The sequence below is a fragment of the Legionella sp. ST3F1 genome (assembly GCF_048553315.1).
GTDB classification, from domain to species: domain Bacteria; phylum Pseudomonadota; class Gammaproteobacteria; order Legionellales; family Legionellaceae; genus Tatlockia; species Tatlockia donaldsonii.
Map to the genome: position 1 here is coordinate 8,915 of NZ_JBLZIO010000016.1, position 57,671 is coordinate 66,585.

Sequence of the window (57,671 nt, forward strand, 5' to 3'; positions counted from 1 at the left end):
GTCACGCCAGCTGCCGTTGCCGAGGTTGAACCGATAACCTCGCCGTTGATGTTGTAAAGGTGAATCACCTGCCCATCCGATTTTAGCCCGGAATCAACGCCGGCGGATGCCAGTAAATTAAGGTGGTAAGTCCATGCCACAGAACCAGCCCCATCCGCACCAAAATTCGAAGCAGCGGTAAAGGCGGCAGCAAAGGAAGCCGTGGCCACATCAGACGCCGCACCGATGGTTTGTGCATCCTGGGTATTTAATAGAATGAGGTTCTCATCGGTTGCTGCCACGGAAATAGTGGGACCGTCGTCAAGTATATCAATATTAAAATTTTTACTCAGACTATCGCCATCACTATCAATAACGGTTGCTGTAACAACGACTCTAAACAGGTCGTTATTATCAAGAGAATCAGCGTGTGGGATCGCCTTTAGTTGCGTAAATTGATATTCATTCTCCGCATTGTAAACTAACTTCCAAAATCCATCGTTATTGGTTAATGTACGAGTTTCTGGGTCCCATACAGCATTTTCTGCTGTAAATTTAACCTCACCACCGTCTGCATCAGCACCAAAATCTTTTTCTAGAACCCCAACAATAGACGTTAATCCATCTGTTTCATCTACTAATAAATCATCTGTACCAGTAATCTTAGGTCCGTCATCGTAAATAGTTATCAAAAATGGGCTACTGGCGCTGGCACCATCAGTCCTTGTTAGGGTAGCAGTCACCTCAATAGCAGTATTGTCATTGTTATCATTTGAGTCTGGATGTTTAATTGCTTCTAATTGAGAAAAATCGAATTGCTTAGTATTAGCGTTATAGCGTAGCTCCCAACTACCATCATCCGCCACTAACATTTTTTCGCCATCGTTCCATGTTGCATTGCTCGCAGAAAATGTTAAGGATTTAATTGCTAAATCCTCCACATTCGAACGCACTGTTACAGCAGCTGTTTGTAAACCATTTGACTCATCGAATGACAACCCCTGTGTTGCCAGTTGAACAGGTATTTGCGGTGTTATGGCTGGTACACCCGAATCACCTATATTTGAAATTTGAACATCTTGTACAGGTGCTCTCTCTTCAAAAAGAATAGGAACAAACCTTATTGAGTCAGTAAAGGAGAGGGAAGGTCCTAAAGTATCATACCCGGCATTAACATGCCCAACACCATAAAGTGGATCCAGAACAAATATACTACCACCGCTTCCTAAAACCGTGTCCTCACCTGCTGCGGTTTCTTCCAATGATTGCAGCAAGGCCACTGGATCAATGCCATTAGCCATTGCCTTTTCAACAAGCGCGTCAACATCAACACCCTGCTTTATACTTTTTAGCAAGGGGGAAATACCGTCGAGATTGAATGTTTGCCCAGCCCCCAAATAGATATTTTCCAACCCCTGTATATGGAGTTGAGCGTCTCCATCCATTAGCAGGAGTCGTTCTCCAGGTAATACCGTCGTACCCGTTTTTGCAATAGTTGCGTGGTTATTTGAATGAATTTTAATAAGAAAACCATTTAAGGCATCGACAACCATCGGTATATCTTTATTCATTTTAATACATCCCTAAATAAAGAAATGGAAGCTATGTCTGAATGCACAGCAAAACCGACAGATCGCCTTTTGAATTTGTATATCCTTCACAAATACTGTTTAACGATTGGATTTGCTTAAATAGAATGGTTTCCTATCCCTGAATCCTTCTCATAATGCTTTCCAGTCATAAGGATACCATTTCAACAGTATCTTGTTTAAATATAGCACAGCATGAGATTTATTTTTCCTTTTTGATTTTTTGGAACCATTTTCCTGTTATTTATTAGCTGAAACCTTGAAAAAACCCGGTTAAATAGGAAAAGATGAAAACTATCTAATTGATTTAATTAATAAAAAAAAGCTTTGTCGAAATTATTAGCCTACCCCAATGCTAAAAAATTTATCAAAAAAAACGGTATATTTTTAGCTTGTTCTCATCAAAATGACCATTAGCATAGTTATTGGCTCGTTGTATTCCATAACGAGAAAAGAGGCAGTATCTGCAATTTTGGCTTTAAGCGAGCAATATCACTCGTTATTGATGTCTTTGTGCTCTCCTCTAGCCGATAGGAGGAGAGCCAAACCACTATCCTGCTATATATCTTAGCTACATTTTGGTTCTTGTCTGTAGGTAACCAGTATTCCTTGTACATGCGCTACTTCCTTCAGCCTCTCCATACCATTCCCTGCATGGCCACGGTACTCATAAGGACCAACCACCACATTAAAGCAATCTGTACATTTGCTCAGTGACTCAATGCATGCTGCAAATCCAAGGTTGCGTAAACGGTTTCTCAATGCAATAGCATCTGCTTTTAACTTTAGACGTCCTGCAGAAACATACCAAATTCTTGGCGTCACACCAGGCGGTGGAGTCGTATTTTTTGCGATTATTGCTTTTGTTAAGGGAGTCGTATCCATATTCTTTACTGGTTGCGCCAGATATAAAGACCTGTCCGTTGTATCCGGATAGGGTAATTCATCCATCGCTTTGTTCAACAGTATATGCGTCTGGGCTGAACTGAAAACATCATTATTCACGACGTTTTGCGGTAAGCGCATCTGCAGATAACACAGCAACCGACCCATGCCATTGAGCAACCGATAACGACTATAAACCTCGTCATTGATTCCACGGGCCAACTCTATTTGTGACTGATAGTACTCATTCTGAGAATCCAGCAAATCCAGCAGTGTTCTTTTGCCAACCTTAAACTGTTCTTGATAAGCACTGCGAGTCTCTCTTGAAGCAACAACATGCCGCCGTAGCGGATTTAAACGCAACCCGGAGGCTGTCCACGCATTCCAGGACAACCGCACGGACTCCTTCATATCGATCAAAGCCTTATTCTTCAATTCATAGGCTTCTTGAACCTCATAGGCCGTCTGCCGTACATTGGCATCATCTGAACCGCCACGAAATAAATTATAATTCATCCGAATCATCGCCATTCGGTCATTATTCGGCCCTACCAATCCATCCAGGTTACGGTTTTGGGACGCACTCAATACAAAATCAACGCGCGGATAATACGCTGCCCGCGCAACATCATATTGCGATTTCGCTTCTTTCACATCCGCATAGGTTGAACGGACAGTTGGATGGTTATCTAATCCTCGCTCTATTGCCTCACCTAATGAACGAGGCAAATCCTGGTGTGTCGGTACACGCGGCCACACCAATTTCCCTGGCCACTTCCCTACAACCTTCGCGTAATTAATCCGTGCTTCCTGCAAGTTCGCTTCCGCACTGATTTTATTCGATTCCGCCAAAGCCAGGCGAGCATCGGCTTGATCCACCTCTGCCTCGCGCGATACGCCTGCTTCACTCCGATCTTTTATCATGCCAAAAACTGCACGATGCGCATGATAGTTGGTGATTGCATACCCATATAATTTTTCGTGGAGAATCACCAGTAAATAGCGATTTATGATTTCTAGCGCTAAATCTTCCGCCACGCCTTGCGTTTTCAATTCCTGCGCTTGATACAAACTCTTCGTTCGTTTGACTTCATTAACTATACCACCGCCAGCAAACAGATTTTGCTTTAACTCAATGTAGGATTCCGTACGATTCAATATCCTGATACCAGGCCCATCAATCGCTTCTGTCGTCGGGTTATCACTCCTTTCTCGACCAAAGCCCGCATTCGCATCGATAGTCGGCCACCAGCCTCCTCGAGCCTTATCTATCCCTTGACGCGCGGATAACTGCTTCGCCGTGTTATATAGAACATCAGGGTTAGAAATCATCCCGTGCTGCACTGCTTCATTTAATGTGTCCGCTCTTAATGGAGAGGTTGCAACAATAGCCAATACCAGTAAGCAATACCTCATTCATCCATCCTCTTCTTCCTAAATGCCTTCATTTATCCCAATAAGCTAATGCATCCCCCCCCTAACATCAACTTATTTTTCCTATAAATTTTAGTCTGTTATCATTAGATAACTTCTCTTGCTCAATTCATAAAAACATAATGCAAAATGATTTAACTGCTCTCACTGTCACTCAACTTAACCAACAAGTCCGATCCTGGCTAGAGCTGGAAATGGGGAATGTTACGGTTACAGGTGAATTATCTAATTTAAGTAAACCTGGTTCCGGACATTTTTATTTTACTCTAAAAGATCCTACTGCCCAATTACGTTGTGTTTATTTCCGTAACCACCACAATAGCATGAGTAAAAATTTTCAGGACGGCCAGCAAGTCCTCGCTCAAGGCAAATTAAGCTTGTATGAGGCCCGAGGTGATTACCAACTGATTGTCTACTCTTTGAATGAAGCTGGTTTGGGTGCACTCTACCGTCAATTTGAGGAATTGAAAACAAAACTTCAAGCACAAGGTTTATTTGCACAAGATAAAAAAAAGAGCATTCCACGTTACCCTACTGTCATTGGAATCATTACCTCACCAACAGGAGCTGCTCTTCGCGATATCCTCATTACTTTAGCACGGCGCTTTCCTCTAGCGGCTGTTAAAATTTATGCGAGTGAAGTTCAAGGGAGGGATGCGGCTAAACAGCTTATTAAAGCGATCAAAAAAGCGAATCAAGATAAAAAATCCGATGTTCTGATTTTAGCGCGTGGAGGGGGTAGTATAGAAGATCTCTGGGCTTTTAATGACGAGCAATTAGCTTTGGCAATCAGAGGCAGTACCATACCAATTGTCTCAGGAGTTGGACACGAAACTGATTTTACTATCGCTGATTTTGTTGCCGATTTGCGAGCTGCAACACCAACAGCAGCAGCCGAGGCTGTTACACCAAACCAGTTTGATTTATTAAACACACTTATTTCTCTTGAGCAACGACTGTTAAGAGCAATAAACCGCTTTATTCAACATAAACAATTGTTACTCTCTCATTGCACTACCAAAATCTTATCACCAGAGCACTTAATTAATAAGCATTACCAAACGCTCGATTATCTCGAACGACACCTCAATCAAGGCTTACGAAATTTAGTAAATCAGAAAAAAAATCATGTCCATTTACTAATAACTAATCTTCATGCAAAAAATCCGATAATCCTTTTACAGCAATCGAAAGCAAAATTACAATATCTTGAACAACAACTCACCCACAATCTAATTGCCAAAGTAAATGGATTAAAGCAAATTTTTTCTTCCCGTTTGGCAACATTGCATGCAGTGAGCCCTCTAGCTACACTGGAAAGAGGTTATGCTATCGCAACTCATGATAAAACTATTCTTTTCGATAGCAACCAAGTCAAAAAAGGCGATAATATTGAATTAAGATTGGCAAAAGGACGTCTCATGTGTGAAGTCATTAATAATGAGGAATAAAAGGATGAAAAATTTTTCTCAGCGTTTAACGATTGGTTTGATGTTTGTTTTTTTCCTAATAAACACCACATACGCCGCTTTGCCCTATCAGCTACCAGAAAATCATTCAGTCAATGGCGGCCTAACCATTATTCCTATTGACATCAAACAAAAACCTGAAGCCTACTACGACAACAAAAAAATAGCTGTTATGCCAAGTACACAATCCAATCAATGGCTACTGATTGTCGGAATCCCCTTGGACAAAGAAGAAGCTATTCAAACTCTTATGATCACCAAACCCTACAAAGCCTCTATCCCTTTTCATGTCACTGATAAATTTTATAGTACTCAGTATTTGACGATTGCAAACAAACGCCAGGTTGATCCCTACGAAGAAGATAAACAACGAATAGACAACGAAACGAAAGAAATGGCTACTCTTTTTGCCGAATTTACTCCTGCCAATCCTTTCGCCGAAGGTTTTAAGGCTCCAGCGCATGGTCCTATTACCGGTCTATTTGGCTTAAAACGACGATACAATAATCAGCCGCGCCCACCTCACTCTGGTTTAGACATTGGAGCCCCAGAAAATACGCCTGTCCATACTATCGCCAAGGGAAAAGTAGTCGCTACCAACGATTATTTTTTTACAGGTAATACTGTTATTGTCGATCACGGTATGGGCGTCTTTTCTCTCTATGCGCATTTGAAGCGCATCGATGTCAAAAAGGGAGATACTTTGAACCAAGGACAACAAGTGGGCATCGTTGGTCAAACCGGCCGAGCAACTGGACCCCATTTACACTGGTCAATGGTAATGAATCAAACCTTAGTCGATCCCCTTCTTTTTGTGCCCGTACGTATCATAACGGCTGTACCCAAACCAGCCGAGGTAAAAACACCCATGAACCCAGCGAATTAATACTATGCTCGAACAACTTAATACCAGCCTGACTTTGATTATTAGTCAGACACAACAAAATCTGAAGATCCTGGCTATTATCCTCTTTCTGCCTTGGTCCATTTACTTTATAAATTTCTTCCTGGGCAAGCGTTTACTTTATTTGGGCATCATTCCCAGGCACATGATTGGTCTACCCGGTATAGTATTTTCACCGCTACTGCACCTTAACTTTAATCATCTTTTTTTCAATTCAATTCCACTTTTAGTATTAAGCAATTTTGTTTTGATTAATGGCTTGACTTATTTTTTATGGGTTACCCTGGTTATTGCCATTATTAGTGGTTTTTTAACCTGGTGCTTTGCAAAACCCGGAATACATGTTGGTGCCAGTGGTTTGATTACCGGTTATTGGGGATTACTGGTCACCGACATTTTGCAGCAAGGTACTCTTACTGCGATCATTCTCGGTGTAATCAGTTTGTATTATTTCGCTGGGATTTTTCTAGGTGTATTTCCCGGGAAAAAAGGCGTCTCCTGGGAAGGCCATTTATTCGGTTTATTAGCAGGTTTAATAACCAGCTATCTACCTCATTCTTTCCTTAGCGCTTGAAACTCAAAGAAGGATCAAAAACAAGCCTGAGTTCCTGCATGCAGGTATACTATTAATCCTACAAATCACAAGTTATAAGAGTCGCTGCTTTGGAGCTTTTATAGTATACTCTTGCCCCTTAAAACATACTGGCAGCTTGTACAACTTATGGCGACAACAATACTTAATTATCCCAAAATTGACACAAAACAAACCTGGGGACAGTTATACGGCTGCAGTCTACCCCTAGCGGTTGCTGAGTATTGTCATCAAAAAACGGGCGTCAAGCTGATAATTGCACCTGATAATTTAACAGCCGCCCAGCTACTTACCGAGTTACGATTTTTTCTTACTGATTTAACCACGCAGGAATTACTATTTTTTCCCGATTGGGAAACCCTGCCTTATGATCAATTTTCCCCACATCAGGATATTATTTCTGAACGTTTATCGACTCTCAGTCGTTTACATCAAACCACCAATGCAATCGTCATTAGTTCTGCCAGTACGTTGATGCATCGTCTTTGCCCACCCCAATTTTTACATCACCATGCCCTTCTCTTAAAGGAAGGGCAGACCCTGAATTTAGAGCAATTCCGACATCAGTTACAACAAGCCGGCTACCACTGCGTCAATAAAGTATTAGAACATGGTGAGTTTGCCATTCGTGGCGCTATTATTGATGTCTTTCCTATGGGAAGTAACATCCCGTTTCGAATAGAATTATTCGATAATGTCATTGATAGTCTTCGGCAATTTGATACTGAATCACAACGAACTGTAGCTAAAATTACCGATATCCATGTTTTGCCAGCACGTGAGTTTCCTTTAAACGAAAAAAGCATAACCCTATTCCGCCGTGCGTTTAGGGAGCAATTTCCTGGAAATCCAAGTCAGTGTCCAGTCTACGAAGCGGTAAGTGATGGACAATACCCTTCCGGTATTGAGTATTACTTACCTTTGTTTTTCGATAAAACAGCTACCTTTTTCGATTATCTTCCAACCGATACCAGCGTTTTTTTGATTGAAGAAATCCAGCAACAGGCAGAGCAATTCTGGCACGAACTAACAACCCGTTATGAACAACGAAGCTACGATATTTCCCGTCCCATTTTAAAACCAAGTGCGTGTTTTTTGACCACGACGGAATTACTAACTCTGGCCAATCAATATCAGCAAATACGTTGTTATCACAAAGCAGTTGAAAAAAAGGGGGCTATAAATTTCAACATTAACAAAGCGCCTTCTCTTCCTTTAGAGCGTCAAAGTACCCAACCACTCCTGAATTTGAGTAATTACCTCGCAGATAAAAATAGACGTTATTTATTGGTAGTTGAGAGTGCTGGGCGGCGCGAGGTTTTATTGGATTTACTTAGGCAAGGCGATATAACCGCCAAAATACAACCCTCTTGGCAATCATTTATCAATGACAAAGAAACTATTAACATTATTACCGGTCCTCTGATTTATGGCACAGAGTTAATTGAACAACAAATTGCTGTTATCGTTGAAGCCCAACTCTTTGGAGAACAGGCGACTCCTCAACGGCGTAGCAGCCAAAAAGCAGTTGATCCCGATTTAATCATCCGTAATTTGGCTGAATTACGCTTAGATACTCCGGTTGTACATTTACAATTCGGTGTCGGCCGCTACCAGGGACTCAAAACCATTGAAAGCAATGGCATTGCCAACGAATTTCTCATCCTGGCCTATGCCGGTGATGATAAAATATATGTCCCTGTCACCTCACTGCATCTTATAAGTCGTTATACAGGCATGGATAGTGAGCATGCTCCACTGCACAAGCTGGGTAGTGACCAATGGCAAAAAGAAAAGAAGAAAGCGGCTGAAAAAATTCATGATATAGCCATTGAATTATTAGAAATTTATGCCAAACGTGAAGCTAAACCGGGTTATGTTTATCAATTTGATGCCAATGATTATCAACGTTTTGCCAGTGGCTTCCCGTTTGCGGAAACAACGGATCAACTACGTGCTATTGAGCAAATTATCCAGGATATGCAGTCACCTCGTCCTATGGATCGGTTAATCTGCGGGGATGTCGGTTTTGGTAAAACTGAAGTAGCTATGCGGGCTGCCTTCCTAGCAGTACAGAACAGTAAACAAGTTTGTGTTCTCGTTCCAACTACTTTGCTCGCTGGTCAACATTTTGAGAATTTCCGCGATCGTTTTGCTCAATTCCCTATCAATATAGAATTGTTATCTCGTTTTCGTAGCGGCAAAGAAGCCGAAAAAGTAATCGAGTCATTAAAAAACGGTCAGGTAGATATCGTTATCGGTACTCATAAACTTTTTTCCAAAGATATCCAGTTTAAAAATTTAGGCTTACTGGTGATTGATGAAGAGCATCGCTTTGGTGTCAAGCAGAAAGAACATATACGTTCATTACGCACACATGTTGATATTCTATCAATGACTGCTACCCCTATCCCGCGAACACTCAACATGGCCATGGCCGGTATACGCGATATTTCTCTAATCGCAACACCACCTGCCAAACGGTTAGCGATTAAAACGTTTTGGCAAGAAAAAAATAACGCTATCCTGCGTGAGGCCATATTGCGCGAAATTTTACGCGGCGGCCAGGTTTATTTTCTCCATAACAATGTCCAAACGATCGAACGCGTAAGCCAGGATTTACAAGAACTTGTTCCCGAGGCCAAAATTCGCAGCGCTCACGGTCAGATGCGTGAGCGTGAACTAGAACGCATTATGTCCGATTTTTATCATCACCGATTTAATGTGCTAGTTTGTACCACCATCATTGAAACAGGTATTGATATCCCGACAGCCAACACCATCATTATCGATAGAGCCGATAAGTTTGGTTTAGCGCAATTACATCAATTACGTGGCCGTGTTGGCCGTTCTCACCATCAAGCTTATGCATATCTCCTCACGCCTAATGAAAAATCATTAACTGCTGATGCTGTTAAACGATTAGAGGCCATTGTTTCTCTCGAAGATTTGGGTGCCGGCTTCACTTTAGCGACTCATGATTTAGAAATTCGCGGGGCTGGCGAATTATTAGGAGAAGAGCAAAGTGGTAATATCCATGCTGTAGGTTTCAGTTTGTTTATGGAAATGCTGGACAGAGCCGTCAGCGATTTAAAAGCAGGAAAAACACCAGAATTGGCTGCACCAATCCAACAGGGTCCAGAAATTGATCTACGTTTAAGCGCAATTATTCCTGAAGATTATATCGCTGATGTGCATACCCGTCTCATTATGTACAAACGTATAGCGAATGCGAAAGACAAACAACAATTACGTGATTTGCAAATTGAAATGATTGATCGCTTTGGCTTACTTCCCCAACCAGCCAAGCAATTATTGCTAATTACAGAATTAAAATTATTGGCAACCCAATTAGCGATTAATAAAATTAATTCAGCCCAACAGACGGGCAAGATTGAATTTGGTGAGAAACCCGCGATTGATCCCGGCATTTTGATCAATTTGATTCAACTACAAGCAAAGCGCTACCAAATGGAAGGTCCTACCCGCTTGCGTTTTACTTTGGATAGTACCTCCCCAGAAGAACGTATTCATGAGATTCAAGCTTTACTAATGAAACTGGCTAATAAATCTGGTGAGTAATCTAAGCCCAAATAATGACGTTATGGTCGGTAATTGCCTCCCGTATTAAGTCTTTATAGGTTGATTCCACAACAGGACGCTTAACCTTCAATGTTGGCGTAAGCAGTCCATTCTCAGGTGTCCATGCCTCTTGCAAAATAATCACATGGCAAATTTTTTCATAACTGACCAGTTCACTATTAATTTTATGCAAATCTTCTTGTAGGCTCTTCTTGATTTCTTCCTTTTCCTGACTCCTCCCTGATTCGCTTAAGGTAATTAGTAAAACGTTATGAGGTAACTCCTTGCCAACCATACAAAGCTGCTCTATGAATTGATTTGATGAAAATCGTTTCTCAATAGCTGACGGGGCGATGAATTCTCCTTTTTGATTTTTAAAATTCTCTGATAAACGCCCTAGTATTTTTACATTATTGTGTTCATCAAGTTCAACTATATCACCGGTATGCAACCATCCATCGCTGGTAAAAGCTGCTTTAGTTGCAGCTTTCTCTTTAAAATATTCCTTCATCAAACAAGGCGATTTAAGAAGCAACTCGTTCTCATCACCAAGTTTAATCTCAACGTATTTTCTTGGTGTACCCACATAACCAGGACGACGCTGTTCTAAAGTAGAAAAAGTAGCATAAGCAAGATTTTCGGTTTGTCCGTAGCCCTCTTGAATATGAATATCAAGCTTGTCAAAAAAACCAAGAATTGATACTGGCAAATGCGAAGCGCCAGAAAAACTATTAGTGCAGCGGCAAAGACCAAGCTGGTGCTTAATTTTCTTTTTGATTACAGAAGAAATGCCAGGTATTTTGAGCAAAAAATTCAAAATCGCAGGAGATAGTTTCTGCTCTATTTTTTGCTGAAAAACCCCCCAAATCCGCGGAACTGCAGTAAAGAAGGTGGGTTCAGCTTCTCGCAAATTCTCAATAAATTTATCCAGGCTTTCAACGAAAGACACATCACAGGGTATCGTAATACTCCCTAATTGGATTGCTGAACGTTCATAAACGTGAGCTAGAGGTAAATAAGACATAAGATGATAATGAGCGACCTTTTTAATACGCTGAATGTCTTCAGGAAAAATTTTTAGGTAATTAGCAATTGTTTCATGCGTATAAACCGCTCCTTTAGGCAGCCCAGAAGTCCCTGAAGAATAAATAATCGTGAATAGATCATCTGGAGATGAGTCCACAATATCTGTTAAAGGCTCCTTAGCGAGAATATCTGCCCAATGGTTATTCGTATTGAGCTTAGGATGATAATCAAAATTTACTGTCGGCAAATCGGCGGGAATATAGCTACGAACTCGTACACAATCATCTAATTTTCCAATAAATACGAGCTTTACTTCTGCGTGCTTTAAAACATATTCAATGCTGTCATGGTGCTGATTTGCAAATAAAGGTACACTGGCCATACCTGCCAAACTAATACCAAAATCAGTAATAAACCATTCGGCACAATTTTTGGAAAAAATAGCAATATGGTCACCTTTTTTTAGACCAGCATCCTGCAAAAAACGGGCAATTTGCCTGGCTTGGCGAATAACCATCTGCCATGTATATTCATACCACTTTCCATTACGAGGTTGTCTTAAATAGACTTTTTCACCATGCTTTTTTTCGTTTTCTAATAAAAGTTGGTTAAGCGAATTTTGTAATATTTTTTTTGCCATAGCCTGGCCTTGAACGCTTTTTAACTATTATTTTAGTATCAGAACCCCAAGTTTGCTCTGTGAATTAACTTAAATCGATACAATAACTATTTTCTATAAAAAGGTTGTTTACATTTCACTAAATTAAAAGCATAGAATTTTAACAGGGGAACCAAGTAGGTCGGACCCCGGCCTAACAAGCTGTTTGGCGAAGTCTGACCTACTTTTACTTAAGCAATTGAAGGAGATTCTGCTAATTGGTGCTCTCTATCTTTGACGGGGAGATCGTCACTACCTTTTGTTATTTTTCGGTGCGCTTGCCTATGCTGCTTATGACCGAATATACCATAGCTATCTAACTGTCTATTTAATGAACCGTCTAATTTTGTCCCTGATTCTCTACGTATTATTCGTGGTTTCCCCAAAACTTCACGCAAATAATCTACTATCTCTATCTGCTTAGTTGTGCTGGCTTTTCGAAGCGCTAATTCTAGTACAGCTTTTCGAGGTTTATTATCGGATAATAAACTACAAAAACCTTGCACCATGGCGATTTGTTTGCCTTTTACAGCAGTTAATAAACCTTGTTCCACTATACGTTGCGAAGGAGCATTGGTGGGCAAATTACAAAGATACAATGCCGCTGCTGTATCACCTAATTTAATGGCTGCCTGCAGAGCATTTTCAGTCCCCTGGCGACTAGGTGGATTGCTTAAATGACAGAAAAACTCTATAGCTGTTGCCTGCTGTGATTTAACTGCCGACAATATCCCAAAATCAACTGCGCCCTGTAAAAAGCGATTTGTTGGTAAACTGCAAAAATAAGCTATAACGTCTTGTTTTCCTGCTTTTATAGAAGCTTGTAAAGCTTTTCCCTGAACTTGTGGACTTGGTTTATTTAATTCTAAATTTGATAAATAGTTTACTAAAGGCAAATGACCATTTGCCGCAGCCTCAATTAAGGCCGATTCAATAAGCGTTCGGCTTAAAGGATTATCCTTCAAACCGCAGAAATAGCTTATAAACTCAAGATTGCCAACCCGAGCCATTTTATTCATTATTCGGTCAATCACTAGTTGGCGAGGCGCATTATTTTCTAACCTGTAGAGACGTTTAGCCAACTCCAAACAATTAGTTTCTGCCGCCTGTTCAAACATTTTTTCAATTTGCAGTTGTGAGGGTGCATTGACTGGTAAGGAGCAAAAATATTCAGCTAAATCCCAATGCTCTAACTTCGCTGCAAGTCTAAATCCTCTTTCAATAACTTCTTTACTAAAAGAGTTACCTGTCAACTGGCAAAGATAACGCACCACATTAATATGATTATTGGTAATTGCACCCTCAAGTGCTTTTTCTAAAATTTTTTTAGGAGGTAAGGGATTATCGTCATTACAAAAGACTCCTACAGCAGTTAGTTCCCCCTGCTCAGCAGCCTGCATTAAAACGAGATAAATTGTCCTTCGTGTGAATAATTTAATTGTATCAGCACAAAGGTAATTGACCACAGGCCAATGACCAACTTCGGCTGCAAGCAACAACGCTTTATTCATCACAGGCTTACTTTGTTGTTTTATTGCTGCAATATTCGTAAGAAGTCCCAGATTGCCTTGTCTGGCAGCTTTAAGGAAAACCGTCTCACCACCATAATCTCTCGCCCACCAATTGCGGCGTTGAATAGGAGCGGCCTCAAGCTTATCGATAATTGTATCTCTAATTAATTCGTCATCAATTGCCGTCAGGATTTCAACTAACACACGCTCATATTCACTAATATCTTCCGATGGTTGTGTTGGCGATTGTAATGACAATAATTCAATAAAGGCATTAATATCAAAAGCACTGCCCTGCTTGTTAAAACAAGCTTGGGCAATCCGAATATACAACGTATATTTGTCATAAAAATCAAATTTGGGCTGAGAATTGAGGTAGGTTAAAGTCTGCAATTTCCGCGATACCTCGAACCAGGTGTCTTCAATTAACTGATAGCTTTCAATAGTCAGCGAACTCTGTTCAGTACCCCTGGCAATGCACTCCTCAAGCTGTCGCTGTAACTGGGCAGAACGACGAGCCAGGTGAATAGCCCATCCTGGGTATCTTTTTAATTGCCTCAATAACTCGATATCATCAATTAAATGAGAGTTGTCGAAAAGCTTTTCAATAATTGCATCAAATACCTGACCCGCAGAGGGATGATTATGCTTCAAGAAGACAGTAAGCATAACCAGCAATTGGGCAATTACATCAAGTCCAGACGCGTCAGAACTATTAAGTTGCTGAATATATTTCTCCACATTGACTGCTTTTATCTTTTCAAACAAGGCTGGTTTATAAGGCAATAAATGCAAGATTGCGCCGCTATTTAATGAAATCAACTGCTCAACGGTGGACTCCTCTATTAATTTAGCCAGCTCTTTCAAAAATGCAGGTTGTCCTACGGCAATAAGATTAATAAGAGCCGGTAATTCTTTGGTTAACATACTTTCATGATTCAGGCTACGCTTTAAAGCATTCAGCCAATTTTGACTCTCAGGTTCGGTAGGCGTTATTACCGCAGCAACTAAGAAGGGTTGACCGAATAACTTAGAAAGTGCAGCAAAATTCTCTTCCGTAGGTGTAAAATCCAGAGGGGCATCTGACACCTGCACCGACAGAAGTTCCTCTTCTCTATGCAGGACACCATCTAAGCTATAAGACTCAAATCCACGCTCATCACAACTCACCTTGCCAGCCTGGACAACCAATTTTTTTGCTTCAGGAAATTGGGCCAGAAGCCTATATAATTGACGGATAGCACTCTCTTCCTGATCGAGAGTAAATAGATGATATCTTAGAAAATTATGTAGTAAATTCGTTCTTAGAATTGTCCTTGAAGAAACGCCCTGCTGTAACAGCCACAATAATAAAGCTGCAAATTTTTCAACGTCATACAATTCAGTATTAAATAACGCACTAATTCCCAGCGCATTTTTCTGTTCAGCTAATTCCTCTGAAAAAAACGCCAGGTAGGTTTCGACAGATTTGACCGCCTCCCTCATTTTGATCTCAGCCAATTCTTTCGCTACCTGGCGATTGATCCCCTCACAATCTTTAAATAAAGATTTATTTTCTTCATAAAATTTTAATGTTTTGGTTTTATCTTCATGCAACAAAACCATAAATAGATGCGTACTTTTAAGAACAAGCGTAGCTTCCTTATTTTCCGCGAGAAGACTCAAACAATACTTAAGAGCCAGGGAGAATAAGCTATCACTTACAATCGCTGTTAATTCCTTTTTACCGAATTCTATAAAATTCAAGAGATGCAGATGTTTTTCTACATCTTGAGCTTCTGGAAGAGAAGTATGGCTTGTATCGATTTTTCTGCGTTTGCTAAACCATGCGACTCTGACCTTTGCGATTAATTGTTTATGAATTTGTTGCTCGACTGCCTGTTCTTTCTCAAAATAAGAGAGTGTCAGGGATTGGTTTTCAAAAGGAAAGTCTTCTTGGGTACCCTCTATCCATGCTACTAAACTGCTTAACATATTCACTCTCCTTATGAACGGGCATAAATTGATTATAAAGAAGCCGTTATAAAGAACAAGAGTTTTTTTGTACGGTAGGATAATTTTTTAGGCTTGACGCGCAGGTGGTAGGCGAAAAGATCGCCAAAAGATCATCGTGACAGAATATAAGCAGAAAGTTTTAAAGCACCCAAATTAACGGGTGCCGCCAATAGTCAGAGCATCAATTTTAAGGGTTGGTTGTCCTACGCCGACAGGGACTGATTGGCCATCTTTACCACAAACACCGATACCACCGTCCAATGAAAGATCATTTCCAACCATAGAGATTTTTTTCATGACTTCAGGGCCATTGCCAATTAAGGTAGCCCCCTTAACAGGTTTGGTCACTTTGCCATCTTCGATGAGATAAGCTTCGCTGGCAGAAAAAACAAATTGCCCAGATGTGATATCAACCTGCCCACCACCAAAATTTACGGCATATAAACCGCGTTTTACCGAACGCAGAATTTCCTCAGGACTGTAATTTCCTGACAGCATATAAGTATTTGTCATTCTTGGCATTGGTAAATGAGCATAAGACTCCCGCCGGCAATTACCTGTAGGTTTCATACCCATTAATTTGGCATTTAATTTATCCTGCATATAATTGACTAGTACCCCATCATCAATCAGGGTAGTGCACTGGGAAGGAGTTCCTTCATCATCAATGGTGAGTGAACCTCGTCGATCTTTTAGAGTGCCATCATCGACTACGGTAACACCCTTCGCAGCAACCTGCTGTCCCAAACGACCTGAAAAAGCGGATAAACCTTTACGATTAAAATCACCTTCCAAACCATGCCCTACTGCTTCGTGAAGCAAAACCCCAGGCCAACCAGGTCCCAGGATCACTGGCATAGTACCAGCAGGTGCTTCTTCTGCTTCAAGATTAATTAATGCTTCACGCACTGCTTCACGCGCATAACCCAGTGCTCTTTCCTGTTCCAGAAAATACGAATAGGCCACACGTCCACCGCCGCCGGAGCGAGCCGATTCTCGACGGCCGTTTTTATCTTCAACAATCACACTGACATTAACACTGACTAAAGGCCTGATATCAGCAATCATTTCTCCGTGTATACCAGCCACCATAACGACTTCGAAACAACCGCTTAAAGAAGCATTAACCTGAATTACTCTCGGATCTATCCGTCTCGCTTCTTTATCGATCGCTTCAAGCAAGGCAATCTTTTCCTGTTTGGTCATGCCTTCGATGGGATTTATATCGGCATAACGTGTAATAGGCGAAGCTGCTACTTGGATCGATTGAGTCGCCTTTGTGCCACTAAAAGCAATAGAACGTGCCGCATCAGCCGCACGCTGCATTGCAGGCAATAAAATATCATCGCAATAAGCATAACCTGTTTTATCACCACTGACTGCTCGAATGCCAACCCCACGATCAATGGAATAGCTACCGCTTTTAACTTCTGAATCTTCCAGATACCACGATTCATAGCTACTACTTTGGAAATAAAGATCAGCATCATCTACATGTCGACCCATCATCGAACGAATCAATTTTTCGACTACCGACTCATCCAGAGAAGCTGGTTTTAATAACAAATCTTTAGCAATAGTTAATACTTGAGACATAATTTTACCTTCAAAAATAACGGTCATTTATCCAAGAGAACATGGTGATCATTACAAGGAAATTGTCGACGCAATTGCTGCAGCCGTTGTAAATCAATATCAGCTGTCAACATGCCCACCCCATTCTCCTGCTGAGCCACTAGTTTTCCCCAAGGTTCAACTATCATGCTATGGCCATAGGTTTGTCGGCCATTTTCATGAAGTCCTCCCTGATTAGGAGCTATAACGTAACATAAATTCTCAATTGCACGTGCTCTCAATAACACTTCCCAGTGTGCAACTCCTGTAACTGCGGTAAATGCCGATGGCACTGTAAATAATTCAGCACCTCTTAATACTAATTGTCGGTACAATTCAGGAAAACGCAAGTCATAACAAACCGTCAACCCCACTCGTCCAACTGGCGTATCTACTACCACTACCTCATCGCCTCGTTCTATTGTTGCTGATTCCTGGTGAGCCTCCTGCTCAGAAACACGTACATCAAAAAGATGAATTTTGTCATAACGGGCCGCACAGCGCCCTTCATCGTCAAACACCAGACAACTTGTTTTCACGCGGTCTTGCAGACCTTTCAAAGGAAGAGTTCCAGCAATAACCCACAATCCATATTGTTTGGCTAAGGAACTAATCTTGTCTTGAATTGCTCCTGCCCCATATTTCTCGGCAATTTGCAATTTATCACTTTCATTAACGCCCATAAACGCAAAATTTTCTGGCAAAACCAGTAAATCAATTTGCTTTTCCCTTGCATCAATAAAGAATTGTTCAACCTGTTTTAAGTTATTTTCAACGGAAGCGGACGAAACAATTTGAACAGCAGCAACTTTAGGCATAATTATCCAACCAATAATAGTAAAAACTATCTGTAATTATCGGTGATTAAATCAGGATCTTTCAATAGATCTCTTCAAACTCTGCTGTAGCGCGAAATTGGCTTCGCCGATAAACTGCTCAAATCCCTCCTGTGCTTGCATTTTTACACTCAGGCACTGCGCATCTTCCTGCACTTCCTCACTACAACCAATTTGAAAAAAGAGCTCCCATTGAGGAAAGAGATTTATAACCTTGATTCTAGAATTCTTTTTTAACAATCCTACATGAGTAGAGTATTTAAACTGCTTGCGAGTATTTATGCAGTTCTATAGACTTGAAAAATGGGCAAGCCGACCATAGATATGCTAAACTAGAAATATAAATTATCTGGAGTTATTGCATGAACCGAAATGACGTTACTGTGTTAAGCCAACGTAGTGATTCAGTACTTGCCACAAACAAAGTACTTCGTAACACTTACCTTTTGCTTGGCATGACTTTTTTATTTAGCGCATTAACTGCGTATGCTGCTTACGCTTTTGCTGTTAAACCCCTAAATCCAATACTCATGATTGTTGGTGTCTATGGCTTAATGTTCTTGACACAAGCATTAAGAAATAGCGCACTTGGAATAGTAAGCGTCTTCGCGTTCACAGGTTTTCTGGGTTATACCTTGGGACCGATTCTTAATTTTTACATTGCCAATTTTTCAAACGGCCCTCAGCTAATAGGCACATCATTAGGTGCGACGGGTATGATTTTCTTTGCCTTATCAGGCTACGTATTAACTACTCGTAAGGACTTCAGCTATTTAGGTGGCTTTCTGTTTGTGGGCATCATGGTTGCTTTGTTGGCCATGGTTGCTGGTATCTTCTTTCAAATTCCAGCGCTTCAACTAGCTATATCAGCAGCCTTTGTACTGATTTCTTCCGGTTTAATTTTATTCCAAACGAGTGAAATTATTCATGGCGGAGAAACGAATTACATTTCCGCAACCGTGTCATTGTTCGTATCCATATATAATCTGTTCGTGAGCCTACTTAACTTATTAAGTGCTTTTTCAGGACGCGATTAATATACGTCTCCTCAACCTGAATCCCGGTGAAATTAGCCGGGATTTTTTTTGAGTTTTATTACACACTCAAAACTGGTAACGTAATCTGGGCACAGGCGCAGCCGAAACCCGGGATTTTAATTTTCAAGAAGTTGAGAGTATTTCATTCCTGACTTACAGCTTTCGACTTAGATCCGGGCTACCTCCTAAACTACCTGTTTTTTTCACCTTGCTGCCAATTTGCTCTAGCACGGAATAGAGCAGGCAAATCAGCCACTGATTTTTGACTCGGTTTATCAAGATTAAATATTTCACGGGATTTTTGATAATAAATCCCCAAGGGTACTGGGAATTCTGGAAAATTAAGCTGGGCCAGGCGCATTGCAGCAATGTAGTTACTTGAGTCATGGTGATAGAGTGTATTCTTATCACTACAGTTGGCACTCGGAATACACTGTAAAGATTCATTCTGTAAAGCCAACACCCATTCTTGTTCTGCTCCGAAGTACAGAGGCTTTTCCTCTTCCAGCACAATTGTTTTATCTGCTCGGTTTGTTTTTAAAGCGAAGGCATCGAAAGCACCATGGTTAAAAATATTGCAATCCTGATAAATCTCTACAAAAGAACACCCCTGGTGCTCGTAGGCTTTCTTAAGAATGAAAGCCAGATGATTAGGATCCTTATCTACGGCACGTGCAACAAAACTAGCTCCCGACGCCAGTGCAATCATTAAAGGATTAATAGGTTCATTACTCACCCCTTCTGGGGACGTTTTGGTGACCTGCCCCTTTTGGGAAGTTGGTGAAAATTGCCCTTTTGTTAACCCATAGACTTGGTTATTAAAAAGCAAGATATTGATATTCACATTGCGTCTTAGGCAATGTATCAAATGATTACCACCAATACTAAGGGCATCTCCATCACCGGTGATAACCCATACCGTCAAATCATTCCTCATGGCTTTAAGACCAGTAGCCACCGCTGTTGCTCTGCCATGAATAGTATGAAAACCATAGGTGTTCATGTAATAAGGCAACCTGCCTGCACATCCAATTCCTGAAACAAAGACATGTTGTTCCGGTGGCAAACCTAATTCTGGTAATAAACGCTGTAAAGCAGCTAAAATAGCGTAATCACCACATCCTGGGCACCAACGGACCTCGGTTGCATTGGCGAAATCTTCGCGTTTATAACTGTTATTCATGGTTTATTTCCAATTTAATGGCTTTAACAAGATGACCGACGGTAAAAGGCTGGCCATTGCACTGATTAATCGATTTAGCGTCAAGTAAATAGGTTGCCCGCAGAAGCTGGCACAATTGCCCCGAATTTAATTCAGCAACCAAAATCTTATCAAAACCAGCCATGACCTGACCTAATTCTTTTGGTAAAGGATTCAGATGCCGTAGATGTAGCAGAGCAATAGTGATACCCTCAGCACGACACTGGTTCACTGCTGATTTAAGACTACCATACGTACTTCCCCAACCTACTAACAAAATTTGGGCATTTTCATCACCCTCTAATTGTAAATGGGGATAATCGCGAGCTATACCTGCAATTTTTTCCGCTCTCAATTTGACCATTTTCTGATGGTTATCGGCATCATAGCTAACTTTTCCTTCTTCACCCTGTTTTTCCAACCCTCCTATTTGGTGAATGAACCCTGCTGTACCAGGAACATTCCAACTACGAGATAGAACGTCATCTCGCTGGTAAGGTTTGGGGAAGCGGTTAAAATCAACAGCCGGTATCTTAATTGATTCAATCGCAGGGAGTTTCCAAGGTTCAGCCGCATTTGCCAAATAAGCATCCAGCAAAACAATCACTGGCGTCATATATTTAATTGCCATAGTAAACGCTTCAATAATTGTGTTAAAGCAATCCGAAGGCGATTGTGCAGCGAGAACAGGTAATGGAGCCTCTCCATGACGACCGTACAAAGCTTGGCGTAAATCACTTTGGCCAGTTTTAGTAGGCAATCCAGTAGAGGCCCCCGCACGCTGGACATCCACTAAAACAAGAGGTAGTTCCGTCATCACAGCCAGGCCAAGACTTTCACTTTTCAAATCCAGCCCAGGCCCCGAGGTGCAAGTTAAGGCTAAACAACCACCATAAGCAGCACCTATGCAAGAACAAATTGCTGCGATTTCATCTTCAGCTTGTAATAAACGAACGCCGTAGTCTGCCAATCTCGCACATTCATGTAAAATGGCAGAGGCAGGTGTTATAGGGTAACCTGATACCAGCAATGGTATTTGGGTACTCACAGCGAGCGTTGCCAGAGCAAGAGCCACAGCTTCTACACCAGTGATTTGTCTGTATTCACCGTTTTCACGGCTTACCTGCCCAAGCATAAATTGCCGCCGACTCAACTCCAGTGTCATGGCATAATTATAACCGGCCAATAAGGTCAACTCGTTGGCTTTAGCAATCTGTGGATTCGCTTTAAATTTTTTATTAATAAAAGCCAGACAACTTGCCGTGGGCAAATCAAACAGCCAAAGTACTAAACCTAATACATAGAAATTCTTTGCTTTTTTAGCTTGGGCATGGTTCATCGCAAGTGTTTCAACCGCTTGTAAAGTCTGACTTATCAGAGGCAAGGAAACAACTTGATACTGATCGACAACCCTGTCAAGAAATTCGCTCGTTAGACCTGCTTTTTGCCAATCCTTGGGTTGAAAACTATCTTCATTAATAATCAATAAACCACCTGGATTTAAGTATTCCAGTGAGTTCTTTAAAGCGGCAGGATTTAAGGCCACCAATACATCCAAGGTTTCCCCAGCAGTAAAAATAGCCTGTTCAGCCATCGCCAACTGGAATCCCGATACTCCCGCAACAGTCCCTGCAGGTGCTCTGATTTCAGCGGGAAAATCAGGCAAGGTTCGTACATCACGTCCGGTAAGTGCTGCTGTGATGGTTAATTGCTCACCTACAAGCTGGACACCATCACCAGAATCACCGCTCAAACGAATAACAATCGCCTCAGTATTTGACATAATTTCTGGCTTCCAACATAAGTTGGCGCATATGCCTCACCGCATCTTTTAATCCACAAAATAAAGCTCGGGCGATGATCGCATGGCCAATGTTTAATTCGTGTAATTCTTTGATGGCTGCAATAGGCTTCACATTTTGATAGTTTAATCCATGACCGGCATTAACAATTAAATTGAGGCTTGCAGCATACTCTGCAGCTTGCCTTACTCTCTGCAGTTCTCGTGCCCGTTCAGCGGCATTGCTGGCATCCGCATAACAGCCTGTGTGTATCTCAATAGTGGGAGCTCCAATTTCAGCCGCTGCTTCAATTTGTTTTGGATCAGGATCGATAAATAAGGAAACTTCGCTACCCATTTCTGTTAAACGTTTCACTGCGTTAGAAACCAGTTGGTAGTTAGCCAACACATCCAAGCCGCCTTCCGTAGTCAATTCTTCACGTTTCTCAGGAACAAGGCAGGTGTGTTCCGGCATAATTTCTTCGGCAAAATCCAGCATTGCATCAGTGACAGCTAATTCCAAATTCATACGTGTTTGCAGTACAGACTTAATTAATCTGACATCACGAGCTTGAATATGGCGTAAATCCTCCCGCATATGTAGCGTAATTCCATCAGCACCGGCTTCCTCGGCATCGATAGCTGCCTGTACAGGATCAGGATAACGTGTACCTCGAGCCTGGCGCACAGTGGCAACATGATCAATATTAACACCCAGTAAAATTTCTTTAATCATTATTCACCATTAAATTCAAAAACACTCCGCTAAATTATGACTCGAAACCATCCCGGCTTCTATACTTGGCAACCTCATTTGCTAAGAAAACGCCTGCTTTGGCTTACACAAGCGATTTGCATGCCAATTATTAGAGTATCTGTGAAACTTTACTGGATTAGCGTGTTGATCGGCCTTTCTCCCCGCACGGTTCTCTATAGGGGGAGTTCACAAGAAGCCTATTTAATTTTTTTGCCGGATATATAAGGAGCGTGATTTAAGCTCTCGTCCACCTAGCAGATGATCAATTGCCTGACGCATAATTATTTTTGCCGTTTTCAGGACATTCAAATCACTGAGTTGTCCTTGGGAAAGTGCGAGAATATCACCGCCAGACATCCCCCCTTCAGTGGAAGCCATAAATCCTGTGCTAGCAATGAATTGGTATTGTTTATGACTAACAATTGCATTAGTAGAACAAGCTTCTTCAGTAAAGGAAATAGAACAACCACAGGCTAAAAGAAGCGCATATTCAAAACGTCTTAAGAGTGCTTCAATCACTAACCTATCCGTTGTGGTAGTTAAACCACGTAAAGTTAGCAGATAAACATCAAAGAGTTCTGGATGAGTATCCATGGGGGCAAGAGCATAATAGAGTAGCTCATTGAGATAAAGGCCGGCAAAAAGCGCCTCTCCATTGAGTTTAAAACCTGTGGTAGTGCTTTCAATGTTACGCGCATAATACCAATCTTTCCGGGTATCAATGGCTAACCATAGGGAACTAAAAGGCTGTAAAAGGGCTTGTTTTTTCGGAGTGCGCCCCCCCTTACATAAACAGGTGAGCACCCCTTTTTCGCGGGTAAAAAAGGTTATCCGCACACTCGTATCACCAGAGGGGCGTTTATGTAAAACCCAACCCTCCAGCGTTTCAGTGGTCATAACCTAATTGTTTTAATAGACGCTCATCATCAGCCCAACCGGATTTTACTTTACACCAGCATTGTAAAAAAACTTTTTTACCCAGTAATTGCTCCATATCCAAACGGGCGCCGGTAGCCATTTCTTTTAATTTCTGCCCTTTATCACCAATAATCATGCGTTTATGATTGGCTTTATCGACTAAAATTAAAGCGTGTATACGTACCAAATTACCCTCATCTTTATAAGATTCGATATCAACAGTGGTTGAGTATGGTAATTCTTGGCCACAAAAACGAAAAATTTTCTCCCGTAACAATTCAGCACATAAAAAACGTATAGGCCTATCTGTGAATTGATCATCCGCAAATAAATGGGGACCTTCGGGTAAATAGGCTTTTAATTGTTGTTGCAAATTATCAACTTGCACTCCTGTCTTGGCAGAAAGGGGGATGATAGCCGCAAAATCATGACGCTGGCTGATCTGCTCTAACCAGGGTAACAGTAACGATTTATCACTAATCTTATCTATTTTATTGACAACAAGAATACAAGGAACATCAGCCTGCTTAATCAAACGTAGCACATATTCATCTTCATCTTCCCAATGTGTTCCATCCACTAAAAAAGCGATAACATCGACATCGCGCAAGACACTGATTGCTGTTTTGTTCATCAGGCGATTCATCGCCTTTTTTGATCCCTGATGAATGCCGGGAGTATCTACATAGACATATTGATATTGCTCAAGAGTCTGTATGCCTAAAATACTGTGTCTTGTAGTTTGTGGTTTTTTAGAAGTAATACTTAGCTTTTGTTGTAAGATATGATTCAGTAAAGTTGATTTACCTACATTAGGTCGCCCAACCAAGGCAATGTAACCGCAGTAACTTGTCATTAATCCTAAATCCTGTTTATTTTTAGCACATTTTAACAGTCCACCTACAAGATTGCCAGCGATGCCTATATTCTTAACACCAGAATCAAAATTCGCTCAACAAAAATGATAGTCTATCCTTTTCCGCAAACGACATTTGTACTTGAATTAATTAGCTAACAACTCTTCAAGATGGATTTTACTATCATCCAATCGGACTTAGTGCAAATTTACTTGCCATTGTTGTATAAAAGCATATAGTGTTGCACAAGGGATCCTCAATAACCAAGTGTAACATGGGCAGAACGGAATATATTGACGGGCGCTTACAAGCAATAATACCTTTGCAAGTTAAACCTTATTCTCATCAAGCAGTACCCACCATTACAGGTTCCCCCGTTACTAATCAAGCCGGTACTGTATTATATGGCTACTATGGTATGGATTATCGCCTGCCAGATGGTGATTGCCTGCGCATGGTCGCCAATCATAATAAGGGAACTGTACAATTATTTTTGTTAACAACTACACCGGAAAAACTGCAGCAACTTCCTGGTGAGCGCACTGCCTCACTGGTAGCGAATGCCATCAGTCATGTGCATCGTTACCGTATTCGTGCTAACAGTTATGAAAAACCCCTCACAGACATACAAACTGCAAAATATGAATTGGCATCCCAGTGTATTGCTAATCTTCAACAGCTGTTGCCTCGCGAACGTGATATAACGCCTGATAACTGGAGTGCCCAAGAAGCTTTACGTGGAGATATTATTGCGATACTGGACGAATGTTGTGCTAAAAATCGCCTGCTCGCCAATAATCCTATTATCTCGGAAGGGGAATTAAATCGCATTCTCTTCGATGCAGTAAAAATGGCACAGCATTATGAGTTCAATCGTTTTTATCAGGTAACCCGAATCGATCAACTGGATTTTACCCAATATGACCCTGAGGCATCCAACTCCAGACCATCCTGTTTTGTCTGGGACAGTGAATTACACATCGGGCAAAATGAAGAAGCGTTAAATGACACTATACGTGTTATTTGCCAACTTTATGGCCTTAATCCGGCGCCCGCCTTAACTATCCCTGCAAATCGTTTTAAACGCCTGGCATTATTTTTACGCCAACTCTGGCATGATAGTAGAGATTGGATTAACCACTCGCTCATTCAGCATCAGCCTACAGAGATAATTAACACCAACACAAGGCTTGACGGTTTATCAATCACTCGTATCAAACCTTATTACCATTTAAGGGGTTTGGAACAAATTGGCTACAAAAAACTTGATGATTTGGTTGCAGCGTTTACCAAACAAAGGATAGCAAAACTAACAGCAGCGTCATTGCAGGAAGCAATAGCATTGCTTACTAATCTTGAAAACGGCAGCTGGGTAGAGTTACCTGATCAACAAGTCATTGTCCGTGTAGACAATGAAATTGTGGTACTTCCTTTTTTTGTAGAGAAACATGCTTATTACCCATTACCCAGCGGAGAAGATTTATTTACTTTAAGCCAACTTAGCAAGCATCATCTTTATTTGCCTGAACGTATCAATTTACGTGTTAAAGCCTTTTTTTCGCGCCTACCGACCTTTTTCTTTCAGTTATACGAGCATTTATACCAGCTAATAGCCTATGAGCTAGGTAATGAATTTATTCACCATATTCATAGTGGCCATCATTTAGTTGAAAGTAAGCCGCATACCCCACCGCCCCACCTAATCTCATTGCAGCATTTTTTAAGTAAAGAGGGTGTCCTTGCTAATGGGGAAACGCTAGAAGAGTTTGTGAAAACACAAATTGCTACAAGTCGTTATGTAATCGCTCGTGAGAACCACCCGCCGAGCCCGCCCGCCTATGATAATCCACTCCATCGGCTCCTGGGGGTAGTACGCCATATAGCAGGTTTTTTTATTGAGACTAATGAAAAAAATCCCATCGTTGGCACCTTGGCAATGGCTGCCTATGCTTATGGCGCAGGAGCAGTGATTGCACCCGAAATGCTAACCAAGCTCTTGCAAAAATTACAATTGAATAAGCTTATTTCAGGTATTAAACCCACTCAGGAACTTGGCAAATGGATGAGCCATGGTGCTACTGCTGAAGCAATTTCTGCTGCAGTCACTTATTGGCAAACGATTGTTGTAGGCGGCGATCTCGATCAGTTTTTTGTTAAAGCGGCCACTGTACTAAAAGAAGATCCGGCAGAAGTGGCTATTATTGCTGCTCTCGCCTTGAGTTTAGGCTATGGCTTATGCAACACCATTCCAACATTCAAAAAGGAAAAGGGCCGCTTCCCGTATTTTAATTACGCTGCCTTCGGTGGTAAAGGTGGAGCGGCGCTTTATTCCACTGTTATGCATCCCGGAGAAGACTGGTTGTTTGGTTCAATTAAATGGCTCTTAAAAGGCGGGTTGACCCTGGCAAAAATAGTCTTGGGCCCTCTTGCCGAGGGCTATCATTATGGTTATAGAAAAGGGTTTTTATCTGGCCTTAAAAAAAGCTGGTCTTTAATGCGTTATAACAGCAGACAGACGCTTGCGGCACTGGGTGATTTATCGTTAGCTTTAACGACTATACCCCTACTGGAAATAGGGAGCCTATTTATTCATGTCCCCTTTTTGGGACTAACAGGCTTGTTAAGTAAATCGCTTGCTATTTTGGGAAATTGGCACCTTTTAGGACAGGCCTTGCTTGATTTTTCCCATTGGCTAACTAATCGTAACTATTTACCAGGATTTCGATTATCTCCTCTGTATGGTTTTAATATTTCCTTTAAACCTTATGTGAAAAATTTTTGGCTTAATAATAGCCTCAATCTGTTGCGGATAGTTACTCTGACTCCTTTAGCCTTACTTAAAAATCTAATCCTCTTGCCCACCATTGATATTTTATCATTTTCTATCCGCCTTAGCTTAACTTGCCTAACCCCCATTATTAGACAACTAGCCTATACTGCAGGAACCTCATTGATTGTTGCCGCATTACTCTGGGACAATACGGCAGGCCACATTTTTCGGTTAGCAGCCAAAGGCGTTACTCATAGCGCTAATTGGTTGGAAAGCTTAGCTGGATTCGCAAAGCAAGGTTTGTTAGCACAGATACAAATTACGCGCCGTCAATTGCATGCTTGGGCCTTTTGCAAAGAAGATGGATTATTGCATGAGATGCATAAAAATAATGATAATGATTACTTTATCCAAGAGCCTATGCGTTTAGAAAAATTAGAACCTTTTCCGCACGATACTACTCGTTGCTTATTAGAGGTATTACTTGACACTGATGAGTCAACACAGGAAAAGAAAGAAATCGATATACCTCTATCAGTTGCACAAACAAAAAATGAAACAATCCATTATCCTCCCTTATTCACTGCTGCCCAATTCCCAGGCTCACCAAGCGGCGAAAATCGAACTCTCGTTACGAACTACCTTTAGCCAATAATATTGTAATAATGAATAAAACGGATATGACAAGCAAAGGATTCACACTTATCGAAACACTTCTAGTAATAGCCATTGCAGGAATACTCATCACGCTGGCTTATCCCACTTACCTCGATTATATTGTGCGAGTCAGGCGTGTTGACGGTAAGACTGCTCTCATTGATTTGGCAAATCGCCTGGAACACTATTATGCCATACATCATAGTTACCAATCGGCAACACTCGCTACAGGCAAAAATACTGATGTACAAAATACTAATGTGTCGCCCGAAGGCTGGTATACCCTATCAATAGAATCGCAGACTGCCACAACTTATGAGTTAAAAGCGACCGCCCAAAAGGCTCAGGCTTTTGATAAAATTATTTGCCAGGAGTTAACCTTCAATTACCTGGGTATAAAAGGGACACACCCGGATACTGGCAGCAATGCAGCTCTAAGTGCTTGTTGGTAAGTAATTATTAAGGAAGCTTAATAATTTAGTTCGCCCAAAAGTCATTTTGACTATTGTGTAGCCAATTTAGTTTCGTGTATACTTTATATAATAATCACTTCTTTTTGTGAGTTAGCATGTCTCAACACATCAAACCTGCCAAGCTGGTACCACTTTCTACTAATGCCCAATCTGAGCAAATAAAATCTGCACAAATGAAACAAGCCGTACAAGAGCATAGACAACAAGAAGAAAGTGCATTAACAGCCTCTCAGTCTAAAGATGGGGTAAGACTAACCCAATCTCAAGAAAGCAGTTTGCCTTCACAACGTCCAGAAGAAGACACATTAACCCTCAATACTCACCAAGGCAAAGTAACCTTAACTGAGTCCGAAGTAGAGGAATGGTTTGCGAACACTGAAAAAGCATTAAGGACCAGCCAAGACAAAACAGGTCCAGTCACTCAGCAGGCAAATGATCGTGAACTAGGAGCTAAATTCCTTAGTCGCTTTGGTCTTAAATCCGCTAAAGACGTAATTCAATTTTTAAATTCCCCGGCAGGCGACACAGTAAAAGAAACGATCGCCGCCCAATGGTCAGAAAAAGAGGCCATTAAAGCTGAGCGTGCTTTCGAGCAACGGGAGAAAGAAGCATTAAGAAAACGACGACTTGCTTATTTCCTGGCGGGTGTGATGATGCACAAAGCCGCGAAAGCGAAGGAATTGAATCGAGCCTATGCTGAAGCAGGTCAGAAAGCGATAGAGCGCAGTAAAGAGAATGCCACGGGCGGCACCTCATATGGCGCGAGCGAAACATCAGCTGCTGCCCACGCAGCCGCCCTATCACAACAGTTAGCGGCGTATCAGAACGTTATTGACGCACTTGAAAACCAATTGACAGCCAAACAAGCACAAGAAGCTGCAATAACCTCCCAAATAGCTGCTATTCAACAAAAATATCAAGCGTTGGGTAACCACGTGGCACAAGCCCATACTCATATCGCACAGGCACTGAGCAAAGACCTTAGTCATGATAAGGTTATTGATGCTTATGATATTAGAATTCAATATATAGAAAACCAACTTAAACAGAAACAATTAGACCACGCTTCATTCCTTAAAAGAAGTGAAAGTCCGGTCGCTAAAGATCGAACGAAATATCTGGATATTGCTGGCGTAATTTCAAAAGAAAGTCACGATTTAGAAACGCTGCTTCTAGTATTAAAAGCACGAGCCTTACTACACCGTGGAAACAAAGGATTCACACCTATCTCTGACGAAGACCGCATAGAAGTGATTGAAAGCAATGCTGCGAAATTGGACGATCAAATTCGTACTGACTTAGAAATCATCCGTGAATTGCTGCAAGACGGCGATGTTAAAAAAGAAAAGCAAGCAATGGCCATGATACTAGAGCATCAAGGGCTCGTTGCGGAAATGGTCACTCTTAAAGAGATGATAGCCGTACTTAAAGGCGAGAAAATACTCGTTAAAAAGGATGGGACAGAAACCATGTCCTATAAAGATGCAGCTTATATTTTATCCCCAGGACAACGAGTTGTTAAAGATCAGCATGGTAAATCCTATCTGTTAACTGGTCATCAATCTTTGGATAACATGACGCCGAATGAAAAGGATAAAGCTCATGACAAATTACGCAGTGTAGCAACCATAGATAAATTGCTACACCATAATGAAAAGCTTGAATTAGGGAAAAAGCAACAAGAGTTAAAACAAGTCCATAAGGAAATTCACGATCTTCGCGATCAAATTCAATTCATGCAGCAACGAAAAGCCGAGGTTAATGAAGCACTAAAAGCCCTTCAACATGAGCCTCGTCCTCAGCCTCATATATCAGGTCCAGGAATGTTCAGTCAAACACCCAAGCCAGTTCCTTCCGAGACCTGGTTACAGATTGAACGCCTTTTGGATAAATTAAAAAATAATCCGAAGAAAGAAGACGTTGAGAAACTGCGCGATCTCATACCTAAGGATAACAGCAAATTACAAAATTTAATTACTCGGTTTGGAAAAGCACTTAACGCTAATGCCCAGATTGAAATGCAACGCTACCTGCAAACAATTGAGATATCGGCTGTGTCAGCTTATAAACCTTTTGTAACCTCTGTAACAAGCCCGCGAGAACAGGAGAGCGAAGAGTTCCAGTCTTCTAAAGAGTCAGTCAAATTTCACCCGACTCCCTTTAAAGATCCATACAGCCTTTAAAGATCCATACAAATAATGGATTTTTGACTTGCTAAGCAGCTGCAACTCTTCTAACATGAACGGATGTTGCAGCCTGTTAGCGAATAGCCATGATGACTGATAAATTATTTGGAAATCAATCAATTATTGTAACCCTTGATGTGGATGCCTTATTATTTGACAGGTTAAAGCAAATTTCTCAAGCAGGTTTCTCTGTTGTTGAAATTAATTGTAGTGAACAAAATCTCTTAAGAAGAATTTTGCAGGAATTCCCAGGACTACGTATTGGTGCAGGTAATATTATCAGCACGCAACAGCTGGAAGATTGTTATAATGCCGGCGTACATTTTGTTTCGAGTCCCGGATTTTTACCTTCCATTGCGCAAACAGCCGCTATTTATTCAATTAACTACTTACCAGGTATCGCAACAATTTCTGAAGCGATGCAAGTGATGGCTTTAGGTTACCATCAAGCAAGACCCTACCCTGCAAATCTGGCTTTTTGCGGCTCATTGAATAAGTGCTTACCGATGCTGCGTTTATTTCCAGCCGAAATCGAATGGGATGAAGCGGAGCACTATCTAAGCCTGCCAGCCGTTGCAGCAGTAAGCATTCTCAATCCAGAAAGCAAACAACTAAATGCATTAGCGGCTGGGGTTTTTGCATAGATCAATCAGGAGTAGAATAGCGCCGATACAAATGGCGCTATCAGCCAAGTTAAAAACAGGCCAATGATGATTTTTGTAATAGACGTCAATAAAATCGGTGACATGGCCTAAAACAGCCCGATCATATAAATTTCCTACTGCCCCTCCCAGAATCAAACTGATGGCGGCCGATTGTAATTTCGCTTTTACCGGTATACGGATCAGCCAAACAATCAAGATCAAACTCATCACAATACTAAAACCGGCAAAAAACCAGCGATGCCAGCTGCCTGCCCCACTAAGGAAGCTAAAGGCAGCCCCCGTATTGTAAGCCAGAGTAAAATTCATCATAGGGAATAATGGTTCGGGCTGATAGGGAATCAAATAGTTGGTAGCCCAATATTTGGAAGCTTGATCAACCAACAGAACCAATAGACTCAGTACAAACCAGGGCCATTTCTTCATACAAAGTTTCTCTCTTCATCATGACCACTAATATTACCAACACAACGTTGACATAAGCCAGGATGATTTGCATCCTCACCGACGTCTTCGCATCGATGCCAGCAACGTTCACATTTTTCATATTCACTCGCTTTGACGACAATTTCGACTGATTCCTCAGTACCGGGAGTCATTTTTTCCATTCTTTCTCCCACTCCTTTCTTGTAGTCATCGATCAACTCCACACTGGCAGCCGACGTTATTAAAACAAAGCGGAGCTCATCTCCTAATCTATCGAGCATCGTTTTAGTCTCTTCCTGGGGACAAAGTATCAGTACTTCTGCCGCCAAGGGAGAACCAATTACTCCTTCTTTCCGTTTATCTTCCAATGCCTTATTAACTTGATCACGTATAGTTTGAACGCGTTGCCAGAAAGCCATATCGACATCTGTAATAACAGGCCATGCTTCATACCAGCGTTCTATAAAAACAGAGTCACTTGTTTGCCCAGGAATTGCCTGCCAAATTTCATCCGCTGTAAAGGATAAAATAGGTGCCAACCAACGCGTTAAGGCATGAATAATATGATACATAGCCGTTTGGCAGGAGCGTCTGGCAATGCTGTTTTTAGCCGTTGTGTACTGGCGATCTTTAATCACATCCAAATAAAAACTACCCATATCTACGGCACAGAAATTATGAATCTTCTGGTAGATAACATGAAAATGATAATTTTCGTAAGCAGTTAAAATTTCATCTTGCAATTGCTGGCATCGTTTAATAGCCCAACGATCCAATTCAATTAACTGACTTGCATCAAGACAATGCTCTTCTGGTTGGAAATCAAATAAATTAGCCAATAAGAAGCGTGCCGTATTACGAATACGACGATAAGCATCTGCGTTACGTTTAATAATTTCGTCGGAAATACTGACTTCATGCCGGTAATCAGTGGAGGAAACCCATAAACGCAGAATATCAGCCCCGTGCTGATTAATCAGTTTATCCAAGGCGACGTAATTCCCCTTGGATTTCGACAATTTTCTGCCTTCTGCGTCAACTGTATAACCATGAGTTAACACAGTCTTGTAAGGCGCATGACCATAAATAGCCACCGCAGTAGTCAATGAAGAATTAAACCAGCCGCGGTGCTGATCAGACCCTTCAAAATAGACATCTGCCGGTAACCCGAGTGCTGCATTTTGCTTTAACACGCTGTAATGGGATACACCTGAATCAAACCATACATCCAGAGTATCGCTTATTTTGTCATAATGTTCTGCATCAGCACCCAGAATCTCAGCAATATCAAGGTCAAACCAGGCATCAATACCTCTTTTTTCTACCCTCAGCGCCACCTGCTCTAACAGCTCTACCGTATTTGGGTGTAACTCTCTTGTTGACTTATGCACAAATAAAGGCATTGGTGTACCCCACGCGCGCTGGCGTGAAATGCACCAATCAGGTCTACTTTCAACCATTCCACTGATACGCGCCTTGCCCCATTCGGGCACCCACTTGACTTGATCAATAACTTTGCTGATTGACTGACGTAAACCATTTTTGTCCATAGCGATAAACCATTGTGGTGTCGCAAGGAAAATCATCGGTGTTTTATGACGCCAGCAATGAGGATAGCTATGACGGATTGATTCGTTATGCAAAAGTACCTGCCGCTCCTGAAGTACTTCAATCACCTTGTCATTCGCTTTTAAAACGGAAAGGCCGGCAAACAAAGGAACTTCCTCTGCATAACAACCATTGGCTAAAACAGGATTAATCAGAGGTAGATCGTAAGCTTGCCCCACTTGATAATCTTCTGGTCCATGAGCTGGTGCTGTATGCACACAACCTGTTCCCGAATCAGTAGTAACGTGCTCACCAAGCACAATAGGCACCTGACGCTCATTAAAGGGGTGTTGCAAAGCAATTCTTTCGAATCGCTGTCCTTTAGCCTTAGCACTGAGCTTGTATTTTTCTATTCCATAACGCTGCATGACTGATTCAACCAGCTCTGCGGCAATCAAGAAATAATGTTTATCCGCATCCACCAGGACATAGTCCAGTTCAGGGTGCAAACAAACAGCCTCGTTAGCAGGTAAAGTCCAGGGCGTAGTTGTCCAGATTGGTACAATGACTGGCTTCACTGGCAATACACCAGCAACTGCCCCAAGAATGTCTTGCGGATTCACTGCCAAAAAAGCGACATCAATGGATGGCGACGTTTTGTCTTCATAATCCACCTCAGCTTCAGCCAATGCTGAACCGCAATCAATACACCAATGAACCGGTTTGAATCCCTGTTGTAAATGGCCATTTTCAATCACTTTACCCAGTGCACGAATAATGTTTGCTTCGTAGGTGTAATCCATTGTTATGTAGGGATGCTGCCAATCCCCAAACACACCTAAACGCTTAAACTCATCCCGTTGAATATCAATTTGGCTAGTTGCATAGTCACGACATTTATTGCGAAATTCAGCAGCACTAATCTTAAGGCCGGCTTTCCCAACTTTCTTTTCTACATTCAGTTCGATAGGCAGACCGTGACAATCCCATCCCGGAACAAAGGGGGCGTCAAAACCACTCAGTGATTTGGATTTAGTAATTATATCTTTCAAAATTTTATTCAATGCATGGCCGCAATGAAGATGTCCATTTGCATAGGGAGGACCATCATGCAAAATAAAACGCTTAGAACCGGAGCGAGCCTGTCTAATTTTTTCATAAATACCTTTATTATCCCAATCAGCCAGCATCTGAGGCTCACGTTGCGCAAGACTCGCTTTCATTGGGAAAGATGTATCCGGTAAGTTCAAGGTATCTTTGTATTCAGCCATCTGGGTCCACTCTGTTAACGCGTTAAGTTCAACACCGATTCGCACCAGGAATTGTTAGCATTTTTTCTTTCTTGGCGCATTACGATGCTCAAAAATCAAATAATTCAAATTAGCGAAATGCCAGCGCTCCTTTAAATTGTTCTTTAGCCGCAACTACATCATCCTGAATTTGTTGAATCAAGGCATCCACGGATGAGAATTTAATTTCATCTCGCAATTTGTGCAAGAAAAACACTTGCAGCATCTCACCGTATAAACTTTCATTAAAATCGAAGAGATGTATCTCAAGAATATTTTTTGTGCCATCCACTGTTGGCCTGCTGCCAATATTGGCAACTCCTTTCAATAACTCACCTGTGCTTCTACGTACTTGAACACAAAAAACACCTTTTAAGGGCAAGGTTAAACGATGCATACCCAGGTTTGCCGTCGGTATACCCCATTGTTTACCTCGTCCATCGCCTTTAACCACTCGTCCACAAAGACTAAAGGTCCTCCCTAATAAAACAGTGGCTTGCTCAAGCTGCCCTTGCAATAGAGCATTTCTAATCTTCGTGGAGCTGACACGTTCTTCCGCAATAGCAAAATCAGGGAACGTTTGTACAAGACAACCAGTTCGCTGGCCCAGCTCTTCCAGCAATGCCACATCACCTTGCCGGGCATGGCCAAAACGAAAATCCCTTCCTATTAACAAATACTTTACGTGGTGCAAAGAAAAAAAATAATGCTGCGCAAAATCCGGGGCAGGCATTAAAGCTAAGTGCTTATTAAATTTTAGACAATATACATAGTCAACGTTACATTGCTTTAGTATTTGTAATTTCTCTCGCAAACTGGTTAATCGCGCAGGTGCCAACTGCCCGTGAAAGTACTCTCCTGGTTGAGGCTCAAACAAAAACACAGTTACTGGCAACTTCATTTTATCAGCTTGCCTATGCAGCTGAGCCAATAATGCCTGATGACCACGATGTACCCCATCAAAATTACCGATGGTTGCAACAGTACCCGCAGAAACCTCATCTAATCTACGTAACAGCTTCATGCTTATTTAAAAATTATAAAAAGATAGATTATACCGAGTTTATTCCAGATTGCGAAACCTTAGTCTATAGATAACAGCTGATTGGCTAGTATTTCATGCAACGCGCTTACCAAAATGACGCCGCACTACAACAAAAAATACTGGAACAAAGAAAATAGCCAATACAGTTGCCGTAAACATCCCTCCTGCTACCCCGGTCCCGACAGCATTTTGTGCACCAGAACCAGCACCTGTACTGAGAGCAAGGGGCAATACACCAAAAATAAAAGCAAGGGATGTCATTAATATTGGGCGCAAACGCCTACGTACTGCCTCCAGCGTTGCCTCAATTAAAGGCTTGTTTTCTTTTTCAATCAGATCTTTTGCAAATTCTACAATCAGTATTGCGTTTTTGGCTGATAATCCAATAGTAGTTAAAAGCCCTACTTGAAAATAGATATCATTATTTAGACTGCGAAAACTAGCCGCTAATAAAGCCCCAATGACACCTAGAGGCACAACCAAAATTACGGAAAAAGGGATAGACCAACTTTCATATAAAGCAGCCAAACATAAAAATACAACCAACACTGAAATAGCATATAGTAAGGGCGCTTGATTTCCTGATAAACGTTCCTGATAAGACATCCCAGTCCAATCAAAACCGACGCCGGCAGGCAATTTTGACGCCAAATGCTCCATTAAACTCATTGCATCACCGCTACTTTTGCCTGAAGCAGATTCACCTAAAATTTCCATCGAGGGTAAACCATTGTAACGCTCCAACCGCGGTGAACCGAATTGCCAGTGGCTAGTACTAAACGCCGAAAAAGGAACCATTTGTCCCTTTTGCCCTCGGACATACCAATCGTTAATATCTTTTGGCAACATACGATAAGGGGCATCCGCTTGCACGTATACTTTTTTTACTCTGCCCCGATCAATAAAGTTATTAACATAGCTGCTTCCTAAAGCAATGCTAATCGTGTCATTAATGTTACTGACTGTAGCTCCAAAGGTTTCCGCTTTCTCCTGATCAACGTTCAGTTTAAATTCTGGCGCATCCTCTAAACCATTCGCCCTTACCCGAACCAATGTATCGGGATGATCAGCAACCATATCCAAAAGTTTATTCCGAGCTTCGGTTAGTTTTTCATGACCGATTCCGCCTCTATCAATCAACTCAAAATCAAAACCATTTGCTGTACCAAGTTCGATAATGGCCGGTAAATTAAAAGGAAAAACCAAACCATCCTTAATTTTGGCAAACGCACCGCTTGCCCGATCGATAATTGCGGGGACTTTGTTCTCAGCGCCTTTACGTTCACTCCAATCTTTTAAAGTAGTAAATGCAATGCCCGAGTTCTGTCCATTTCCATTAAAACCAAACCCAACAACAGTAAATGTGGAAATCACATTGTTTTTTTCTTTGGTGGCATAGTAGCGATAAACCTGCTCAGCAACTTCTTGCGTACGTTGCTGCGTTGCTCCAGCGGGTAACTGTATCATGGTTAATACCATCCCTTGATCTTCCTCAGGAAGAAAAGCTGTCGGTAAGGTCAGGAATAAATAGCCCATTCCTACTACAATCAAAAGATAGATAAATAAATAGCGGCCTGTTTTACTGAGCAATTTCTCAACACTATCATGGTAGCGTTGAGTTGCCTGCTCAAAATGACGATTAAACCAGCCAAAAAATCCTTTCTTATTGCGATGCTCAGCAGCAGATAGCGGCTTTAGGATCGTAGCGCAGAGGGCTGGGGATAAAATAAGAGCTACTAAGACAGAAAGCACCATTGCTGATACAATAGTCACCGAGAATTGACGATAAATAGCACCCGTCGAACCGCCAAAAAAAGCCATCGGAACAAACACTGCTGATAACACAGTTGCAATGCCCACTAAAGCCCCTTGAATTTGTCCCATAGAACGGCGAGTGGCTTCTTTGGGGGGCAAATTCTCTTCCATCATGACCCGCTCAACGTTTTCGACAACAACTATTGCATCATCAACGAGTAGTCCAATTGCCAATACCATGCCGAACATGGTCAACGTATTGATGGTATAACCAAACAGGGACAGGACGGCAAAAGTGCCTAGTAGAACAACAGGAACAGCAATTGTAGGAATTAAAGTAGCCCGCATATTTTGCAGGAAAAGATACATGACTAAAAAAACCAAAATAATCGCTTCGATCAGGGTTTTCACCACTTCATGAATAGAGATTTTTATAAAAGGAGTGGTGTCATAGGGATAAACCACTTTAAAACCAGCAGGAAAATAAGGCTCCATTTTACGGAGTTCTTCTTTAATGGAGGTAGCCGTATCCAGGGCATTTGCCCCCACCGCAAGCTTAATACCAAGACCGGAAGCCGGAACACCGTTATAGCGTGCTATCAGCGCATAATTCTCACCACCCAAAGCAATTCGAGCAACATCACGTAAACGGACTTGAGAGCCGTCTGAATTGACTTTAAGCAAAATTTTTCCAAATTCTTCAGTTGTCTTCAACCGTGTTTGTGCAATAATTGGCGCGTTTAACTGCTGTCCAGGGACAGCAGGAAGTCCGCCTAATTGTCCGGCAGCAATCTGATTATTTTGTGCTTTGATTGCCTGAACTACATCGCTTGGTTGCAGTTGATAATTATTTAATTTGTTTGGATCAAGCCAGATGCGCATTGAATATTGCGCACCAAATAATTGCACATCTCCTACCCCATTTAGACGACTAATCGGATCTTTGATATAGGAAGCCAGATAGTCAGCCAGATCATATTGATCCATACTACCATCTTCGGAAATAGCGCCTAAAACTAGAAGAAAGCTGCTGCTCGATTTTTCAATGGTCAGCCCCTGTTGTTGAACCTCTATAGGCAGCAATGGAGTAGCCAACTGAAGTTTATTTTGTACCTGAACCTGGGCGATATCAGGGTTGGCACTGGAATTGAAAGTCAATGTTATTGTCGCTGTTCCAGAGGAATCACTCTGTGAGGTCATGTACAATAGTTTATCCAAACCACTCATATTCTGTTCGATGATTTGGGTCACAGTATCCTGTACTGTTTGTGCATCAGCACCAGGATAAATCGCTGTAATTGCTACCGCAGGGGGGGCTACGGTGGGGTATTGAGCTACTGGTAACTGAGCAATAGCCAAAACACCTGCCAACATAATAAGGATTGCAAGTACCCAAGCAAAAATAGGCCTGTCTATAAAAAAATTAGACATAGTTTAATTGTTCTCTTTGTGGTTTGGTGCTTTATCGGCAGCAGCCTTATTTTTTGTTTCTTCTACTTCCTCGGTTCTTACAGTCATACCTGGCTTTACCTTTTGTAGTCCCGATACGATCAGTTTATCACCCTCTTTCAAACCACTACGAATTAACCATTGATCACCAATGGCCTGCTCTGTTATCAAGGTACGCTCAACCACTTTATTTTTGTCATCAACCAGCAAAGCGGTTGCTTGCCCCTGAGCATTACGAGTAATACCTTGCTGAGGTGCCAAAATTGCCTCTACTTTAACCCCTTCCTGTATTCGCGCACGTACAAACATACCAGGTAAAAGTACTTCCTTCGGATTAGGGAATATAGCACGCAAAGTAATAGAGCCTGTCGTTTCATCGACAGTCACATCTGAAAATTGTAAAGTTCCTTTTTCATTATAGAGTGTGCCATCTTCAAGCAACAAATCAACTACTACATTGTCATCGCCTTTTGTTAATACTCCTTTTTCCAATTGCCGTTTCAAACGTAAAAAATCCTTACTGGATTGAGTAACATCAACATAAATTGGATCAAGTTGTTGTACAGAAGCCAGCGCCTCAGATTGGCTCGCTGTGACCAGTGCTCCCTCCGTAACACTGGATTTACCAATTCGTCCGCTAATTGGTGAATATACTTTGGTATAGTAGAGATTAATACGTGCAGTTTCCAACGCTGCTTTGGCCGCAACAACACTAGCGTCGGCCTGTTTTAAATTCGCCACGGCCGTATCATAATCCTGATGACTAACAAAGTTAGTGCTTAACAAAGGTTTATAGCGCTTGACCGTTAAACTGTTAATTTCAACATTAGCCTCCGCTTTGGCTAGATCACCTTGAGCACTATCGTAGGCAGCCTGGTAAGTGGCAGGATCAATTTGGTACAATGACTGGCCTGCCTTGACATCACTTCCCTCAACAAATTGGCGCTTTAAAATAATACCACTTACCTGCGGTCTGACTTCCGCAACACGATAAGGGCGGGTGCGTCCAGGCAATTCTGTTGTAAGCGTTAACGGACGCGCTTTTAAAGTAACAATACCCACTTCGGGCGATTTATCGGCCTTTGTTGATTTATCATTCCCGCATCCCGACAGTAGGAACATGCTCTGACAAACTGCCAAAAGAGTTAATTGCATGAATCTACCGTTATACTTCATTGAAAATCCTCAGTATATCCAACTCCAAAAGGGGTTTAAGAATAACGCGCGAATTACTATATAACAATCTTAAGCGGATATAAAAAAATCATCAAATTTTTACCCTGGCAGTATTGTAGTTTTACTAACAGCCAAATAATATGGAAATTGTATTAATTCTTTTCTTTTCAAGTAAAAGAGTCCCGAAAAGAGCATTTAAAATTCGCTCTAGTAATCATGATATTTTCTTGGAGTCAATGAAAAAACCATGGAAAACGCCTTAGTTTGTCTTCTTCTGCTGTTTCTATTAGTTATCTCCGGAGTTATGTCCAGATTTACACCTTCGTTACCCACACCTATCGTCCAAATTGGCTTGGGTGCTTTAGTTGCTATTATTTTCCCTGATTTTCATATAGGTTTTAATCCCGAATTGTTCATGCTTCTTTTTATTCCGCCTTTACTCTTTAACGATAGTTGGCGTTTCCCTAAACGGGAATTTTTATTAAATACAAGACCTATTGTCATGTTATCGATAGGCCTCGTATTTTTTACCGTGTTAGGACTTGGTTATCTTATGCATTGGCTGATTCCTTTCTTGCCTTTATCTGCCTCCTTTATCTTAGCTGCAGCACTCTCACCAACAGATGCTGTAGCCCTAAAATCGATGACTGCCAAGGTACAAATGCCTAAACGAATAATGCATATTTTGCAAGGAGAAGCCTTGTTAAATGATGCCTCAGGCCTCGTTTCTTTTAAATTTGCCATAGCGGCTATGCTAACGGGTGTTTTTTCCCTGGGTAGTGCTACTGCCAGCCTCTTTCTAATTAGTCTTGGCGGATTAGGAATAGGTGCTATTCTCACTTATCTATTTATTGCTTTACTTGGTCGCTTAAAACTTAAAAGCGATCATGAAACCACAACTGAAAATCTTTTATTATTACTATTGCCTTTTGCAGCTTATCTTGCTGCAGAAAAACTTGGTTTCTCAGGGGTATTGGCCGCTGTTTCAGCCGGATTTACTATTGATAAAGCCGGATTTTTAGACCGGACTATGGTAAGCATGCGCATTGAAGGACGTTTTGTCTGGGGTATGTTAGAAATTACGTTGAACGGTATTATCTTTATCCTGTTAGGTATCTATTTACCGAATTCATTGAACTTACTTGCCAATACTGACTGTACTACAGGGCAATACCTGATGATTGTAATCTTTATTACTTTAGCACTGATTAGTCTACGTGCCCTGTGGATCTACCTAACACTACCCTTTGAAGCTTTAATTGCACGTCGTCTTCATAAACCCTGGCAACGTCCTAATTTAAGAATGATTGCAGCAATTTCCCTTGGAGGCGTACGTGGAGCAATTGCTCTGGCAGCCATATTATCACTGCCAGAATTTATGCCTGATGGCATGCCTTTCCCAGCACGCAATCTATTAATTATCGTTGTTGTTGGCGTAGTTCTTTGTTCTTTGCTAATCAGCTCGATAATTTTGCCTTTAATCTTGCCAGGCTTAAATGCCCTCATTACCCATTCTACCAATGACGAGGAAAAAGAAGCGATTCTTGCTGCTGCGGAAGCAGGTATCCGGGCTATTGAAAATCGAGTACAAACTTTAACAAATGATATGAATGAGCAAGATGCTGCGATATGCATGCAGGTTAGCAGCTCATTAACGGCCAAACTGAATCAATTCATCGCCTCAAATGTTGGCACCGAAACGGAGAAAATAATTCATGTGATGGCCCTAACTTTTGAAGAAGAGTTACGCCTTGCAGCCTTGGAGGGGGCCCGGCAAGAATTACGTTTACTTAGAAAACAAGGTAAAATTAATAATACAACGATGATGACTATTATTGCCAAACTTGATCTAAGGCAAATTTCCTTAGTGGGTAGTCAGCGAAATTATGAGCTTCTTACACAATCCGGACATAAATCTTTAACTGCGGAAGAAATGAATCAAGATCATTCCGTTATGGTTTATGATTAACTTCTTCGTTGAGTCATTCTTTTAAACGCGATTCACCCCCAATGCGAGGCAAGTGACAAAAATTTCAAATGCTTATTATTTAATCATTGTATAATAAAAATTTCAGCCTTAGTACTTAACACGAGCTCGACATAGTAAAATGGCATTATTTTTCCTGGCGAACTCAGTTTCCTTATTATTTTTTAGAGATAACCATGGCGCAACCTTTAATTAATATCACCAGAAAACAAGCCTTGGTTTTTGCCGCTTTTTTAGTTCTGTATGAATTTTTAACCTATATTGCGAATGATATGATCATGCCTGGAATGATCAAGGTAATTGAATCATTTCACGGTCCAGAGTCTGCAGTTGCGACTTCGCTAACTGCCTATATGTTAGGTGGGGCCAGTTTACAATTATTCTTGGGTCCTATCTCTGATCGTTATGGGCGACGCCCAGTCATGCTGGCAGGAGCTCTCTTCTTCTTTATTTGTACCTTATTGATTGCCAGTTCAAACTCAATTGATCAATTTCTTATTGCCCGTTTCTTCCAGGGTATGGGGTTGTGTTTTATCGGTGTTATTGGTTATGCCACTTTACAAGAAATTTTTGCAGAAATGGATGCTATACGCTTAATAGCCATTATGGCCAACGTCTCCATAACGGCTCCCTTATTAGGTCCACTTCTAGGTGCAATCTTTATTCATTTTTTCAGCTGGCGATTTATTTTTATTATTATCAGCCTCTTTGCTCTTGTAGCCCTTTGGGGATTGTGGCGGTTCATGCCCGAACCTGTTGGGCAAACAAAATCAGATGGAGAAAAAATCAAGCGCGTCTCATTATCACCGCGGGTAATAGCTGCAAACTATAAAAACCTGATGATAAATTCGCCATTTATGCTAGGCTCCATTGCTCTCGGACTCATGGGACTGCCTTGCCTTGCCTGGATTGCTCTGGCACCTGTTATTTTAATTGCCGATGCAAAATTATCTGTTATCCAATATGGCCTATGGCAAATACCTGTATTTGGTGCTTCTATTATTGGGAACTGGTATTTACAAAAGTTAACCCATCGTTACCCAGTAGAGAAAATATTACTGATTGGCTCAATTATTCTAGGGCTCGGCCTTGTAATCACTTTTATTTTACCACTTTTATTCGGTAACTATTTTGTATGGTTAATGCCTGGCCTCATTATTTACTTCTTTGCTTTAGGTATCGCTGGAGCTCCCATGAATCGCCTCATCCTTTTTTCAACACCAGTGAGTAAAGGAACTACTTCTGCTCTTATGAGTATGATTAGTATGTGTGTCCAAGCAATTGGTATAGAAATAGCCAATTATTTATACAGCTATCACAATAATAATGTTTTCGGTTTCTATTGCTCACTAATTGGTCTTGTTTACTTTATTTTACTTGCCTCTACCTTTTCCTTTCCGAAAAATCATTCTAAAAAATCAATGTAGCGACAATTGGCATCACCAAGATAACAGAACAGACTTGTAGTTCTGCTCAAGGCGCGCTACAAATGTAGGGCAAACTACTCTACATAAGGACGAACGATGAAATTATTTTTTGCACGAGGTGCTTGCTCATTGGTAGTACGCATCATTATCAACGAAATAGGTCTTAAATGTGATTATGTATCCGTCGATCTGAAAACGAAAAAAACGGAAGATAATAAAGATTATTTAGCAATCAATCCGAAAGGAGCTGTTCCCGCACTCCAACTTGATAACGGTCAAATTATTACTGAAAATCTGGTTATCCAGCAATATCTTGTTGATGAACATAAAGCAAACAACTTATGCCCCCCGATTGGAGATATCAATCGCTATAAAATACTTAGCTGGTCAAATTATATAACTACAGAATTACACAAAAGTTTTGGCGCCCTTTTTAACCCTGCTATTACCCAAGAGTTAAAAGATAAAATTTATATACCTGCCATTAAACAAAAATTGGAATTTATTGATAAACAACTGTCTCAGCATCGTTACTTGGCAGGAAATCATTTTACCCTACCTGATGCCTATCTATTTGTGATGCTTACGTGGTCTACCAATTTTAAGATTGATCTTACCGAATACTCGCATCTACCCCGCTATTTTGAAGAACTTCATAGCAGGGAATCAATTATGAAATCGCTTAAAGAAGAAGGATTTGTTTAAGCTGGTTTAGCAACCTAGCCCAGAGCAAGGCCAGGTTTCTTTACCTACTTCGCGATAAACCCGCTCGCAGGCGTCGAAAAGGGCTGATTTACGGACAGTCAGCGCTTTTCGACCAACATACCGGAAATGTCAACAGATTTTAGGAACCCTGCACGTGGGGACGCACAATCAGTACATCACACTCTGCGCCATGCAGAATGGCATTTGCCGTTGAACCCAACAATAAGGCAAGACCATGTTTACCGTGGCTACCGGTCACAATTAAATCAATTTTCTTTTCTTGAGCCACACGCAAAATTTCATTCTTGGTAGAACCAAATTCAATCATGCAGTGCGCACTATCCACTCCTAATTTCTTAGCTAAAGCCGCTAACTCTTTTTCAGCTTGCTCACGTATTGAAACCTCGACTTCTGCAAAACCAGCAAAACCTGGGTAAGCATAGGCAGGAATTGGTTCAACGACATGAACGAGAAGCAAATCAGCGCCATTTTCATCAGCAATTTTTTTTGCCTTGTGCGCCGCTCTCACTCCAACTTCATCGAAATCTGTTGCGAATAACACCCTTTTGTACATGATTCTCTCCTTGGCGACCTCTGGATACTAAAGACTAGCAGAAAAATTTTTAATTTCCCATAAGAATCAGTTTACTATAAAATCGCTATCTCATGTAAGCCAAATTGAGAGTTAAAAATGATTCAACTCATCAGTTGACAAGGCTTATCTAGAAATTAGGGGTGTCTTTACCAGACTATTTAAAGACTCTGCAGTGGAATATCGCTTCGCCAATACGGTGCTTTGAATTTTCCCAAACGCAACGAGTTTCTTAAGAGTCAGGGGTAAGACTGAGATCATACCCATTGAACCTGTCGGGTCATGCCGTCGTAGGGATTGTTAATGTTGTTAGATTTATTTGGTGCATCTGTTTCATTATTGTCCACCTATTTTTTTATCCGCCTGGATAGTAAAGCCTGGTTAACCACGTTATTGGCCACTTGTTTAAATGGTTGGCTATATTGGCAAAAAGGCATTTATGCCGATATGCTACTCGAGGCATTTTATTTCTTTAGCGTTTGCTATGGCTGGTATTTATGGCGTTTACCCGCAAAAGGGGATAAACCGTTCATTCTACAACTTTCGATAAAACAATGGCTGTTTGTTGGAGCTATTGTTGGCTTGTTCTACACTATTATTGCCAAGCTTCTGTTAACCTTTACTCATTCAAATGTCGCAGTACTGGACGCCCTGACAACTGCCTTAAGCTTGGTCGCACAAGGGCTCATGTGCTATAGAGCTATTGCGACGTGGATCCTCTGGTTTTTGACTGATGTACTATACGCCTATCTGTATTTTCAGAAAGAGTTACCTTTCCATTTCTTACTCATGTTGTTATACACAACGATGGCGATCACTGGTTACCTTCGTTGGGCAAGGCGGCGTGCGATTGAAAGCAAACCGCCTCAGCTTATGATGACAGCTAGCCCAATTCCCTGAGGCCGGATAAAGAACGAATCCAGGGCTTAAATCGTATCAAGTCTGTAGGCAAATTACTGACAACTGCTTTCGCTTGAGCGAATTGATCATACTCACCAAGAGTCAACACATACCAATCCATACCCTGACGCTTTGTTAACCGTATTGCTGCATTCAGTTCGATATGATGAGTGCGCATAAAGCGCTTCAAATCATCCTGATTTTGACTGGATTGTAATTGAATGGTGTATTGCTCCTTTATCGCCTTATCCTTTACTGCCTTTTCTTTTTCTGCTAGTGATTGAGAAATTTTTTGCTTAAGAGCAACATCAGAAATAGTTTCCCTGACCGCCGGATTCTCCCTCTCCACTCCAGCCAAGGACTGTCTTTGTAATGTCTTGGGAATAACGACAACTCTATCCATAACGACGAGGGAATCATCATTTCCATCGTCATCCTCAAGCACTATATTCGTTATCCTCTTTAAAGGAGGCGGTTGAACTGGCTGAACCTCTGCTGCAATATACCAGGCCGGGATTTTACTGACCAATTCTTGCTGAATAACAGGCATCTCACTAACTAACTCTGGTTCATTCTTTATCTGGGGCACTGCAGGAACAGTTGAAGATAAGGGTTCCTCACTAATGACTGAAACTGGTTCGGGGAGATCTTGTTCGGGCGGCAAGAGTTTGTCGGGTGATACCAAATTTTGGTGTTGCCAGATATAAACAGATGCCAATACAGCAATTACCAGACTGGCTGCGATATTCATACGGTTTGCAAATGATTTTTGCTTCACCCCTGCTTTCAACGATCCAGGGCAAAAATAATTTATCATTTGACTATTAATCCGGGCGATATTACCCCCTGTTAACTGATAGAATTGCCCCAGGCGCTTATCCGTCATTGTTTTATCTAGTCGCTTTGGTGCAGGTAAGGAATGCAACAGATAGGTTTTCATCTCACTTTCTGTCAATACTCCAGGCTCTAAAGTATGAATCAAAGGCTCAAATGAATCCGCTTTCAATCTGTTTAAACTGGCTACAATAGAAAAATCTGACACTAAACAAAAATGAAAGAAATTATTTTCTTTTTGTTGTTGTAATGCGATTAAAATATCCTGCAATAGACTATCTGGTAAGTGTTGCGCTTCATCAATGATTACTAAAACATGCGCTTTACGTTCATTAATTTGATGTAAAATATTAGCAATCGTCGGTTCAGCATCATCCCGTAAATGGAAAATAGCAGCCAACTGGGCTAAAAAATCGGTCTGCGAGAATGGTGCAGTGGCGGCCATAACATGTGATTTAATAGAAGTGTCTAGACCAGCTTGCAACAAACCAATAAAGGTTGTTTTCCCCCCGCCCTGTTCTGCTAACACCGTTAACATCTTGTTATTAAATAATACCAAATGATTGATAAAATCAATTTTAGTCAGCCAAGAACTGGGTTTAAAAACATGTTTGGCACGTGGGTTCTCATCCTGATTACCTGATTCGCTTGCCTCGTTATGCATTTCCTAATCTCCTTCAACCGCGCGTTGCAACGTTGAACACAAAAGATTTTCCGGTACACAGTCTTCGATGTAACAGTGTCCTATTGTTTTCATAAGTATGAAGCGCAAGTTCTTGTTTTTGATTTTTTTGTCTTGTGACATTAAGTTACGTAAATCATTTAGATCAATATCGCTTGGAATCCTGTTTGGCAATTTAGCCATAGTTAACAGCTTATCGATTAAAAGCAAGGATTTTTCATCCAAACCAGCATGATAGTATGATAATAAAGCGGCACAATAAAGACCAATTGCGACTGCTTCACCATGCAACCAACGGCTATATTGCGAATAAGCTTCCAAAGCATGGGCAAAGGTATGACCGAGATTTAATAGAGCCCGCATCCCCTTTTCACGCTCATCCTCTTGCACAAATTTGGCTTTTATTTGACAACAATGACTAATAATTTCCGGCAATTTTTCTGATTTTCTTAGATCAAGATCTTCACGTAAAGCATTATAGATGAGCTCAAAAAACTCTCCACCAGCCAATAAGGCATGCTTAATTACTTCAGCAAGTCCTGCACGAAACTCTCGTTCAGAAAGAGTTTGTAAAGTCTCTAAATCCATGATGACCGCTTTGGGTTGATGAAAACTACCAATCATATTTTTCGCTAATGGATGGTTGATAGCCGTTTTACCTCCAATAGAAGCATCAACTTGAGCAAGCAAAGTTGTTGGAATCTGTAAAAAATCTACACCACGCTGGTAAGTGGCTGCTGCAAAACCAGTAATATCCCCTATAACGCCCCCACCTAAAGCGATCAATGTAGTATCACGATGATGTTGTTTGGCAATCAGTGTGTCGTAAATAGCAAATAAACTCTGTTGATTTTTGAACTCCTCGCCATCTTCAAGAATCACCACATCACATTGTCTATCAGTGAATGCCGATTGAAGGTAATCCAGATAAAGCGGAGCAACCGTAGTATTTGTTACTACCAGTACCTGTTTACCGGAAATATAACGGCGCAACACCTCTTCATCAGCCAGGAAATTCCGCCCGATAATAATTGGATATTCATAGGCAGGTAACCGAATAACCAACTCCTGATATAAATCAAACTTCGCCATAGATATATTTGATAATGTTATTTGCTACGGCTTTGACTGTTAATTTATCGGTTTCAAAACTGATGTCAGCAAGTTCATCATAATAAGGTTCACGCTCATCACGTAACGTCTCTAAACGTCCTTCCAAATCATCTGTTTGCAACAAAGGACGCTTGGTATCACGCTTTGTGCGTTCATATTGTTGCTGTAAAGAGGTTTTCAAATAAATAACCGTACCTCGACCTGCCAGAGCATTACGATTTTCTGGCGTCATAACTACCCCACCGCCGGTTGCCAAAACAATATTGTTTTTTTGTGTCAACTCATCTATTACTTTCTGTTCACGTCGACGAAATCCTTCTTCTCCTTCAATATCAAAGATCCAAGAAATATCTGCTCCTGCACGCTCTTCGATCACTTCGTCAGAATCATAGAACTCAAGTTTGAGCTCCTTTGCCAAAGTACGGCCAATCGTGCTCTTACCTGCTCCCATTGGCCCTATCAGAAATATATTTCGTACTTTAACTATGCTCATTTTTAATTACATACCCCTTCAGCTGAACATGAGAATAGAGTGCATTCTCTGTTTAATTTAACATAGCACCCCCTAAAAAAGACTCTCAGGGAGTTGTTCCTACTTGCTTACCGAACCTATCTGATCCAAGCCTTCCTACAAACCTATGTAATCCGTTCCTTACCAGCTGTTATCGCCAAGTTGTTGCTTATTATCCTAGGAGTAATGAAAATGAGCAACTCCTCATTTTTAATCATAGTCGATTGATTTTTAAATAACGCACCAATCAATGGAAGGCCCCCTAGAAAAGGAACTCGATTAACCATGTTATTTTTATCTCGCTTGTAAATTCCTCCCAAAACAATAGTTTGGCCGTTATCAACCAATACATTTGTATGTACTTCTTTAGTCAATATACCAGGTACACCATTAAATACTTTAGTCGACAACGTATTTTGATTGATTTGTAAATCCATCAAAATTTTGCTGGCGGGCGTAATTTGCGGTGTTACCTTCAAGCTTAATACAGCTTTTTTAAAAGCAACAACCGTTGCACCGCTAGAAGTCGCCTCCTGATAAGGAACCTCTTCTCCAGACTCTATAAAAGCAGCTTGCTGATCCGTCGTTAGAAGACGAGGGCTGGATATTATTTCTCCTCGTCCCTCACTTTCAAGTGCAGAAAGCTCCAAATCAAGGAGAACCCCATTATCTAACTTGGCTAAAGCTATACCAATTGAAGCAGGTGAGGTCGTGATTGGTATGGCTGCAAGATCAAGATTTAAACGCTCAGCAAATCCGATTTTATCACCTGAAACTACGTTTTTTAATAGCTGCTTCGTACAACCTGACATACTATTTAAACAGATCGGTTTCGATGCACTGAAATGCAAACCTAAATCTTGAACAAAATCTTTAGTTACATTAACAATCCGCGCCTCAATTAGAACTTGCTTTACTGGAATATCAAACTGTCTAACTAGCTTTCTTATCTCTTCTATTTGCGCCCGATTATCCCTTACCCAGATTGTGTTGCTTCTTGTGTCTACCGCTAATCGACCCCTGGCAGACAAAAGCGCCGCATTTTTGTCTTGTAATACAGCAGCAATATCAGCTGCCTTTGCATGATGAATCTGTAATAAAGCGGATCGTATGGGACCTAAATTTATTCGCCCCATATCGGCCTGCAATTCCCTCTTCTCATACTCGTTTATTTCTTCAACCGGAGCTACCAACATAACTTTACCAATAATTCTTTTACCTAGAGCTCGCGTTGCGAGAATAATATCCAAAGCCTGATCCCAGGGAATATCATTTAAACGAAGTGTAATATTACCGGTTACTTTATCACTGACTACCAGATCCATTCCAGTAAATTCAGCCAGTAACTGAAGAACAGACCGTACTTGAATATTCTGAAAATTTAAAGAAATAGATCTACCTGTATATCTTTTTTTCTCAAAACCAGCTTTTCCTGCCCCAGGATTAGAGAAGTGGTTATTACGCTGTAATAACTCTCTTTTTTGCGGTAAAGATAACTTGCCATTTTTATTTGAGTATCGAATATTAAGCCGATTGCTTTGAGCAAATGAATAATCACAAACCAGGTATAATAAGAAAAAAAACAGTATAATTTTATGCATCCATGCTCCTGGTTATGTTAATTCAACGTGTAATAAATGATATTTTTCTGTCGTTTTCCTCTGGTAGAAATCGCTCTTTCTAAAGTTAACGATTTTTCCTCAATGTGAATTATTTTCTCATAGCCATGTTCAGGTTAATCATCTAATTTTCTATGAGTTATTTCACCATCTTTATGGGCAAATAATGCCCACTTTTTTCTCTTTCTCTTTAAAAATCCTACAAATTTCAATGACTCTACATTAGAATCAGCTGAGCGAGATTGTTTTGCATCGCTTGCTGCCCTTTTTTTCTTAAAAGGACTTTTTCTATGCTGGTATACCGGGTATCCCAACGTCGTTTCTTTCGTACATTCAATCCTGCCGATATGGTCTATAACCACTCTATTTTTTACTTGTTGGATGTACTTTAAAAACACTTCATCCTGAGAAGAATTACAGGCGCTCACTGACATTGCGATGAGTAGAGTCATTACCCTCTTTTTTTGTTTCATAATGGTCTATAGATCTTTGCTACAAGCTTCATTACCAGTATTTCTGTCTTAACTTTTTGTTTCTGATCAGAAACAGGTAATAACTCAAACTTATTAATAGTCACCATTTTGTCCCACTGGGCAATTTGCTTTAAAAAAAATGTTAATTGCTCGTAACGCCCTCGAATAGTTATCTTAATGGGTAGTTCAATGTAAAAATTAATTGCTACCTCTGGTAAGGGGGCAAACAAGGCAAAAACCAGCCCATTGGCACCACCTGCCTTAGACAGTTCTTCCAATAAAATACTAAGACCTTTAGAGGTCGAAAATTGCGTAAGCAAACCCTTGTATTGTTTATTCAGCTCCTTTAAGTTTTTACGCTTCTCTTGAAGACTAGCAGCCCTCTGCTGACTCTTCTCAAACTCACGCTTCAAACTAACTTCCTGACTTTGCAGCTGACTATATTGTTGAAAACCCTGTTTTATAAAAAAAAAATAATCAAAAACTATTAATAAAACAGCGAGCACACTTATCCACCAACGGTTTATCTCTACTATCCTTGGTTTAATATGCCCCGTCGTAAAGTTGATCATTATCAATTTATTTACTTTAGGAAGTGTAAACACATTGAGGTTCCCTTAGCTTAAAATTTACTGTAAATTCATGATTATTATTCATTTTATCTACGCTTCTTTTTTTTATTTCAATCAATATTGGCGCTTTAACCAAAGCGCTTTTTTCTAGATTGCGCATTAAACTAACCACGCCCTGAGTTGTTGCCGAATAACCAATCAACCTAATGCTGTCATTAGTCTTTTTTACTCCGGCCAGGTAAACATCATCAGGCAGAACTCTAATCAGTTCATTAAATAAATGAACAAGTAAAGGACGGCTCAAAGCCAGGTTCCGTATAATTATTATGCGTGAGATCAAACGCTTACTTTCTTCCTCTAATGTATCAATTTCTTGTATTTGACGAGCGAAGCGGGTAGTTTCTTCTTCTAATTGTTGATTGTGTTGTGATTGTTTGGAAAGCAGTGATAAGGTATAAAGATGCATTGAAAAAATGGTACTCACTGTTCCAAGTGTTATACCTGACAAAGTTATAATGGCTCTCTTTCTTTCCCGACGCCGTTTGTCTTCTCGCCAAGGCAGCAAGTTAATTTCGCTCATAATAATAACAACCTCCCTGCCTCAAAGCCAAACCACAAGCAACCATGAGTGATGGGCCAGTATTCAGGATCACCTCCGCATTTAAATTTTTTGAAATTACGAGATATTGCAAAGGATTAGCCAGTTGAATTGGAATGGTTGTTTTTTCTTGCAGCCTTTCCGCAATCTTTGCCAAACTTGCCCAATTGCCCGCTAACAAAATTTGGACAATCACAGGTTGATAAGCCAATGACGAAAGGAATTGCCGGATTTTTTGCATCCCTATTAACAAAATTTCCACAACCGGCTGAATTATCTTTAGCGCCCAGGCATCGGATAATATAAATACCCCTGCATCGATAGGCAGGGCATGCTCATAGGAAGGACCATCGTGTTTTTGAACTGATTCAAATAATTGCCGGTCACCCAAAATTTCTTCGTGTATAAATAGGATTTTACTACTATCAGAGACAAAGAAATGAATGAGTGACACACCTATGCTAATTAAAACGACTATTTCCCCTTGCTGCAGTAAAAGTTGCCTGGTAATTAATCGCAGACTTCGCCCGATAGCATCGGACTCCACATCAACACTTGTTACCCGCAAGCCGGCGCGTTTCAATGCCTCTGCACGTCGAGTCACCTGTTCAGTTTTGGCAACAACGATCAACACATCAAGCATCGAAGAGTTCGTTCGGCAATGGCCTAATATTTTGAAATCTACGCTAATTTCATTAGGTGGATGAGCAACATAATAGTCTGCTTCAATAAGGACGGCTTCCTCTATCTCCGAATGGTTTAATTTTGCACTGAGTTGAATCACTTTGCTAAGAACCAGAGAATCAGGCAATGCCGTAACTGCCATATAGTCGAAGAAATTATGTTGTAACAATATTTCTCTGAGACCCGAACTGACTGCGTCGATTTCCTTCATGGGGTTAATTTCGCCTTCAATCACTGGCAATAATTTATACCCATAACCTTCAACGCGAGATTTTCCTCTAGCATTCGATATTGCGAGCACTTTGATTGAAGTCGAACTGACATCGACTCCTAGTATTGAACTCGGTTTGGAGTTGAACCATTTGATCACTTGCATTTTTCCTGTGAATTCCGTTCTCAACATGGACTTGCATTAAGAAAACTATTTTCCTGTAAAAATTCTTAATAGCAACGCTGATTCTAATCTAACTCTTTAAAAAAAGGAATATTTTTTATTTCCCATCCGCTTTATTTCTGGCCTTAAAATTAAACGTTGTAACCTCCATTAATCTATTTGTCCAACACTTGCGCTCATCGTATTGTTTTAATATAGTGGACGATCTGGGATGTAATTCTGCATCCTGATTTCAGCTAAAAGGAGTTACTATGTCGCGTCTGCAAAATTTAGTTAATTCGCTCGTTTCCGTCGTACTAAACTATACCGACCCTAAAGGGCTAAAGGGACAAACCGAAGAGAGCTTACTTCAAAAATCACATGGGGATTTAGTAAAAGAAATAACTAAACTCATCGAGGACGCAACTGCTTCCTATGGGACAAGGCGTACATTACTTGATTATTTTCTTTACGAATTAAATACTCTAAAACCCCTTGTGGATAAATCTACTCCTCTTGATGAGGTTGAGCTCAAACGTATAAAAGCACATTTACTCGCTCTAATTACCCATACCCAAGGCTTACTAAAAATTGATAAAACAAGTTCTCTCTCTGTAAGCTATATTGAAGAAGATCGTGACAAAACGGTACAAATTTCTGGCTTTATAGATGCTGGTACCTTATATTCATCAACCTGCCGTTCCGGGCAAGTGATTCAACGTTGGCATGAAAGCATAGAAAAATTATCAGTATTTCCTGACGACAATTTAAAAGATGCTCAATTATTTCTTGATCACATAATAGACGAACACCACCATGCTATTCTTCTACCACATTTAGAAGAAGAAAATCGCGGATTGAAAGCAGCAAATACCCGTCTTAGCGAAAGCGAAGCTTTGGCTAAGCGTGAAAAAGAAGCATTACAAAAAAAAGCTGATGCATTTGACGATCTAGAAAAAAAAATTCGTAGTCTTGAAGAAGGAGAAAAATTGTTGGCTGAAGAAAACAAGCGTCTGCAAGAAGCGCTTGTACTAAGTCAAAAACAAGAAGAGGCCAGCCGACGAGAAGCCGAAAACCTACGCAGTGAGAATCTCCGTTTACATGAGGAGCATGCCTCCCTGGCAGAAACCAATGATAGTTTGAAGCAGGACAACGTTCGCCTAGTGAAAGAGAATGGTACGTTAACAGCAGCTAGTAAGATAAGAGCGACTACAGGGCGGCCTCTGATGGGAATGACGGCTCTTGGCCCTCAATTTTTTGCCCAAAGCATCCTGCACAATGCTGTCCTGACAGGCCTGCCAACTCACCCCCCTCAAACAACAGCTAAAAAAGAGGGACAAAGTACTGAGTCGCCACAGTTTCCCTGATTTATCACTATACCTTCTTCTCAAATTAGCTTGAGGAGGAGGTTTCTTTACTAAAATTCGCAAAACACCCTTAAATAGCGCTATAATCGGCAAATTCGAGTTTATCTATTTATCTCATGAAAAAACCTGCATATTTCTGGCGTAAAGGCTTATGGGCTCTCACTAGCCTTTGTTTTCTCCTTCTAGTGTGTGCAATTCTGCTTTACCTTTATCTTGAAAGCCAGCTTCCAAACGTGGACTCTCTGAAAACCGTACATTTGCAAGTCCCTCTGCGAGTCTATACACAAGATGGCTTACTGATCCAGGAATATGGTGAAAAGCGCCGTATACCACTTACTTACGAAGAAATTCCCCCAACACTGGTTCGTGCCGTATTAGCCACTGAAGATCAGCGTTTTTTTGAGCACCCTGGTGTCGACATTTTCGGTTTAGGGCGCGCAACTGTTCGTATGATTCAAACCGGTACGAAATCGCAAGGGGGCAGTACAATCACCATGCAGGTAGCCCGTAACTTTTTCTTAACCCGTAAAAAAACCTTTTTACGCAAATTCAATGAGATTTTATTAGCTATTAAAATTGATCGTGAATTAAGTAAAGAAAAAATTCTGGAGCTCTATCTTAATAAAATATACCTTGGTAATCGCGCCTATGGAGTTGGTGCAGCAGCAATGGTCTATTATGGTAAAACTTTAAAAGAACTAAACCTGGCTGAATTAGCCATGATTGCAGGTTTGCCTCAAGCCCCATCAACTCAAAATCCCATCGCTAACCCGCTTGCTGCTAAAAAGCGACGTGATCATGTTCTGGAGCGCTTGTTAGAAGAAAAATATATTGATGAAAAACAGTATCAAGAAGCCATTAATCAACCTATCACTGCCAAATACCATAGTACGAATATTGAGGTAAGCGCGCCTTACGTTGCCGAAATGATTCGTCAATCATTGTATGAGCATTTTGGTCCTAAAGCGTATACCAAGGGCTATAAAGTATACACAACGATCAAGGGTCCCCTACAAACCGCCGCGAATAAGGCTGTTACCGACACACTACTCGCCTACGATCGCCGGCATGGCTACCGCGGTCCCGTGGCCAAGATAAGTGGTGTCGATGATCAATCACCCGACTCCTTACATAAGTTGCTTGCCCAATACCCGGTCGTTAATGAGCTGCAACCTGCAGTTATATTAGCAGTGGGTGAAAAGGAAGCGACTGCCGCCACCCGACATGGTCAAAATTTTACAATTCCTTGGGAAGGCTTATCCTGGGCAAGACCAGCACTCAAACATGGCTGGATGGGTAAATCGCCAACTAACGCTCAACAAGTCGTTAGTGTTGGTGATATTGTCTATGTTCGTTATCAGAATGAACAATGGTTCTTAACCCAGATTCCACAAGCAGAAGCGGCACTTGTCGCCTTAAACCCGAATAATGGATCCATAGAAGCCTTGGTAGGCGGCTTTAATTTCCAGAAAAGCAAGTTTAACCGCGCTACACAATCTGAACGACAACCCGGCTCAAGTTTTAAACCCTTTATTTATGCAGCTGCTTTAAATAAAGGTTACACTTTAGCCACCCTTATTAATGATGCACCGGTAGTAGTTGATGATCCCAGCCAAGCAAATTTATGGCGCCCGCATAATGTGAATCTCACTTTTAATGGCCCTACCCGCCTTAAAGATGCCTTGGTTCACTCCCGCAATCTAGTCTCTATTCGAGTTTTAGATGATATAGGTTTTGATTATGCGATTAATTTCATTACCCACTTCGGTTTTCACAAAGAAAATCTTCCGAAAGCTTTATCACTGGCTTTAGGGAGCTTATCGGTGAGTCCGATGGATTTAACTGCTGCCTATGCTGTTTTTGCTAACGGTGGCTATAAAATCGAACCTTATTTGATTGATCATATCACCGACAATGACGGCAAAATTCTTCTACAAGCAAAACCCTCCGTGGTTTGTAATAATTGCGATCTAAACAAGGCTGACCCAGCTACACTTGCACCACGCGTCATTCCGGCTGATGTCGCTTTCTTAATGAATACTGCGTTAAAAGGAGTCATTCAGCAAGGTACTGCTCGGGCAGCGAAAGTATTAAATCGCCAGGACATTGCAGGCAAAACAGGAACAACCAATGATCAAGTCGATGCCTGGTTTGCTGGTTTTAATACGGAACTGGTTGTTACTACCTGGGTTGGATTTGACAATCCTCAGTCCTTGCACGAATACGCTGCAAACCTTGCTCTACCACTATGGATTGATTTTATGAAAGTCGCCTTGGCCAACATGCCGGAGCAGGAATTACCCCAGCCACCAAATATTGTCGCTGTTCGTATTGATCCCAAAACGGGCTTACTGGCAAAAAATAACCAACCCAATGCCATTGTTGAATATTTTCGTGAACATGAGGTACCTGGAGCGGAGGATTCTACGCCTTCAAACTCCATAACAGCCTCGCCAGATGCAGGGCCAGATAATCAAGAACAAGAACAAGAGAATTTATTTTAGTAGTCGCTATTAAAAAATGCGACCAGACCTGAAGCCCCTATAAACATTCACGGGGTGTGTACTTCGTCTTTGCGAGGCCTCTTGGCAAAGCAATCCAGAAAGATAGACTTACCCTGGATTGCTTCAGCTTAATCCTGGATTACAGCCTTCGTCTTTCATCCAGGCTACAAAAATACACCATAATTTATCGCTCCGAAACCCGGGATTCATGTGTGAGCAGTAAGCGCAGGAAATCAAGTTACTATCACCAAGAGGGTAGGAATAATTGAGGACTGTTTAGATGTCGCTAGCTTGAGTGCTTATGGCTTGATGGTCGAGCATCGCAGCGGAGCGCTTCAAGTTACTATCACCAAGAGAGTAGAAATAATTGAGGACTGCTTACATGTCGCTAGCTTGAGTGCTTATGGCTTGATGGTCGAGCATCACAGCGGAGCATACACCTAGTATGTGAGCAGCGGAGCGCTTCAAGTTACTATCACCAAGAGGGTAGAAATAATTGAGGACTGTTTACATCTCGCTAGCTTGAGTGCTTATGGCTTGATGGTCGAGCATCGCAGCGGAGCATACACCTAGTATGTGAGCAGCGGAGCGCAGAAAATCAAGCCATAAGCACCAAGATAGTAGACATGTAAGCAGTCCTCCAGTGTTAGCCTGCCAACGCATCAGTAGC

At 41.2% G+C, this 57,671-nt stretch carries 40 protein-coding genes, 1 pseudogene and 1 riboswitch (1 of these 42 cut by a window edge); of the genes and pseudogenes, 15 read left to right on the plus strand and 26 right to left on the minus strand.

Annotated features, from left to right (window positions below; translation table 11 throughout):
• On the minus strand, positions 1–1,550 hold a 1,550-nt coding region (locus ACN4Z1_RS11285), incomplete at its 3' end, for a DUF5801 repeats-in-toxin domain-containing protein (RefSeq protein ID WP_419413453.1).
• 585 nt (positions 1,551–2,135) lie between these two features.
• On the minus strand, positions 2,136–3,869 hold the full coding sequence (locus tag ACN4Z1_RS11290) for a TolC family outer membrane protein (protein ID WP_419413454.1): 1,734 nt from the start codon (positions 3,867–3,869) through the stop codon (positions 2,136–2,138).
• 140 nt (positions 3,870–4,009) lie between these two features.
• On the opposite strand from ACN4Z1_RS11290, the gene xseA reads away from it, so the two are divergent.
• The 4 genes from xseA (at position 4,010) to mfd (ending at position 10,434) form a co-directional block, all read left to right on the plus strand.
• A complete protein-coding gene (xseA, locus tag ACN4Z1_RS11295; protein ID WP_228364936.1) occupies positions 4,010–5,338 on the plus strand; it encodes an exodeoxyribonuclease VII large subunit in 1,329 nt (442 codons plus the stop codon).
• Positions 5,339–5,342: 4 nt separating this feature from the next.
• On the plus strand, positions 5,343–6,242 hold the full coding sequence (locus ACN4Z1_RS11300) for a peptidoglycan DD-metalloendopeptidase family protein (RefSeq protein ID WP_370634621.1): 900 nt from the start codon (positions 5,343–5,345) through the stop codon (positions 6,240–6,242).
• 4 nt (positions 6,243–6,246) lie between these two features.
• Positions 6,247–6,834, plus strand: a complete 588-nt coding sequence (locus ACN4Z1_RS11305; protein WP_115221577.1) for a rhomboid family intramembrane serine protease — start codon at positions 6,247–6,249, stop codon at positions 6,832–6,834.
• 147 nt (positions 6,835–6,981) lie between these two features.
• Positions 6,982–10,434 carry a transcription-repair coupling factor gene (gene mfd, locus ACN4Z1_RS11310; RefSeq protein ID WP_228364935.1) on the plus strand — a complete coding sequence of 1,151 codons (3,453 nt, stop codon included), beginning with the start codon at positions 6,982–6,984 and terminating at the stop codon, positions 10,432–10,434.
• 1 nt (position 10,435) lies between these two features.
• Here the strand turns inward: mfd and ACN4Z1_RS11315 are convergent, their stop codons facing one another.
• The 4 genes from ACN4Z1_RS11315 to ACN4Z1_RS11330 all read right to left on the minus strand — a co-directional run bounded on the left by ACN4Z1_RS11315 (position 10,436) and on the right by ACN4Z1_RS11330 (position 18,056).
• Positions 10,436–12,100 carry an AMP-binding protein gene (locus tag ACN4Z1_RS11315; RefSeq protein WP_228364934.1) on the minus strand — a complete coding sequence of 555 codons (1,665 nt, stop codon included), beginning with the start codon at positions 12,098–12,100 and terminating at the stop codon, positions 10,436–10,438.
• Positions 12,101–12,309: 209 nt separating this feature from the next.
• On the minus strand, positions 12,310–15,603 hold the full coding sequence (locus ACN4Z1_RS11320; RefSeq protein ID WP_228364933.1) for a hypothetical protein: 3,294 nt from the start codon (positions 15,601–15,603) through the stop codon (positions 12,310–12,312).
• A gap of 174 nt (positions 15,604–15,777) precedes the next feature.
• The gene (tldD, locus tag ACN4Z1_RS11325) at positions 15,778–17,220 is read right to left on the minus strand and encodes a metalloprotease TldD (RefSeq protein WP_228364932.1); all 1,443 of its coding nucleotides are present in this window, start codon (positions 17,218–17,220) and stop codon (positions 15,778–15,780) included.
• Between the two features lie 23 nt (positions 17,221–17,243).
• Positions 17,244–18,056 (minus strand): carbon-nitrogen hydrolase family protein, encoded by an 813-nt coding sequence (locus tag ACN4Z1_RS11330; protein ID WP_228364931.1) that lies wholly within the window; start codon positions 18,054–18,056, stop codon positions 17,244–17,246.
• 380 nt (positions 18,057–18,436) lie between these two features.
• Between ACN4Z1_RS11330 and ACN4Z1_RS11335 the strand changes: the two genes are divergently transcribed.
• Positions 18,437–19,111 (plus strand): Bax inhibitor-1/YccA family protein, encoded by a 675-nt coding sequence (locus tag ACN4Z1_RS11335; RefSeq protein WP_115221582.1) that lies wholly within the window; start codon positions 18,437–18,439, stop codon positions 19,109–19,111.
• Positions 19,112–19,301: 190 nt separating this feature from the next.
• Here ACN4Z1_RS11335 and ACN4Z1_RS11340 read toward each other — a convergent pair whose 3' ends face one another.
• From ACN4Z1_RS11340 to era, 5 genes are all read right to left on the minus strand, one after another.
• On the minus strand, positions 19,302–20,294 hold the full coding sequence (locus ACN4Z1_RS11340) for a 2-oxoacid:ferredoxin oxidoreductase subunit beta (RefSeq protein WP_228364930.1): 993 nt from the start codon (positions 20,292–20,294) through the stop codon (positions 19,302–19,304).
• Positions 20,287–22,095 (minus strand): 2-oxoacid:acceptor oxidoreductase subunit alpha, encoded by a 1,809-nt coding sequence (locus ACN4Z1_RS11345; RefSeq protein ID WP_228364929.1) that lies wholly within the window; start codon positions 22,093–22,095, stop codon positions 20,287–20,289. Before ACN4Z1_RS11345 ends, ACN4Z1_RS11340 begins: the two co-directional genes overlap by 8 nt.
• On the minus strand, positions 22,082–22,828 hold the full coding sequence (gene pdxJ / locus ACN4Z1_RS11350; protein WP_115221585.1) for a pyridoxine 5'-phosphate synthase: 747 nt from the start codon (positions 22,826–22,828) through the stop codon (positions 22,082–22,084). Before pdxJ ends, ACN4Z1_RS11345 begins: the two co-directional genes overlap by 14 nt.
• Positions 22,829–23,050: 222 nt before the next feature.
• Entirely contained in the window at positions 23,051–23,746 is a 696-nt protein-coding gene (gene recO, locus ACN4Z1_RS11355; protein ID WP_228364928.1) for a DNA repair protein RecO, read from the minus strand.
• Positions 23,736–24,623 (minus strand): GTPase Era, encoded by an 888-nt coding sequence (era, locus tag ACN4Z1_RS11360; RefSeq protein ID WP_228364927.1) that lies wholly within the window; start codon positions 24,621–24,623, stop codon positions 23,736–23,738. The genes recO and era overlap by 11 nt, the downstream gene beginning before the upstream one ends.
• 275 nt (positions 24,624–24,898) lie before the next feature.
• Here era and ACN4Z1_RS11365 point away from each other — a divergent pair, with 275 nt between their 5' ends.
• The 4 genes from ACN4Z1_RS11365 (at position 24,899) to ACN4Z1_RS11380 (ending at position 31,354) form a co-directional block, all read left to right on the plus strand.
• Positions 24,899–28,042, plus strand: coding sequence for a hypothetical protein (locus ACN4Z1_RS11365; RefSeq protein ID WP_228364926.1), 3,144 nt, complete (start codon positions 24,899–24,901; stop codon positions 28,040–28,042).
• Between the two features lie 17 nt (positions 28,043–28,059).
• Complete coding sequence (locus ACN4Z1_RS11370; protein ID WP_304608160.1) at positions 28,060–28,503, plus strand: type IV pilin protein; 444 nt, start codon at positions 28,060–28,062, stop codon at positions 28,501–28,503.
• Positions 28,504–28,619: 116 nt separating this feature from the next.
• Positions 28,620–30,707: a hypothetical protein gene (locus ACN4Z1_RS11375; RefSeq protein WP_228364925.1), complete on the plus strand. Its 2,088-nt coding sequence runs from the start codon at positions 28,620–28,622 to the stop codon at positions 30,705–30,707.
• 89 nt (positions 30,708–30,796) lie between these two features.
• On the plus strand, positions 30,797–31,354 hold the full coding sequence (locus tag ACN4Z1_RS11380; RefSeq protein ID WP_058447442.1) for a multidrug DMT transporter permease: 558 nt from the start codon (positions 30,797–30,799) through the stop codon (positions 31,352–31,354).
• Here the strand turns inward: ACN4Z1_RS11380 and lspA are convergent.
• From lspA to ACN4Z1_RS11405, 5 genes are all read right to left on the minus strand, one after another.
• Positions 31,331–31,798, minus strand: a complete 468-nt coding sequence (lspA, locus tag ACN4Z1_RS11385) for a signal peptidase II (protein WP_115221591.1) — start codon at positions 31,796–31,798, stop codon at positions 31,331–31,333. The two genes, ACN4Z1_RS11380 and lspA, sit on opposite strands and share 24 nt — an antisense overlap.
• Entirely contained in the window at positions 31,795–34,617 is a 2,823-nt protein-coding gene (gene ileS / locus ACN4Z1_RS11390) for an isoleucine--tRNA ligase (protein ID WP_228364924.1), read from the minus strand. The genes lspA and ileS overlap by 4 nt, the downstream gene beginning before the upstream one ends.
• A 109-nt stretch (positions 34,618–34,726) precedes the next feature.
• Positions 34,727–35,659 carry a bifunctional riboflavin kinase/FAD synthetase gene (ribF, locus tag ACN4Z1_RS11395; protein WP_228364923.1) on the minus strand — a complete coding sequence of 311 codons (933 nt, stop codon included), beginning with the start codon at positions 35,657–35,659 and terminating at the stop codon, positions 34,727–34,729.
• Between the two features lie 93 nt (positions 35,660–35,752).
• Complete coding sequence (locus ACN4Z1_RS11400) at positions 35,753–38,866, minus strand: efflux RND transporter permease subunit (RefSeq protein ID WP_228364922.1); 3,114 nt, start codon at positions 38,864–38,866, stop codon at positions 35,753–35,755.
• A 3-nt stretch (positions 38,867–38,869) separates the two neighbouring features.
• Positions 38,870–40,039, minus strand: coding sequence for an efflux RND transporter periplasmic adaptor subunit (locus tag ACN4Z1_RS11405; protein ID WP_304608159.1), 1,170 nt, complete (start codon positions 40,037–40,039; stop codon positions 38,870–38,872).
• 268 nt (positions 40,040–40,307) lie between these two features.
• On the opposite strand from ACN4Z1_RS11405, the gene ACN4Z1_RS11410 reads away from it, so the two are divergent.
• The 3 genes from ACN4Z1_RS11410 (at position 40,308) to gstA (ending at position 44,179) form a co-directional block, all read left to right on the plus strand.
• Entirely contained in the window at positions 40,308–42,029 is a 1,722-nt protein-coding gene (locus ACN4Z1_RS11410; RefSeq protein ID WP_228364921.1) for a Na+/H+ antiporter, read from the plus strand.
• 194 nt (positions 42,030–42,223) lie between these two features.
• Positions 42,224–43,474 carry an MFS transporter gene (locus ACN4Z1_RS11415; RefSeq protein WP_228364920.1) on the plus strand — a complete coding sequence of 417 codons (1,251 nt, stop codon included), beginning with the start codon at positions 42,224–42,226 and terminating at the stop codon, positions 43,472–43,474.
• Between the two features lie 96 nt (positions 43,475–43,570).
• Positions 43,571–44,179 (plus strand): glutathione transferase GstA, encoded by a 609-nt coding sequence (gstA, locus tag ACN4Z1_RS11420; protein ID WP_228364919.1) that lies wholly within the window; start codon positions 43,571–43,573, stop codon positions 44,177–44,179.
• Between the two features lie 139 nt (positions 44,180–44,318).
• Here gstA and ACN4Z1_RS11425 read toward each other — a convergent pair whose 3' ends face one another.
• Entirely contained in the window at positions 44,319–44,753 is a 435-nt protein-coding gene (locus ACN4Z1_RS11425) for a universal stress protein (protein ID WP_058447450.1), read from the minus strand.
• A 147-nt stretch (positions 44,754–44,900) separates the two neighbouring features.
• Positions 44,901–45,086: riboswitch (TPP riboswitch) on the plus strand.
• Here ACN4Z1_RS11425 and pnuC point away from each other — a divergent pair.
• A complete protein-coding gene (pnuC, locus tag ACN4Z1_RS11430; RefSeq protein WP_228364918.1) occupies positions 45,075–45,671 on the plus strand; it encodes a nicotinamide riboside transporter PnuC in 597 nt (198 codons plus the stop codon). It overlaps the preceding riboswitch by 12 nt.
• Here the strand turns inward: pnuC and ACN4Z1_RS11435 are convergent.
• The 8 genes and pseudogenes from ACN4Z1_RS11435 to pilM form a co-directional block, all read right to left on the minus strand.
• Entirely contained in the window at positions 45,655–47,169 is a 1,515-nt protein-coding gene (locus ACN4Z1_RS11435) for an AAA family ATPase (RefSeq protein WP_228364917.1), read from the minus strand. The two genes, pnuC and ACN4Z1_RS11435, sit on opposite strands and share 17 nt — an antisense overlap.
• Before the next feature lie 3 nt (positions 47,170–47,172).
• A complete protein-coding gene (gene aroB, locus ACN4Z1_RS11440) occupies positions 47,173–48,279 on the minus strand; it encodes a 3-dehydroquinate synthase (RefSeq protein WP_228364916.1) in 1,107 nt (368 codons plus the stop codon).
• Positions 48,266–48,793 carry a shikimate kinase AroK gene (gene aroK, locus ACN4Z1_RS11445; protein ID WP_058447454.1) on the minus strand — a complete coding sequence of 176 codons (528 nt, stop codon included), beginning with the start codon at positions 48,791–48,793 and terminating at the stop codon, positions 48,266–48,268. Before aroK ends, aroB begins: the two co-directional genes overlap by 14 nt.
• Positions 48,794–48,936: 143 nt before the next feature.
• Positions 48,937–50,214: pseudogene (locus ACN4Z1_RS11450) on the minus strand (type IV pilus secretin PilQ); the annotation flags it as partial.
• Positions 50,215–50,546: 332 nt separating this feature from the next.
• Positions 50,547–50,903, minus strand: a complete 357-nt coding sequence (locus tag ACN4Z1_RS11455) for a hypothetical protein (protein WP_419388207.1) — start codon at positions 50,901–50,903, stop codon at positions 50,547–50,549.
• Positions 50,900–51,508: a type 4a pilus biogenesis protein PilO gene (locus ACN4Z1_RS11460; RefSeq protein ID WP_419388206.1), complete on the minus strand. Its 609-nt coding sequence runs from the start codon at positions 51,506–51,508 to the stop codon at positions 50,900–50,902. The genes ACN4Z1_RS11455 and ACN4Z1_RS11460 overlap by 4 nt, the downstream gene beginning before the upstream one ends.
• Positions 51,492–52,055: a PilN domain-containing protein gene (locus ACN4Z1_RS11465; RefSeq protein WP_228364912.1), complete on the minus strand. Its 564-nt coding sequence runs from the start codon at positions 52,053–52,055 to the stop codon at positions 51,492–51,494. Before ACN4Z1_RS11465 ends, ACN4Z1_RS11460 begins: the two co-directional genes overlap by 17 nt.
• A complete protein-coding gene (gene pilM / locus ACN4Z1_RS11470) occupies positions 52,042–53,160 on the minus strand; it encodes a type IV pilus assembly protein PilM (protein ID WP_228364911.1) in 1,119 nt (372 codons plus the stop codon). Before pilM ends, ACN4Z1_RS11465 begins: the two co-directional genes overlap by 14 nt.
• Before the next feature lie 242 nt (positions 53,161–53,402).
• Between pilM and ACN4Z1_RS11475 the strand changes: the two genes are divergently transcribed.
• Together ACN4Z1_RS11475 and ACN4Z1_RS11480 are read left to right on the plus strand one after the other, a co-directional pair.
• Positions 53,403–54,497, plus strand: coding sequence for a hypothetical protein (locus ACN4Z1_RS11475; protein WP_228364910.1), 1,095 nt, complete (start codon positions 53,403–53,405; stop codon positions 54,495–54,497).
• A gap of 116 nt (positions 54,498–54,613) precedes the next feature.
• Complete coding sequence (locus ACN4Z1_RS11480) at positions 54,614–57,001, plus strand: penicillin-binding protein 1A (protein WP_228364909.1); 2,388 nt, start codon at positions 54,614–54,616, stop codon at positions 56,999–57,001.
• Positions 57,002–57,647: 646 nt separating this feature from the next.
• On the opposite strand, the gene ald is transcribed toward ACN4Z1_RS11480, so the two are convergent.
• Positions 57,648–57,671, minus strand: the final stretch of a protein-coding gene (ald, locus tag ACN4Z1_RS11485) for an alanine dehydrogenase (RefSeq protein WP_228364908.1). The gene runs 1,095 nt beyond the window's last position; 24 of the gene's 1,119 nt are visible here — the last part of the coding sequence; the start codon falls outside the window, past its right edge; it ends in the stop codon at positions 57,648–57,650.

What these genes read in the sequence shown, in the direction of transcription:
- ACN4Z1_RS11480 (WP_228364909.1), top strand. Translation starts at nt 54,614, where the DNA reads ATGAAAAAACCTGCATATTTCTGGCGTAAAGGCTTATGGGCTCTCACT.
- ACN4Z1_RS11370 (WP_304608160.1), top strand. Translation starts at nt 28,060, where the DNA reads ATGAATAAAACGGATATGACAAGCAAAGGATTCACACTTATCGAAACA.
- ACN4Z1_RS11300 (WP_370634621.1), top strand. Translation starts at nt 5,343, where the DNA reads ATGAAAAATTTTTCTCAGCGTTTAACGATTGGTTTGATGTTTGTTTTT.
- ACN4Z1_RS11305 (WP_115221577.1), top strand. Translation starts at nt 6,247, where the DNA reads ATGCTCGAACAACTTAATACCAGCCTGACTTTGATTATTAGTCAGACA.
- recO (WP_228364928.1), bottom strand. Translation starts at nt 23,746, where the DNA reads ATGACCACTGAAACGCTGGAGGGTTGGGTTTTACATAAACGCCCCTCT.
- tldD (WP_228364932.1), bottom strand. Translation starts at nt 17,220, where the DNA reads ATGTCTCAAGTATTAACTATTGCTAAAGATTTGTTATTAAAACCAGCT.
- ACN4Z1_RS11290 (WP_419413454.1), bottom strand. Translation starts at nt 3,869, where the DNA reads ATGAGGTATTGCTTACTGGTATTGGCTATTGTTGCAACCTCTCCATTA.
- mfd (WP_228364935.1), top strand. Translation starts at nt 6,982, where the DNA reads ATGGCGACAACAATACTTAATTATCCCAAAATTGACACAAAACAAACC.
- lspA (WP_115221591.1), bottom strand. Translation starts at nt 31,798, where the DNA reads ATGAAGAAATGGCCCTGGTTTGTACTGAGTCTATTGGTTCTGTTGGTT.
- pnuC (WP_228364918.1), top strand. Translation starts at nt 45,075, where the DNA reads ATGTTGTTAGATTTATTTGGTGCATCTGTTTCATTATTGTCCACCTAT.
- ACN4Z1_RS11415 (WP_228364920.1), top strand. Translation starts at nt 42,224, where the DNA reads ATGGCGCAACCTTTAATTAATATCACCAGAAAACAAGCCTTGGTTTTT.
- ACN4Z1_RS11435 (WP_228364917.1), bottom strand. Translation starts at nt 47,169, where the DNA reads ATGCATAACGAGGCAAGCGAATCAGGTAATCAGGATGAGAACCCACGT.
- ACN4Z1_RS11375 (WP_228364925.1), top strand. Translation starts at nt 28,620, where the DNA reads ATGTCTCAACACATCAAACCTGCCAAGCTGGTACCACTTTCTACTAAT.
- ACN4Z1_RS11425 (WP_058447450.1), bottom strand. Translation starts at nt 44,753, where the DNA reads ATGTACAAAAGGGTGTTATTCGCAACAGATTTCGATGAAGTTGGAGTG.
- ACN4Z1_RS11330 (WP_228364931.1), bottom strand. Translation starts at nt 18,056, where the DNA reads ATGCCTAAAGTTGCTGCTGTTCAAATTGTTTCGTCCGCTTCCGTTGAA.
- ACN4Z1_RS11315 (WP_228364934.1), bottom strand. Translation starts at nt 12,100, where the DNA reads ATGGCAAAAAAAATATTACAAAATTCGCTTAACCAACTTTTATTAGAA.
- aroB (WP_228364916.1), bottom strand. Translation starts at nt 48,279, where the DNA reads ATGGCGAAGTTTGATTTATATCAGGAGTTGGTTATTCGGTTACCTGCC.
- aroK (WP_058447454.1), bottom strand. Translation starts at nt 48,793, where the DNA reads ATGAGCATAGTTAAAGTACGAAATATATTTCTGATAGGGCCAATGGGA.
- ACN4Z1_RS11405 (WP_304608159.1), bottom strand. Translation starts at nt 40,039, where the DNA reads ATGCAATTAACTCTTTTGGCAGTTTGTCAGAGCATGTTCCTACTGTCG.
- pilM (WP_228364911.1), bottom strand. Translation starts at nt 53,160, where the DNA reads ATGTTGAGAACGGAATTCACAGGAAAAATGCAAGTGATCAAATGGTTC.
- ribF (WP_228364923.1), bottom strand. Translation starts at nt 35,659, where the DNA reads ATGAAGCTGTTACGTAGATTAGATGAGGTTTCTGCGGGTACTGTTGCA.
- ileS (WP_228364924.1), bottom strand. Translation starts at nt 34,617, where the DNA reads ATGGCTGAATACAAAGATACCTTGAACTTACCGGATACATCTTTCCCA.
- ACN4Z1_RS11345 (WP_228364929.1), bottom strand. Translation starts at nt 22,095, where the DNA reads ATGTCAAATACTGAGGCGATTGTTATTCGTTTGAGCGGTGATTCTGGT.
- ACN4Z1_RS11335 (WP_115221582.1), top strand. Translation starts at nt 18,437, where the DNA reads ATGAACCGAAATGACGTTACTGTGTTAAGCCAACGTAGTGATTCAGTA.
- ACN4Z1_RS11455 (WP_419388207.1), bottom strand. Translation starts at nt 50,903, where the DNA reads ATGAAACAAAAAAAGAGGGTAATGACTCTACTCATCGCAATGTCAGTG.
- ACN4Z1_RS11410 (WP_228364921.1), top strand. Translation starts at nt 40,308, where the DNA reads ATGGAAAACGCCTTAGTTTGTCTTCTTCTGCTGTTTCTATTAGTTATC.
- xseA (WP_228364936.1), top strand. Translation starts at nt 4,010, where the DNA reads ATGCAAAATGATTTAACTGCTCTCACTGTCACTCAACTTAACCAACAA.
- gstA (WP_228364919.1), top strand. Translation starts at nt 43,571, where the DNA reads ATGAAATTATTTTTTGCACGAGGTGCTTGCTCATTGGTAGTACGCATC.
- pdxJ (WP_115221585.1), bottom strand. Translation starts at nt 22,828, where the DNA reads ATGATTAAAGAAATTTTACTGGGTGTTAATATTGATCATGTTGCCACT.
- ACN4Z1_RS11340 (WP_228364930.1), bottom strand. Translation starts at nt 20,294, where the DNA reads ATGAATAACAGTTATAAACGCGAAGATTTCGCCAATGCAACCGAGGTC.
- ACN4Z1_RS11400 (WP_228364922.1), bottom strand. Translation starts at nt 38,866, where the DNA reads ATGTCTAATTTTTTTATAGACAGGCCTATTTTTGCTTGGGTACTTGCA.
- era (WP_228364927.1), bottom strand. Translation starts at nt 24,623, where the DNA reads ATGACAAGTTACTGCGGTTACATTGCCTTGGTTGGGCGACCTAATGTA.
- ACN4Z1_RS11365 (WP_228364926.1), top strand. Translation starts at nt 24,899, where the DNA reads ATGGGCAGAACGGAATATATTGACGGGCGCTTACAAGCAATAATACCT.
- ACN4Z1_RS11465 (WP_228364912.1), bottom strand. Translation starts at nt 52,055, where the DNA reads ATGAGCGAAATTAACTTGCTGCCTTGGCGAGAAGACAAACGGCGTCGG.
- ACN4Z1_RS11475 (WP_228364910.1), top strand. Translation starts at nt 53,403, where the DNA reads ATGTCGCGTCTGCAAAATTTAGTTAATTCGCTCGTTTCCGTCGTACTA.
- ACN4Z1_RS11380 (WP_058447442.1), top strand. Translation starts at nt 30,797, where the DNA reads ATGATGACTGATAAATTATTTGGAAATCAATCAATTATTGTAACCCTT.
- ACN4Z1_RS11320 (WP_228364933.1), bottom strand. Translation starts at nt 15,603, where the DNA reads ATGTTAAGCAGTTTAGTAGCATGGATAGAGGGTACCCAAGAAGACTTT.